General features: G+C 70.3%; 46 protein-coding genes and 1 tRNA gene (1 of these 47 running past the window's edge). 21 read left to right on the top strand and 26 right to left on the bottom strand.

All coding sequences use genetic code 11. The features are described from left to right. Positions 1-768: 768 nt before the first annotated feature. Positions 769-1,590 (bottom strand): hypothetical protein, encoded by an 822-nt coding sequence (locus tag PPSIR1_RS10830; RefSeq protein WP_006971086.1) that lies wholly within the window; start codon positions 1,588-1,590, stop codon positions 769-771. 219 nt (positions 1,591-1,809) lie between these two features. On the opposite strand from PPSIR1_RS10830, the gene PPSIR1_RS10825 reads away from it, so the two are divergent. Then, the gene (locus PPSIR1_RS10825; RefSeq protein WP_157595420.1) at positions 1,810-2,541 is read left to right on the top strand and encodes a M12 family metallo-peptidase; all 732 of its coding nucleotides are present in this window, start codon (positions 1,810-1,812) and stop codon (positions 2,539-2,541) included. Here PPSIR1_RS10825 and PPSIR1_RS10820 read toward each other — a convergent pair. The 3 genes from PPSIR1_RS10820 to PPSIR1_RS10810 form a co-directional block, all read right to left on the bottom strand. Beyond that, on the bottom strand, positions 2,495-4,093 hold the full coding sequence (locus tag PPSIR1_RS10820; protein ID WP_157595419.1) for a vWA domain-containing protein: 1,599 nt from the start codon (positions 4,091-4,093) through the stop codon (positions 2,495-2,497). The two genes, PPSIR1_RS10825 and PPSIR1_RS10820, sit on opposite strands and share 47 nt — an antisense overlap. A 170-nt stretch (positions 4,094-4,263) precedes the next feature. Further along, on the bottom strand, positions 4,264-5,559 hold the full coding sequence (locus PPSIR1_RS10815) for a hypothetical protein (RefSeq protein WP_006971083.1): 1,296 nt from the start codon (positions 5,557-5,559) through the stop codon (positions 4,264-4,266). Continuing rightward, positions 5,556-6,623, bottom strand: a complete 1,068-nt coding sequence (locus PPSIR1_RS10810; RefSeq protein WP_157595418.1) for a threonine ammonia-lyase — start codon at positions 6,621-6,623, stop codon at positions 5,556-5,558. The genes PPSIR1_RS10815 and PPSIR1_RS10810 overlap by 4 nt, the downstream gene beginning before the upstream one ends. A gap of 29 nt (positions 6,624-6,652) precedes the next feature. Between PPSIR1_RS10810 and PPSIR1_RS10805 the strand changes: the two genes are divergently transcribed. After that, a complete protein-coding gene (locus tag PPSIR1_RS10805) occupies positions 6,653-8,812 on the top strand; it encodes a dolichyl-phosphate-mannose--protein mannosyltransferase (RefSeq protein ID WP_006971081.1) in 2,160 nt (719 codons plus the stop codon). A 3-nt stretch (positions 8,813-8,815) separates the two neighbouring features. Here PPSIR1_RS10805 and PPSIR1_RS10800 read toward each other — a convergent pair whose 3' ends face one another. Then, positions 8,816-10,021: an MYXO-CTERM sorting domain-containing protein gene (locus PPSIR1_RS10800; protein WP_157595417.1), complete on the bottom strand. Its 1,206-nt coding sequence runs from the start codon at positions 10,019-10,021 to the stop codon at positions 8,816-8,818. Between the two features lie 137 nt (positions 10,022-10,158). On the opposite strand from PPSIR1_RS10800, the gene PPSIR1_RS10795 reads away from it, so the two are divergent. From PPSIR1_RS10795 to PPSIR1_RS10785, 3 genes are all read left to right on the top strand, one after another. Beyond that, on the top strand, positions 10,159-10,989 hold the full coding sequence (locus PPSIR1_RS10795) for a hypothetical protein (RefSeq protein ID WP_157595416.1): 831 nt from the start codon (positions 10,159-10,161) through the stop codon (positions 10,987-10,989). 322 nt (positions 10,990-11,311) lie between these two features. Further along, positions 11,312-12,232, top strand: a complete 921-nt coding sequence (locus PPSIR1_RS10790; protein WP_157595415.1) for a hypothetical protein — start codon at positions 11,312-11,314, stop codon at positions 12,230-12,232. Positions 12,233-12,250: 18 nt separating this feature from the next. Further along, the gene (locus PPSIR1_RS10785) at positions 12,251-13,441 is read left to right on the top strand and encodes a hypothetical protein (RefSeq protein WP_006971077.1); all 1,191 of its coding nucleotides are present in this window, start codon (positions 12,251-12,253) and stop codon (positions 13,439-13,441) included. On the opposite strand, the gene PPSIR1_RS10780 is transcribed toward PPSIR1_RS10785, so the two are convergent. Beyond that, positions 13,438-14,331, bottom strand: coding sequence for a hypothetical protein (locus PPSIR1_RS10780; protein ID WP_006971076.1), 894 nt, complete (start codon positions 14,329-14,331; stop codon positions 13,438-13,440). The genes PPSIR1_RS10785 and PPSIR1_RS10780 overlap by 4 nt on opposite strands. 369 nt (positions 14,332-14,700) lie before the next feature. On the opposite strand from PPSIR1_RS10780, the gene PPSIR1_RS10775 reads away from it, so the two are divergent. Beyond that, complete coding sequence (locus tag PPSIR1_RS10775) at positions 14,701-15,519, top strand: TlpA family protein disulfide reductase (protein ID WP_006971075.1); 819 nt, start codon at positions 14,701-14,703, stop codon at positions 15,517-15,519. A gap of 94 nt (positions 15,520-15,613) precedes the next feature. Here PPSIR1_RS10775 and PPSIR1_RS10770 read toward each other — a convergent pair whose 3' ends face one another. Then, positions 15,614-16,480 (bottom strand): hypothetical protein, encoded by an 867-nt coding sequence (locus PPSIR1_RS10770; RefSeq protein ID WP_157595414.1) that lies wholly within the window; start codon positions 16,478-16,480, stop codon positions 15,614-15,616. Between the two features lie 168 nt (positions 16,481-16,648). Further along, entirely contained in the window at positions 16,649-17,386 is a 738-nt protein-coding gene (locus tag PPSIR1_RS10765; RefSeq protein ID WP_006971073.1) for a hypothetical protein, read from the bottom strand. Positions 17,387-17,441: 55 nt separating this feature from the next. On the opposite strand from PPSIR1_RS10765, the gene PPSIR1_RS10760 reads away from it, so the two are divergent. Next, entirely contained in the window at positions 17,442-18,224 is a 783-nt protein-coding gene (locus PPSIR1_RS10760) for a histidine phosphatase family protein (RefSeq protein ID WP_006971072.1), read from the top strand. Between the two features lie 3 nt (positions 18,225-18,227). Here PPSIR1_RS10760 and PPSIR1_RS10755 read toward each other — a convergent pair whose 3' ends face one another. After that, a complete protein-coding gene (locus PPSIR1_RS10755; RefSeq protein ID WP_006971071.1) occupies positions 18,228-19,223 on the bottom strand; it encodes a trypsin-like peptidase domain-containing protein in 996 nt (331 codons plus the stop codon). Between the two features lie 114 nt (positions 19,224-19,337). Between PPSIR1_RS10755 and PPSIR1_RS10750 the strand changes: the two genes are divergently transcribed. Both PPSIR1_RS10750 and PPSIR1_RS10745 read left to right on the top strand, forming a co-directional pair. Then, positions 19,338-20,588, top strand: a complete 1,251-nt coding sequence (locus PPSIR1_RS10750; protein WP_006971070.1) for an acyl-CoA dehydrogenase family protein — start codon at positions 19,338-19,340, stop codon at positions 20,586-20,588. Then, a complete protein-coding gene (locus PPSIR1_RS10745; protein WP_006971069.1) occupies positions 20,585-21,715 on the top strand; it encodes a phosphotransferase family protein in 1,131 nt (376 codons plus the stop codon). Before PPSIR1_RS10750 ends, PPSIR1_RS10745 begins: the two co-directional genes overlap by 4 nt. A 72-nt stretch (positions 21,716-21,787) precedes the next feature. On the opposite strand, the gene PPSIR1_RS10740 is transcribed toward PPSIR1_RS10745, so the two are convergent. After that, entirely contained in the window at positions 21,788-22,720 is a 933-nt protein-coding gene (locus PPSIR1_RS10740) for a LysR family transcriptional regulator (protein ID WP_006971068.1), read from the bottom strand. A gap of 65 nt (positions 22,721-22,785) precedes the next feature. On the opposite strand from PPSIR1_RS10740, the gene PPSIR1_RS10735 reads away from it, so the two are divergent. Further along, positions 22,786-23,772, top strand: a complete 987-nt coding sequence (locus PPSIR1_RS10735; RefSeq protein ID WP_006971067.1) for an NAD-dependent epimerase/dehydratase family protein — start codon at positions 22,786-22,788, stop codon at positions 23,770-23,772. 669 nt (positions 23,773-24,441) lie between these two features. Here the strand turns inward: PPSIR1_RS10735 and PPSIR1_RS10730 are convergent. Both PPSIR1_RS10730 and PPSIR1_RS10725 read right to left on the bottom strand, forming a co-directional pair. After that, complete coding sequence (locus PPSIR1_RS10730) at positions 24,442-25,830, bottom strand: NAD-dependent succinate-semialdehyde dehydrogenase (protein ID WP_006971066.1); 1,389 nt, start codon at positions 25,828-25,830, stop codon at positions 24,442-24,444. Beyond that, positions 25,827-26,378: a hypothetical protein gene (locus tag PPSIR1_RS10725; protein ID WP_006971065.1), complete on the bottom strand. Its 552-nt coding sequence runs from the start codon at positions 26,376-26,378 to the stop codon at positions 25,827-25,829. Before PPSIR1_RS10725 ends, PPSIR1_RS10730 begins: the two co-directional genes overlap by 4 nt. An 851-nt stretch (positions 26,379-27,229) precedes the next feature. Between PPSIR1_RS10725 and PPSIR1_RS10720 the strand changes: the two genes are divergently transcribed. Further along, positions 27,230-30,949 carry a vitamin B12-dependent ribonucleotide reductase gene (locus tag PPSIR1_RS10720; protein ID WP_006971064.1) on the top strand — a complete coding sequence of 1,240 codons (3,720 nt, stop codon included), beginning with the start codon at positions 27,230-27,232 and terminating at the stop codon, positions 30,947-30,949. 299 nt (positions 30,950-31,248) lie between these two features. On the opposite strand, the gene PPSIR1_RS47680 is transcribed toward PPSIR1_RS10720, so the two are convergent. The 4 genes from PPSIR1_RS47680 to PPSIR1_RS10705 form a co-directional block, all read right to left on the bottom strand. Then, positions 31,249-31,410, bottom strand: coding sequence for a hypothetical protein (locus tag PPSIR1_RS47680; RefSeq protein ID WP_006971063.1), 162 nt, complete (start codon positions 31,408-31,410; stop codon positions 31,249-31,251). Between the two features lie 260 nt (positions 31,411-31,670). Next, positions 31,671-32,291: a DUF938 domain-containing protein gene (locus PPSIR1_RS10715; RefSeq protein ID WP_006971062.1), complete on the bottom strand. Its 621-nt coding sequence runs from the start codon at positions 32,289-32,291 to the stop codon at positions 31,671-31,673. A 132-nt stretch (positions 32,292-32,423) separates the two neighbouring features. Then, positions 32,424-33,197 (bottom strand): PP2C family protein-serine/threonine phosphatase, encoded by a 774-nt coding sequence (locus PPSIR1_RS10710; protein WP_006971061.1) that lies wholly within the window; start codon positions 33,195-33,197, stop codon positions 32,424-32,426. A gap of 105 nt (positions 33,198-33,302) precedes the next feature. Continuing rightward, complete coding sequence (locus PPSIR1_RS10705) at positions 33,303-34,106, bottom strand: TlyA family RNA methyltransferase (RefSeq protein ID WP_006971060.1); 804 nt, start codon at positions 34,104-34,106, stop codon at positions 33,303-33,305. A gap of 53 nt (positions 34,107-34,159) precedes the next feature. On the opposite strand from PPSIR1_RS10705, the gene PPSIR1_RS47675 reads away from it, so the two are divergent. Beyond that, the gene (locus PPSIR1_RS47675) at positions 34,160-34,351 is read left to right on the top strand and encodes a hypothetical protein (protein WP_006971059.1); all 192 of its coding nucleotides are present in this window, start codon (positions 34,160-34,162) and stop codon (positions 34,349-34,351) included. 49 nt (positions 34,352-34,400) lie between these two features. Next, positions 34,401-34,473, top strand: a tRNA-Ala gene (locus PPSIR1_RS10700). 589 nt (positions 34,474-35,062) lie between these two features. On the opposite strand, the gene PPSIR1_RS47670 is transcribed toward PPSIR1_RS10700, so the two are convergent. Continuing rightward, entirely contained in the window at positions 35,063-36,166 is a 1,104-nt protein-coding gene (locus tag PPSIR1_RS47670) for a hypothetical protein (protein ID WP_157595413.1), read from the bottom strand. Positions 36,167-37,162: 996 nt separating this feature from the next. On the opposite strand from PPSIR1_RS47670, the gene PPSIR1_RS10695 reads away from it, so the two are divergent. Further along, positions 37,163-39,763, top strand: a complete 2,601-nt coding sequence (locus PPSIR1_RS10695) for a VIT domain-containing protein (RefSeq protein WP_045115781.1) — start codon at positions 37,163-37,165, stop codon at positions 39,761-39,763. Positions 39,764-39,815: 52 nt separating this feature from the next. Here the strand turns inward: PPSIR1_RS10695 and PPSIR1_RS10690 are convergent, their stop codons facing one another. Continuing rightward, positions 39,816-40,238, bottom strand: a complete 423-nt coding sequence (locus PPSIR1_RS10690; protein ID WP_006971056.1) for an ExbD/TolR family protein — start codon at positions 40,236-40,238, stop codon at positions 39,816-39,818. A 93-nt stretch (positions 40,239-40,331) separates the two neighbouring features. Here PPSIR1_RS10690 and PPSIR1_RS10685 point away from each other — a divergent pair, with 93 nt between their 5' ends. After that, positions 40,332-41,246, top strand: a complete 915-nt coding sequence (locus PPSIR1_RS10685; protein ID WP_157595412.1) for a hypothetical protein — start codon at positions 40,332-40,334, stop codon at positions 41,244-41,246. A gap of 141 nt (positions 41,247-41,387) precedes the next feature. On the opposite strand, the gene PPSIR1_RS42390 is transcribed toward PPSIR1_RS10685, so the two are convergent. Beyond that, on the bottom strand, positions 41,388-42,335 hold the full coding sequence (locus tag PPSIR1_RS42390; protein ID WP_006971054.1) for an AraC family transcriptional regulator: 948 nt from the start codon (positions 42,333-42,335) through the stop codon (positions 41,388-41,390). Between the two features lie 168 nt (positions 42,336-42,503). On the opposite strand from PPSIR1_RS42390, the gene PPSIR1_RS10675 reads away from it, so the two are divergent. Next, positions 42,504-43,910 (top strand): alpha/beta hydrolase, encoded by a 1,407-nt coding sequence (locus PPSIR1_RS10675; protein WP_006971053.1) that lies wholly within the window; start codon positions 42,504-42,506, stop codon positions 43,908-43,910. 18 nt (positions 43,911-43,928) lie between these two features. Here the strand turns inward: PPSIR1_RS10675 and PPSIR1_RS10670 are convergent, their stop codons facing one another. Both PPSIR1_RS10670 and PPSIR1_RS10665 read right to left on the bottom strand, forming a co-directional pair. Continuing rightward, on the bottom strand, positions 43,929-44,351 hold the full coding sequence (locus PPSIR1_RS10670; protein ID WP_006971052.1) for a YkvA family protein: 423 nt from the start codon (positions 44,349-44,351) through the stop codon (positions 43,929-43,931). 76 nt (positions 44,352-44,427) lie between these two features. Beyond that, positions 44,428-45,861 carry a hypothetical protein gene (locus PPSIR1_RS10665; protein WP_006971051.1) on the bottom strand — a complete coding sequence of 478 codons (1,434 nt, stop codon included), beginning with the start codon at positions 45,859-45,861 and terminating at the stop codon, positions 44,428-44,430. A gap of 185 nt (positions 45,862-46,046) precedes the next feature. On the opposite strand from PPSIR1_RS10665, the gene PPSIR1_RS10660 reads away from it, so the two are divergent. Together PPSIR1_RS10660 and PPSIR1_RS10655 are read left to right on the top strand one after the other, a co-directional pair. Further along, entirely contained in the window at positions 46,047-46,682 is a 636-nt protein-coding gene (locus PPSIR1_RS10660; RefSeq protein WP_157595411.1) for a hypothetical protein, read from the top strand. A gap of 153 nt (positions 46,683-46,835) precedes the next feature. Next, positions 46,836-47,927: a beta-ketoacyl-[acyl-carrier-protein] synthase family protein gene (locus tag PPSIR1_RS10655; protein ID WP_006971049.1), complete on the top strand. Its 1,092-nt coding sequence runs from the start codon at positions 46,836-46,838 to the stop codon at positions 47,925-47,927. An 18-nt stretch (positions 47,928-47,945) separates the two neighbouring features. On the opposite strand, the gene PPSIR1_RS10650 is transcribed toward PPSIR1_RS10655, so the two are convergent. Both PPSIR1_RS10650 and PPSIR1_RS42385 read right to left on the bottom strand, forming a co-directional pair. Continuing rightward, the gene (locus PPSIR1_RS10650) at positions 47,946-48,677 is read right to left on the bottom strand and encodes a hypothetical protein (protein ID WP_006971048.1); all 732 of its coding nucleotides are present in this window, start codon (positions 48,675-48,677) and stop codon (positions 47,946-47,948) included. 41 nt (positions 48,678-48,718) lie between these two features. Next, positions 48,719-50,527, bottom strand: coding sequence for a sensor histidine kinase (locus PPSIR1_RS42385; protein WP_006971047.1), 1,809 nt, complete (start codon positions 50,525-50,527; stop codon positions 48,719-48,721). Positions 50,528-50,710: 183 nt separating this feature from the next. Between PPSIR1_RS42385 and PPSIR1_RS10640 the strand changes: the two genes are divergently transcribed. Continuing rightward, a complete protein-coding gene (locus tag PPSIR1_RS10640) occupies positions 50,711-51,820 on the top strand; it encodes a hypothetical protein (RefSeq protein WP_006971046.1) in 1,110 nt (369 codons plus the stop codon). A 403-nt stretch (positions 51,821-52,223) separates the two neighbouring features. On the opposite strand, the gene PPSIR1_RS10635 is transcribed toward PPSIR1_RS10640, so the two are convergent. Genes PPSIR1_RS10635 through proC form a run of 3 tightly spaced genes read right to left on the bottom strand, consistent with a single transcriptional unit; the run spans position 52,224 to position 55,993 of the window. Then, a complete protein-coding gene (locus tag PPSIR1_RS10635; protein WP_045115780.1) occupies positions 52,224-54,656 on the bottom strand; it encodes a TonB-dependent receptor plug domain-containing protein in 2,433 nt (810 codons plus the stop codon). 21 nt (positions 54,657-54,677) lie between these two features. After that, positions 54,678-55,172, bottom strand: a complete 495-nt coding sequence (locus PPSIR1_RS10630) for a hypothetical protein (protein ID WP_006971044.1) — start codon at positions 55,170-55,172, stop codon at positions 54,678-54,680. Next, a complete protein-coding gene (proC, locus tag PPSIR1_RS10625; RefSeq protein WP_045115779.1) occupies positions 55,169-55,993 on the bottom strand; it encodes a pyrroline-5-carboxylate reductase in 825 nt (274 codons plus the stop codon). The genes PPSIR1_RS10630 and proC overlap by 4 nt, the downstream gene beginning before the upstream one ends. 57 nt (positions 55,994-56,050) lie before the next feature. Between proC and PPSIR1_RS10620 the strand changes: the two genes are divergently transcribed. Together PPSIR1_RS10620 and PPSIR1_RS10615 are read left to right on the top strand one after the other, a co-directional pair. Next, positions 56,051-56,641 carry a hypothetical protein gene (locus PPSIR1_RS10620; RefSeq protein ID WP_006971042.1) on the top strand — a complete coding sequence of 197 codons (591 nt, stop codon included), beginning with the start codon at positions 56,051-56,053 and terminating at the stop codon, positions 56,639-56,641. Between the two features lie 64 nt (positions 56,642-56,705). After that, positions 56,706-57,248, top strand: partial view of a PH domain-containing protein gene (locus PPSIR1_RS10615; RefSeq protein WP_006971041.1) — the 5' portion only. It continues 39 nt past the right edge of the window; only the first 543 of its 582 coding nucleotides appear in the window; it begins with the start codon at positions 56,706-56,708; the stop codon falls past the right edge of the window.

The raw sequence follows: 57,248 nt of genomic DNA, 5'->3' as shown, positions 1-57,248 counted from the left end.
CGCGCAGCGAAGCGAGCACGATTCATCGTCGGGGCGGACGCTGTCGAGGGCCTCCCGATAGAACCTCATGGGGAAAACCAGCCTGTCCTCCGACCCGGGAAGCATGCAGCAGTGGCCGGAGAACCCCGCCGCATGCAGCAGTGGTCGGAGAACCCCGCCGCATGCAGCAGTGGTAGGAGAACCCCGCCGCATGCAGCAGTGGCCGGAGAACCCCACCGCATGCAGCAGTGGTCGGAGAACCCCGCCGCACGCAGCAGTGGCCGGAGAACCCCACCGCATGCAGCAGTGGTCGGAGAACCCCGCCGCACGCAGCAGTGGTCAGAGAACCCCACCGCATGCAGCAGTGCCCAGACAACCCCGCCGCACGCAGCAGTGGTCAGACAACCCCACCGCACGCAGCAGTAGCCAGAGAACCCCACCGCACGCAGCAGTAGCCAGAGAACCCCACCGCACGCAGCAGTAGCCAGAGAACCCCACCGCACGCAGCAGTGCCCAGACAACCCCACCGCACGCAGCAGTAGCCAGAGAACCCCACCGCACGCAGCAGTGGTCGGAGAACCCCGCCGCATGCAGCAGTGGTCAGAGAACCCCGCCGCACGCAGCAGTAGCCAGACAACCCCGCCGCACGCAGCAGTAGCCAGACAACCCGCCGCACGCAGTGCCCAGACAACCCCGCCGCAACCAGCACGGGCTCAACCAGCCCAGCCCAAGAGCACGCCGCAGAGCTCAGCGGACCCAAGAGCACGCAGGACTCAACGACCCCAAAACTCAAGGCGCCAACGCCAGCGCGATGTCAGCCCCCGCCGAGGCCAACGCCTTCGGCGTCGCCGCCCCCACGTGTGACCAGCAGTGCCGCGTCGCCGTCTTTTGCGTCGGCGACAGATGCCGCAGCACGTGGCGTCGCCGAATCCCCTTGCGCTGGCTGTCGACCGCGAGCGCGTAGCAGGCCTCGGGCAGCGAGAGCCCGGCCCGGATGCTGCGCAGGTCGATGCCACAGCCGCCGCCGCAGCAGGCGTTCTCGTAGACGTAGGCGCCGTTGCTGATCCACACGCCCATGCCGAGGAGGACGCCCGCGAGCTCGGCGTCGCCCTCCCACTCGCGCAGGGCCGTGGGCTCGTCGCTCGCGGGACGCAGCCCCGCGCCGTCGAGGGCGACGCGGCCGAGCTCCCGGGCGATGCTGGCGAGGAGGAGCTCGCGGACCTTGAACGCGGCCGGGCTGAACAGCACGAGGTACTCGTCGGTGCCCTTGAAGGTGTGGAGCAACTTCCCGCTGGGGTCGCCGAGGCTGACGTAGGACTCGGGCAGGCCGGGGTTGCGCTCGTCGAGCTCGAGCAAGGTGAGCTCGATTTCGGACTGGCCGACGACCTCCTGGACGGCGCAGATCATGTCGAAGAGGGAGTCCAGATCCGTGGGTGTGCCGCCGCGCGGTACGCCATGGAGCTTGGCCGGATCGGTGAGCAGGTGGGGCTCGCGCGCGGCGGGTCCGAGGTGGCTAGCGAGGTCGACGATCCCCCCGGCGATCCAGTCGCGGGCGTCCGCGTCGGGGACGAATTCCGGCGAGGCTTTGGCCGCAGATCCAAACTGGAACATGGGTCGAGCTTAGGTCAGCGGCCCGCGCGACGCCAACGACACGCGCGCCCCGATCCGCTGGCGACTCGAGCTGCCGCTTGCGGATCGTCTGGATCCTCACACACTCGAATTAGGGTGTCTGGGACGGGTCGTGTGGAGCGGAGAGTGCAAACGATCGACGGCGATCGGGGCACCCCCATTTCACGGTCTGCGAGCGCGCGCGCGAACCTGCTCGCGTGGGTGGTGCTTTGCTCCACGGTGCTGATCTGCGCGCTGATTCCGAGGGCGGCGCAGGCAGGGGAGGGGACGCTCTCGACGACGACGATCCGCGTTCCGTTGACGGTGCACGTCGCCGTCGAAGATGGAAACGCAGTGGTCGACGACGCGCGCATCGAGGCCTGCGTGCGCGAGGCCAACGCGGCCCTGGCCCGCTACGGCGTGAGCGTGTGGGTCCGGGCGGTCGTCGAGCTGCGCGACACGACGACGATCGAGACCCCCGACCAGCGCCTGGCCCTGGCCAAGGTCGCGCGCCGCGACGGCAGCGTGCACGTGTTCTTCGTCGACCGCGTCGAGCTGGCGACGGCGCGCAACGGCGACCAGCGCGTGAGCGGGATGCACTGGCGCTACCACGGCCTGTCGCCGCGGGTGCGCGCGCGCGAGTACGTGGCCGTCGCCCACAACGCTCCGCGCACGACCTTGGCCCACGAGATCGGCCACACCTTCGGGCTGGGCCACGACGAGGACGTCGACAACCTGATGTGCTCGTGTAAGCGCGGGGAGTCGCCGAGCTTCTCGGCGCGCCAGGGTCGGCGGCTGCGCAGCGGGGCCCGGCGCTTCCTCGATCGCGCGCGCCCGCGGGCTCAGCCGCGCCGCGTCGAGCGGGTCCGGTTCAGCCGCGCCGAGCGGATCGAGCTGGTGCGCCAGGTCAGGGCGCCGTCTCGAGCTGAGCGAGCACCTCGGACATCTCGATGAGGTCCGCGTCCTCGGGGTTCATCTCGAGGGCGGCGGCGATCATCGTGCTCGCGTCGAGGATCAGGCCGTAGTCCCCGGGCGGACCCTCGGCGTCGCGGTAGGCGACCAAGGCCTGGCTGTAGGCGACGGCCGCGGCAGCTTCGAGGCCGGCCGCGCTCGGCTCCCCGATCGCGTCGAGGGGCAGCTGGAAGTCGGTCTCGACGGTCTCGAAGGTGGTCGGGTCGAGCCAGCTGAGCTCGACGACGACGAAGGCGTTGGGGTCGAGCTCGGCGCAGGCGAGCAGCTCGTGGTGGAAGACCAGGGCGCCGTTGGCCCCGAGGATGCCCTCGCTGGCCTCGACCGCCGTGCCCGTGCCGTTGCCTCCGGGCTTGGTGGGGGCGAGGGCCAGACCCGGGGGCAGGCTGAGCTCGACCTCGAGGTCGAGGGCGGCGGTGATCATGCGCTCGGTGAAGCCGTCGGCGAGCTTGGCCCAGACCGCGTCGGCGGTCGGCGCGAACACGGCCGAGCCCTGCCCGAGGCGACCGAGCTCGCGCAGGGCCGAGTCGGCGTAGAGCTCGTGGGTGCCGGTGGCCACGCTGACGAGGTGGCGATCTTCGGCGGCGGCGGAGCTGACGGTGTCGGCGAGGGCGGGGGAGACCTCGAAGTGCCCGTTGCTGAGCAAGAGCACCCGGCGGTGGCCGATCTCGTCGCCAGACCAGGGGCTCTCGAGGCTGGCGTAGGCGAGCTCGATGGCGGCCTCGAGCTTGGCGTAGCCGAAGGCCTCCTCGGGGTTGATGAGCCCGGTCAGGGGCGTGGAGCCGAAGCCCTCGATGTCGGCGGCGGCGAGGTCCATGGCCTCCTCGCCCGCGGCGATCAAGGTCACGCGGTCGCCGGGGCCGAGGGCGCTCTCGATGGCGGCGAGGGCCTCCTCGACGAGGACCAGGGGCTCGCCGGCCATGCTCGGGCCCAGGTCCACGACGATCGCCAGGTCCACGGGCGGGCGCTGCTGGGGCGAGAGCGCGGGGGCCTTGACGGCGAACTGGAAGCGGTAGCGCTCGACGCCCTCGGCGTTGGCCGGGCCGACGGGCCACAGCTGGCCGCTGAGGCTGGGCGAGGCGCCCGGGGAGGGGGCGTAGCCAAAGTCGAAGTGGTTGAGGAAAGGGCGCGGCGACAGGGGAATGCGCGGGACCTTGCCGTCGCCAAAGAGCACGGCCTCGCGGACCAGCGCCGGGGCGAGCTCGAGGTTGGCGACGGCGAGGTCGTAGCCGTGGCTCTGGCCCGCGTTGGGGTCGCAGGCCTCGGCGAGCATGCCCGGATCCGTCGGGCCGGTCTCGCCCGCGCCGTCGTCCTCGCCCGTGTCGGACGCTTCGCTCGAGTCGTCGCTCGTGCCCGTGTCGTCGCCGGTCTCGGTCGAGTCCTCGCCCTCGTCCGCGCCTTGGGTCTCGCCCTCGTCGCCGTAGCCATCGGCGACGGAGTCGTCGTCGTCGAGGGTGCTCGAGCACGCGAGCGACAGCAGCAGGGGCAAGCACGCAGAGCCCGCGAGGAGCCGGGTGCGGAGGATTTGGGGGGGCATCAAATCGTCAGGCTAGGAGAAGGAAAGAAGGAGTAGACCAATTGCCTATCATGAGCCTTTGAACCGGACAATCACCGGACCAGGGTGGCTTTTCGCGGGAAGCAGCACGACACGAATGTCGCACTTTGGAACGCGCGAAATTCGAAAGGGTCTACGCGCTCTCGGCGGGCCTACTCGTTGGCTGGCGGCGGCCCAAACATCCCCGTGAGGGTTTCACGGATCCACTGTGGGTGATCGTAGGTGGGCGCATCACTGCGCTCGCGCGGAGCGACGACGCGCGCGACGACGTGGCCCCTGGGATCGTGATCCTCGGGTGCGCGCTCCACCAAGTGGACCTGCGCGACGCCAGGGCAACCGGTGCAAAGGGGCGGCTCATAGTCCTGTTGCGAGTAGCTCTGGCGCAGATCCCTCCCGTGCACATCGATCACCTCGTTCACCTCTACGGCGAAGCCCGAGGGATCGACCTCTGCGTCCTTTGCGAGCACGAGGGCGAGGCCGGCGAGCAGGTCGCTGGCGAGCTGGAGCTGGCGGGGGTCGGCGTCGAGGCCGTCGAGCTCCAGGTCCACGCAGCCAAAGCGGCGCATGCCTCGGGTGCTCAGGCGTAGCCCGCCTTCGCGCTTTGGATCCGGGAAGGGGACGATCGCGATCTGATCGGCGATGTTGCCCGCGGACGCGCGCAATCGCTTGGCCTCGAAGGTCTCGAGGTCGAGGGTCTCGAGGGTGTCGGGGTCGTGGATCAGCGCGTCGAAGTGCTCGGCGACCACGCGCACGAGGGTCTGGTGCAAGCGCAGGCCGCGGACACCGAACTGGTTGCGGTAGTCGGCGCGCAGCAACAGGGCCCAGCTGCGCCCGGGCAGGGAGTCGCGCTGCTCGGGGCTGAGCGCGCGGGTCAGCACGGGGTCGGTGAGCGCCGAGGCGGGGATGGTCGTGTCCTCGCCGACGCCGAGGTGCACGAGCTCGAGGTGCAGGCCGATCAGGTCGAACACGCGCTCGCGCGCTTCGGCGGCGGCCGCCGGTGAGCCGCCGCTGTCCCCCGCCTCGGCGGCGAGGCTGTCGATGTCGAGGGTGCCGAAGTCCGTGGCGTGGGGCTCGGTCTCGATCAGCGTGATCAGCAGGTCGAGCTCGCCGTCGCGGCGGCGCTTGGGGAAGCGCTGCTGGACGAGGCCCTGCAAGAACGCGCGGCTCGGCAGCTCGGGGCGCTCGCGGCTCTGGGGCAACAGGAGCAGGTAGCCCATGCTCGTGCGATCGGCGAAGGGGATCACGTGGGCCGCGTCCCCGCTCAGGGCGTCGCCGGTGTCGCTCTCGGCGGACTCGGCCTCGTCTGCCTCGGCGTCGCCAGCCTCGGCCTCGGCTCGTTTGGCCGGCGGGTCCGCCTGCTTGGGCGCGGGCCGCTCGGGCTCGCTCGGGCACGCCAAGGTCAGCGCGCCCAGGCAGACCGCGGCCAGGGCGAGGGCCCGCGCGTTCACGCCTGCTCCCCCCAACGCTCGATCAGCTCGGCGACCAGGGCGGGGTCGACGTTGCCGCCGGTGAGCATCACGCCCACGCGCAGGGGCCGATCGTCGACGTCGAGGCGCTCGCGCAGGGCAGCGGCCTCGCGCAGGGCAGCGGCGACGCCGGCGGCCCCCGAGGGCTCGACGAGGATCTTGGCGCGGGCGAGGACCTGCACCAGGGCGCGGCCGAGCTCGTCGTCTTCGACGCGGAAGCTCCCGGCCAGGTCGCGGCGCGCGATCTCGAAGTTGAGGGCGCCGACGCGCACGGGCTTGAGGCCGTCGGCGAGGGTCGGGCCGGGCTGCACGGGCACGCGCTCGCCGGCCTCGAGGCTGGCCGCGAGGGCGTCGCAGCCCGCGGGCTCGACGGAGAAGATCGGCGTGGTCGCTTCGCCGCTCTCGCTGCGACAGGCCAGGCAGGCCCCCGCGATCACGCCGCCGCCGCCCACGGGCACGATGATCGCGTCGAGGTCTTCACCGGCGTCGGCGAGCAGCTCCCGCGTGGCCGTGCCCTGGCCGCACACGATGTCGGGGTGGTCGAAGGGCTGGATCATCGCGCCCCCGGTCTCGGCCTGGATCGCGTAGGCGGCCTCGCGGCGGTCGTCGGAGGTCGTCCCGGCGAGGACGATCTTGGCCCCGAGCTCGCGGACCACGGCGATCTTCACCTTGGGCGCGTCGACGGGCATGGCGATGGTCGCCGGGACGCCGAACTCGCGGGCCGCGAGGGCGACGGCCTGGGCGTGGTTGCCAGAGCTGAAGGTGATCACGCCGCGGGCGCGATCGCTGGGGTCGAGGCGGCCGACGGCGTGCATGGCTCCGCGGGCTTTGAACGCCCCGATCCGCTGCATGTTCTCGGCCTTGAGGAAGAGCTCGACGGGCGCGCTGGCGAGGGCATCGAGGCGCGGGCTCCGGATCGTCGGTGTGCGAACGACGCGGCCCGAGATGCGCTCGGCGGCGGCGGCCACGTCCGCGCTGCCGAGGCGCTGGGCCCACGCGGGGGCGTCCTCGGGGCGATAATCCACGGGTCGAGAGTCCTCGCGCATCGGCGGGCAGAGTACACTCCGCAGCCGCGATGTCCGAGTCCCGCCGCGCCGCCCTCGTCGATCGTCTGCGCCAGCTTGGCCCCGAGACCTTTTGGACGGTGATGCTGGGGATGGTCGTGCTGGCGATCTACTTCGCGTCGATCGGCGCGTGCGGACCCTGGGACCCGTGGGAGACCCACTACGGCGAGGTCGCCCGCAACATCGTCGCCCGCGAGGACCCCATGGACCTGTGGTGGCGCCCGGGCTACGGCCCCCAGGGCAAGCGCGAGGGCGTGTTCGCGTCGAAGCACGCCCTGCCTTTTTGGTGCATGGCGCTGAGCTTCAAGGTGTTCGGCGTGGGCACGGGGGCCGCCGACGAGATGGTGCGCTCGCCGATCCCCGAGATCGCCCTGCGCCTGCCGAGCATGCTCGCGGGCTTCGCGACCCTGGCCGCGCTGGGCTGGTGCGTGGGTCGGCTGGTCCACTGGCGCGCCGGGGTGCTGACCGCGGCCGCGCTCGCGACCATGCCCCAGTTTGCGATCCTCACCCGCCAGGCCGTCACCGACATGTTCTTCGTCGGCCCCGTGGCCCTGGCCATGGTCGCGTGGGCGATGGCCTGGCTCGAGCCCGAGCGGGAGCTGAAGACCGTCGGCAAGGGCTGGCGCGAGGTCCCCATGGACCGGGCGTGGTGGGTGTTCTTCGCGCTCTTCGTCGTCGCCGCGGTGGTGCCCCTGGCGGTCATGCACCTGCACGTCGTCGACGCGGACACCATCGCCAAGGTCACCCGCTGGAACCGCAAGAAGACCGCGACCTTGGCGGACCTGCACGAAGTCGCGCGCACGCTGTGGATCTACTGGGGCTTGATCGCCGTGGTCCTGGTCCGCGCCCTGCGCTGGCGCCGGCGCTCCCAGGCGTGGATGGGCGTGGTCTACATCGCCGGCGGCCTGTCGCTCATGGGCAAGGGGATGATCGGGCCGGGCATCATCGGCCTGCTGATCCTCATGCACATGTTGGTCAGCGGGCGGCTCTCGCTGCTGTGGCGCGGGCGCTGCGAGCTGGCCATCGGCGTCGTGCTGTTCGTGGTCACCTGCTTCCCCTGGCACCACGCCATGGCGATCTTCCGCGGGGAGCGCTGGGTCAACGAGCTCATCGTGGTCAACAACCTCGCGCGCTTCGCCTCGGGCGAGCAGGACCAGGCCGTGGGCGGCTTTGGCTTTTACCTGCGCACCCTGGGCCTGGCCGCGCTGCCGTGGTCGGCCGTGGTCCCGCCCGCGCTGTGGGCGGCCATGCGCGCGTTCCGACGCCGGGAGCTCGAGCCCGGTGACGGCGAGCTGGCCGTCGACGCCAGCGGCCGACCCCTCGACTCGGCCCGCGAGCTCCACCGCCTGGCGACCCTGTGGTTCATCGTCAGCTTCGGGCTGATCACCTACAGCGTCACCAAGTACTACCACTACCTCGTCCCCTGCCTGCCGCCGCTGGCGGCCCTCGTGGGGCTGTGGCTGCACCAGCTCCTGCCGCCGCCCAAGCCCGCGAAGGAGGATGGCCAAGCGGAGGAGGCCCGCGAGGTGCCGGCGCCTTCAGAGGGCCTCGGCCTCCCCCTCGGCGCGGTGCTGGCCTTCGCCCTCGGCGGCTGCGCGATCGCCTTCATGGTCGTGCGCGAGTGCCTCGAGGAGCCGGCCTGGATCGCCCACCTGACCACCTACCTCTACACGGGCATGTGGCGAAAGGGCGCGGCCCCGGTCGGTCGAATGATCTGGTGCGTCGCCCCCTTCGTCGTCGGCCTGCTGCTGTGGATCGCCCGCCAGGGTCGGGCGGCCGTGGCCGCGATGGTGCTCTCGGGCCTGCTGACGACGGCCTGGGTCATCGACGACTACCTGCCGGCGACGAGCGAGAACTGGTCCCAGCGCACGGCCATGCGCTACGTCTTCGACCACGCCGAGAAGGGCGACAAGCTGCTCAGCTGGTGGTTCTACTATCGCGGCGAGACCTACTTCTCGAAGCGGCGGATCTGGGTGTCCATGGAGCCCAACCGCAAGGAGCTGCGCGAGTTCGTCGACGACCACCGCGGCAAGGGCTCGACCTTCTGGGTGATGACCACGGTGCGCCACGCCGAGCGGGCCCCGGCCCACTTCCCGGCGGACCTGCGCCCGGGCATCGAGGTGGTCTACGAGAACTTCCACTACGCGCTGATGCGCGTGCCTGTCCCGTGATGGTCAGGCGCCGCGCCGGCGCCGGCGAAGGGGCGCGTAGGCGAGGACCAAGAGCCCGAGGGCGAGGCTGCTGCCCCCCCATGGCGCCTTGGGGTCCTCGGCGCTGCACAGGCAGCCGTCCTCGAAGCTGTTGTTCGAGGAGTCGACGACGCCCTCGACGCCCTGGATGTCCATCTCGACCCGCTGGCCGTCGAAGCTGGCCGCGAGCGTGGACCACTTGCTGCGCTCGAACTTGTAGCGGAACAGGTCGCCCTCGCCGGGCTCGGTGGCGCCGTTGAGGTCCCAGTCGAAGGCGGTACCCCAGATGGTCTCGTCGTCGGCGTCGAGGGCCTGGGCGAGGACCACGAGCTTGTCGTCGTCCTCGCGCCCGGACTCGCTCTGGCCGGTGAGGGTCAGGTGGTCGATGGTCTCGGAGTCCTCGAGCTCGAACTCGACGGTGCCGATGACCTCGCCGTTGGCTCGGATATCGACGGGGGCGATCGTGCCGCCCATGGCCGGGGTCGCGGTCAGGGTCATCCAGTCCCGGTCTTCGCTGAGCACGTTCCGCCGCGACCACAGGTCGGACACGCCCTCGGACTCGGAGGTCGGCTCCAGCGCGCCCGCGCCGTAGAGGCGCTGCCCGTCGCGGTACCACTCGACCTCGAAGGTCGCCGTGCCGCCGCTGAGCACCTGGGGGCTCGCGTCGACCTCGGAGGGCGCCCGGTCCTCGTCGCGCAGGAACAGCGGCCCGGCGGCGCGGAGGGTGAAGTCGTCGGGCTGGAGCACCTCGACCTCGATCCCGCGCACGTAGGCCCCCGCGTCGTCGTAGACCTCGAGCACCACGCTGCCCTCGCCGGCCGCGAACACGTCGGCGACGATGACGTCGGAGCGGGTGTTCGAGTTGTCGTCCTCGTTGATGTCCTCCTCGTCGATGAACTGATCGTCGATGGTGATCACCCCGGGCACGTTGGTGCGCAGCTCCCAGCCGTTGAGGTCGGTGCGCTCGGCCCGGTCGTAGACGTAGACGGTGAAGCTCGAGCCCAGGACGTAGGGCGGGCTGAGGCGGTCGTCGAAGCGGTCGCTGAGGCGCAGGTCGAATTTGACGTCGACGCTGTCGGCGTAGCGGACCTTGGGCTGGCACGCGGTCAGGGCGAGCAGGCTCAGGCCCACGAGGGTGCGGGCGCCGGCGCGGGCCCGGGAGGCGGAGGGGGTGCGGGGGGGCGTGGACATGGCGAGCTCGACGGGGATCATGGTAGGCGCGAAGGCCCGGCGAGGTCGACTACTTCGACCGCTTCGGCCAGCTTCGGCGGGGGTCGGTCGGCGCGCCTTGGACCCAGGGAGCGCGCGCTTCGGGTAGAGTGCCGGCGATGCTCGTCGTCACAGGCACGCCCCGCTCGGGCACTTCCATGTGGATGCAGATCCTCGTCGGGGCCGGCTTCGAGGCCATCGGCGAGCCCTTCCCCGGGGACTGGCGCGAGCTCATCGCCCAGGCCAACCCCGACGGCTTTTGGGAGTCCCAGCTCCTCGGCGGCATCTACTACCGGACCAACCCGCACCCGCTCACCGGCGCGTTCTTGTTCCCGGAGCAAACCACCTTCCACGCCGTCAAGGTGATGATCCCCGGGCTGGTCCGCAGCGACCTGGCCTACCTCGATCGGGTCGTCGGCACGGTCCGCGAGTGGCGGGAGTTTTGTGCCTCGCGCGAGCGCTTGCAGACCATGTACCGCGAGGCGATGGGCCTCGAGCCGCAAGACGAGCTGTTCCGCGAGCAGCTGCCCCCGGCGCTCGAGTGGTGGGTCGACAACTTCGCCTTGCTCCGGGACATCGCCACCCGGCGCTACGCCGCCCACGTGTGCTCCTACCAGTCCCTGCTCGACGATCCGGACAAGGCCATCGACGAGGTCCTGCGCTGGCTCGGCCGGGGGGAGCGAAAGGGGGCCATCGAGGCGGTCCGGCCCCGGCACAAGACCCAGGGCAAAAGCGCCCCAACGCCGGACATCGAGGCCGAGTTCGCCGAGGTCTTCGACGAGCTCTACGACCACATCCACCGTGCCGAGGCCCTGTCGGCGAGTTTTCTGGCCAAGCTCAACGAGACCGATCGGGCCCTGCGGCCGCGCCTGCTCGCCCACGAGGCGTCCGCCCGGGTGGCGGCGGCCCAGAGCCTGCTCTCCAGCCACGAGGGCGAAGCCAGGGAATGATCACATCGGCACCCTGAACCGATCCGCGACGCGTTAGACTAGCGACGACGCCGTCGGACGACCCTCATGCCTGCCAACTGCTTGCCCGAGACTTCCCCCGAGCTCGCGTTGTCGCTGCGCTGCCGAGAGGCAGAGTGGATCGACGCCGACTCGACCCTGACCGACTTCGCCCGCCCCGTCCCGCGGTCGGCCCAGCCCGTCCAGGGCGCCGTGGGCCTGGTCGAGGCGCTGGTCGCCGATCGGGTCGCCCGCGACTTCTTCGTCTGCAGGCACGCTCGCGCGCCAGTTCATCAGCTGCGAGCTGGCGCGCTTCGAGATCCCCGTGGGTCCGCAGCCTCTGGTGCCGCCCACGGCGGACTGGAACCACCGCGAGGAGCTGGCGGCCGAGCTGCTGCCCTCGGCCGAGGAGGTCGAGGCGTCGGGCCTGGTGGCGATGGCGGTCCGGATCCGGCGGGGCATGGTGATCGCGGCGAGCGTGCTGCCCCTGGCCCTCGCGCCGACCCTGGCCCACGCGGGCGAGGGCGGGGTCGAAGGCCCGGCGCCCGCCCCCGCGGCGGACGCCGCCGACACGGACGCGCCGGCCCAGCCCGAGACGCCCGCCACGACGGAGGCGCCGACCATGGACCCCGCGACGACTCCGGACCCGGCTCCAGCCGCGGCTGCGCCAGCGCCCCGGGTGACCGGGAGCTCGCTCTCGCTGACGAGCCGCGCGGTCTGGGACGGCCTGAGCCACAAGCGGGTCACCCTCGACATGAAGAACGGCCAGACCCTCTCGGGGGTCGTCGTGGCCCAGTCGGATCGGCAGATCGCCCTGGCCCGGGCGAGCGACGGGACGATCGTCGCCGTGCCCAAGGCCGACGTCGGGGGCGTCCGGGTCAAGCCAAGCGCCGGCGCGGGAGCTTCGAAGTCGGCGGGCGGCGGCGACGAGCTGCCCAAGACCCGCGAGTCCGGGCGCGGCATGGTCGTCGGCGGGGCGATCATGCTGAGCTTCGGCGGCGTGGCGGCCCTGGCCGGCACGGTGCTGCTGGCGACCTCGCCCTACACCTTCTACATCGCCCTGCCCCTGCTCTTGCCTGGGGCCGCGACGGTCATCGGCGGCGCGGTGTTGGTCCGCGGCGCCAAGAAAAAGCGGGCGCTCTACAACAAGGCCTGGGGCCTGCCGGACATGTCCAAGGTCGAGCTCACGCCGACCATCAACGTCGGCCGCAACGGCGGCCAGGCTGGCCTGGTGCTGCGCTTTTAGCTGAGGGAGGAGCTCGAGATGACGCGCTTTCACGAAGATCAAGCCCCCTGCCTCGACCTGCGAGCCAGCGACGCGCGCTGGGAGGCCCACCCCGAGGCCGTCGCCGCGACCTTGGCCGACTTCCAACGCCCCTGCGCCCGCGACCCCAAGGTGCGCGCGCGGACGCGAGCGACCGCCCTCGGCGAACTGATGATCGCCGATCACATCGCGCGCCAGCAGCTCGCGCAGATGCAGCTGAGCGAGGCGGTGGCGGTCCACACCAGCGCCCTGAGCCGGGCGCGGATCCCCCTGGCGCCGTGGACCCCCGACGCGGCTGTGTCCACCGAGGACTGGCGCATCGAGTCCGAGGTCGCCGGCGAGTGCGTGGTGATCGGCGAAGGCCTCGCGCGCTCGGGCTCGACCGCGGGTCGGTGGATCCGGGTGCTCGCGGCCGCAGCCGCGCTGCCGGTGGTGCTCGCGCCCACGGCAGCGATCGCGGGGGCGCCCACGCTGACGGGCGCCGTGGTCACGGGAGAGCTCGAGGCTGACGCGCCCGCGCTGCCCGACGAGCCCAGCGCGACGCCGGCTCCTGCCGAAGGCGAGGTCCCTGCCGAGTCCGCAGCCGCGCCCGCGCCCGCGCCCACGGTCGCGCCGCCGCCCACCCCGAGCCCCGAGGCCCTCTCGCTCACCGGCGAGGTGCTGTGGGAGGGGCTGATGAACACCGAGATCAGCCTGGCCATGAACAACAGCCAGTCGGTCACCGGCGCCCTCGTGGCCCAGTCGCCGACGGAGCTGGCGATCGCGCGCTCGGCAGACGGGACCCTCGTGTCCGTGCCCAAGGCCGACGTCGCCGGGGTCCGCCTGCGCATGGACGGCTACACGCCCTCGACCTACCGCAAGGGCGTCGGGGCCCTCGGCGATCGACCCACGGAGGACGGTCGCGGTCTGCTCGGCGCGGGCGTGGTGCTCGTCGGCGCCGGCTCGGTGCTCACCCTGACCGGCATCAGCATGCTGGCCATCTACCCCTCGGGGCTGCACATCAACCTGCCGACGCTGCTGCCAGGCCTGGCCATGCTCGGGGCTGGCGGCGCGATGATCTCCGTGTCCAAGAAGCGCCACGCCGCGTTCAAGAAGGCCTGGGGCTTGCCCGAGACCGCGCGGCTCCAGATGACGCCCACCTTCGGGGTGGGCAAGCGAGGCGGCCAGGCCGGCCTGGTGCTGCGCTTTTAGCCCGAGACCTCGAAGTGCAGCTGCGTCGTGAGGTTGCGCAGGACCTGCCAGCTCGCGTCGGCGTCGCTCATGGTCGCGAAGTCCACGCCGTCGAAGATCGCGTCCACGTGCCGGACGAGGCGGACCTCCATGAGCTCACCGGGTGTCGCCGTGGGGGCGATCTCGAAGCTCTCGGCGATGTCGTGGAGCTTGCCGTAGGCCTGCTCGTCGCGGAGTGAGAAGGGCACCGGCTCGGTGCCCCCGGGCTCGATCCAGCTCCCGCGCATGAACAAGGACGCGGCGACGAGCTCGGGGTCGTCGTCGCCGTCTTGGATCGCGGCCTGCTCGGCGGCGAGCGAGGGCGCGATGACGTAGTGGCCGCCGCAGTAGACGTCGCCCTCGATCGCCAGGGGGTCGGCGTAGGTCGGGATCGGCCCGGGCTCGTGGGTGCGCTCGAACAGCTCGAAGACCCAGGCCGAGGGGTCCGTGTCTCCGGGGTGTCCACCCTGGGGTCGGGCGAGGGTGTCGCCGGTCGCTAGGGACGCACGGCTACGCCGGCCCGACTCCAGCGGGAGAGAGCCCGGCAGCGCACCTGCGCAGGGGGTCAGAGAGACCGCGTAGCTGGCGACCCAGCCGCTTTCGAGGTGAATCGCGTAGCCGAGATCGTTTGTTACCTCCCAGCTCCCCGTCTCCTCGTCGAAGCTCGCCTGACCCGCCTCCCAGTCGAGGATCCACGCGACCTCGGCGGGCTCGAGGCTGAGCTCGGGCGCGCCAGAGCCGGGGTCCGAATCGGCGCTCGTCGAGTCGTCGCCCTGCGCATCGTCCTCGGAACCCGGTTCTTGCCCAGGACAGCCCGCAATCCCGAGGACGCAGAGGCACGCGGCGAGGGAGTCGAGGGGCGCGGCGCTCATGGATGCGCTCAGAGTACACGCTGTGTGGACTCGACTTCCGACTCGGGCACGACCCGCGGCAGGACCCTCGGCACGGGGCGCGACTGTTCCAGCTACGGGCCCGAGCAACGCAAAGTGCGCTCGTGAGTAACGATCGTCGGCAATGACGCGTCGCGCTTGGACACCCACACCAATCAGCGCACCTTCGAATGGTCACCACCTTTTTGAAGAGGGCGGATGCACCGCCATCACATTTCGTCGCGATGCCTGTTACTATCGCCGACGTTCGGGTCGCTGGCCCCGAGTCCACCATTGGAGATGTCCGTGAAGTTCTCTCGAATCCCCCTAATCGCTCTGACTGCTTCGCTCTCGCTGACCGCCTTCGCGTGCGTGGAGGAGGAACCCATCGACGGCGCCGAGGATGGCGCGGACGGCACGGACGACGGAGCCGACGAGGGTGGAGAGACCCCCGCGGACCCCGACAGCGACCAGGACGGCCTGACCGACGCCCAGGAGGCCGAGCTCGGCACCGATCCCAACGACAAGGACTCGGACAACGACAACTACTGGGACGGCTGGGAGGTCAACGAGGGCACCGACCCCCTCGACGCGAGCGACCGCATCTACCACGGCTACTGGCCCTACAACCCCGACAAGGACGAGCTCGAGCAGGGCAGCTTCGGGACCTCGACCACGGCCAAGGGCAGCCCCTTCCCGCGCGCCGAGTTCCTCGATCAGCACGGCGACCTCGTCGACTTCTACGACTTCGCCAACTCGGACTACAACGCGGACGGCCAGCCCTCCTTCTTCCTCGTCGACATGTCGGCGATGTGGTGCGGGCCCTGCCACAACCTGGCCGACTGGGTCGCGGGCGTGCCCAACGACGCCACGGCCTACTTCGAGCAGAACTACCCCTCGGTGCCTGAAAAGGTCGACGAGTTCGTGATCTGGTGGGTGACCTTCATCGTCGAGAACTCCGGCGGCGGCGCGCCTGCGCTGGGCGACGCGCAGTCGTGGTACCAGAGCCACCCCGACTCCAAGATCCCGCTGTTCGTGGACGACACCCAGGGCGTCCGCAACCTGTTCAACGGCGGCCAGTACCCCTTCATCTTCCTCCTCGATCCCGAGCTCAAGGTCGAGTACTGGAAGTACCCGACGCCCAACGACAACGCTTACCAGGCGCTGTTCTACGTCGAGAACTACCTGTAGTGGGTCTCCGGCTGAGCCGGACGCAAAAAAGAAGTCGCCCCATTCGGGCGACTTCTTTTTTTGTGCCTGGCCCGGGGAGGCTGGGCCGGCGGGCTTACCCGTCCTTCTTGGCCGGCCCGCCAGCGGCGTCCCGGGGCCCCTCGACCTTGGCCGGCGCGGGCTTGGCCGCGTCGCTCGGGGCGGTGTCGGCCGCGGGCGCGTCACCGCCAGTGCCCGCCGTGCCGCCGCCGGTCGCGGCCGGCTCGACGGAGGGGCGGGGGACCGGAGCAGGGCGGGGCGCCGAGTCGGCGTCCTTGCAGCACAAGATGCCGCCGTTGCGCTCGGAGCTGACGGTCGAGCAGCCCTCGGCCTTGCCCACGGAGATCGCGGTGTTGCCCTCCCAGACCGCGTTCTTGCAGCCGCCGACGCGGCAGCCCTCGCCGCAGCACACCGGCTCGGCGCCGAAGCCCTCGTCGAGGCAGGGGTAGCGGGTGTTGTCGGCGGGCGGGTCGGGGCACTCGCCCTTCTTCTTGACGTGGCTGATCGCGGCGACGAACTTGCCGGGGCCGGCGTCCTCGAGGCATTGCTTGTCGCTGATGCGATCGGCGAGGTCGTGGTAGTCACCGTTGCGGGCGCACAGGTGCCAGCCCGGGGCGCACACGTCGGCGGGCGAGCTGCACACGTCGAGGTCGTCGCCGCAGGTCTTGCTCGTCTTGCCCTTGCGCAGGTTCATCTCGCCGTCCCACACGCCGAGGCAGCCGGCGATGGTCGGGAACTTGTTGAGGTCTGCGAAGCCCTCGCGCTGCCCGTCGGCGCAGCCGACCACGGCCGGGTCGCCGTCGCGCTCGCTCTCGACGAACTCCACGTTGGACAGCGAGCTCGGGGCGTCGCTGTCCAGGGTCGCGTTGCGGCTGACGCGACGCGGCTCGTTCTTGTTGGAGGTGGGGCCGCAGGCGGCCAGGGTCAGAGCCGTGAAAGCCAAGGCAGCGGTGAGCACAGAGAGACCGCGGGTGGTCATGGCTCGGGAATGTAGCAGCTCGCGGGCCACAGATTGAAGGCCGCACGCAAAGCGTGCGGGCCCAGTCGGGGTCTTGCAGCCCGAACTGGGGTAGGGCGGGCGCGGCTGCTCGGGCTGCCGAGCCAGGGCCCGTCAAAAGCGCACGGCCGTGATGGCGGCCAGATCCCAGGTTCGGATGGCCCGGAAGGGGTCGTCGCGCTCTTGCAGCCAGCTGTGAGACAGCCCTCCTTCGAGACCCAGAGCAAAGCGCGGGGTGACGCGATAGGCGAGGGCCAGGCCGCCGCCGAGGCCCGCCCCCACGTCCCGCTCGCGGCGATCGCAGTGCGCTTGGCGGCTGTCCTGGCAGTCCAGGCGCAGGCCCGAGATGGCGATGTGGGGGTCGACCGTGGCCCAAGCGAGGAAGCGGCGGCGGGTCCAGCCGACCCGGACCTTCACCCCCGCGCGCATCAAGTGGCCCTGGACGCGCTCGGTCCAGCCGTAGCAGCCGCCGCGGAAGCACAGCACGTAGCCCCCGGGCTCGGCGTTGCGGAACTGCCAGATCGCCTGGTCGAAGGCGCCGGCGAAGCCGAGCACCCAACCTTGGCGCAGGGCGAGGGCGAAGCCGGCGGAGAAGCCCCAGCGGTAGCCGCCCGAGACCGCCGAGCGAAAGTTGGCGGTGTCCGAGGCCGCGCCCGCGGGGAGCCCAAGGGCCGCGGGCGTCAGGGTTAGCCAGCCGCCGCCGATCGCCCAGTCTTCCTCGCCATGGTCGGCCTCCGCCTCGGCCACGGTCGTCGCCTCGTCGTTCGAGCTCGAGTTTGACGGACTCGGCTCGGCGGCCTGCGCAGGACCCAGCGCGAGCAGGCACGCGAGCAGCGGTGCGGCGAGGCTCACTCGATCAGCTTAGCGCGGCCGACCGTCGCCGCTCGCGCGAGGGTACAGTCCGGGCGTGTCCGTCCTTCACGTCGTCCGTCACGCCCAGGCCTCGATGTTCGCTGCGAACTACGACGAGCTGTCCGAGCGCGGTCGCAGCCAAGCGGCGCGCCTGGGCCGGGCGTGGGCCGCCGCGCGGAGTACCGAGGGCGCGCCCGGAGGTTTTGATGCCGTGTTCACCGGTCCGGCGCGTCGCCACCACGACACCGCCGCAGGCGTCGCCGAGGGCTTCGGCGCGGCTTCGCTGCCCTTCCCCCAGCCCGTCGAGCTCCCCGGCTTCGACGAGCACGACGGCCAGGCCCTCGTGGTCCAGACCATGGGCGCGCTGGCTCGCCGCGGCCAGCGAGGCGGGACCGTGCCCGAGTGGGCCGCCGCGCTCACGCCCCTGGCGACCCGAGCCATGGACACGAGCCAGCCCAAGGCCGCGCGCTCCCGGGACTGGCAGCGCATGTTCGAGGCCGTCATGGCCCGGTGGATCGCCGGCGAGCTCGACGAGCTGTCGGAGTCTGGCGAGCTCGAGGGCGTCGAGAGCTGGTCGAGCTTCCACGGCCGCGTGGTCGAGAGCTTCGCCGAGCTGCGGGCGAGCGCCAAGGGAGAGGTCGCGCTGTTCACCTCCGTGGGGCCGATCGCCGTGATCCTCGAGCAGGTCCTCGAGCTCCCGCCGCTGGTCGCCTTTCGCCAGGCCTGGCGGGTCTACAACGCCTCGATCACCCGGGTCATCTATAGCGGCGCGCGCGTGACCCTGGACGGCTTCAACGAGGTCGCCCACCTGCCCATGGGCGAGTGGACCCATCGCTGAGCCCTACTTCCAGCTCACGCGATCGACGAAGGTGACGCTCCCGCCGTCGTCGAGGCGGACCTTCACCGTCGCGTCGAAGGAGCCCCAGGTGTAGAGGGTCAGCGCCGCGTCGCCGTCGAGGGTCTCGACGGGGTCGGCGAAGGTCGGGTGCAGCGTATAGGTGACGCTGTCGAGTTGATCTGCGCAGCCGGGCGTGGGGTGCAGGGCGCGGACCTCGACCTGGTCGAGCCACTTGCCCGAGTCGTTTTGGCGCGCGGCCTCGCGGACCATGTTCGAGCGCAGGGCCCAGCCGTGGGCGTCGCACTCGCTCGGGCGCAGGGTGGGCGGCGCGTCGGCGCGGCCGAGGGCGGTGAAGCCTGGCAGGTCGGTGATCTTGACCGCGGGCACGCCGGTCAGCCGCCCGTTCGACACGCCCTTGGAGTCCCAGCCCCAGTGGATGGCGACGGCGCGACCTTGCTCGTCGATCACCGGCGAGCCCGACGAGCCCCACCAGGTCTGGGCGCTGTACTCGATCGACGGTCGCCCACCGATGGTCAGCTCGTCGGCCAAAATTGTCCCAAAGGAGGCGCGCAGGGGCTTGCCCCGCGGGTGGCCGAGGACGAACACGGCCTCGCCGTGGTGTACCGGGGTGTCGCGCAGCTCCAGAAAGGGGAAGGGCCCTGCTTTGGCGGGGTCGGTCACCCGGTAGAGCGCCACGTCGTGCTCGCGGTCGCGGGTGACCAGCTCGACCTCCAGGGCCTGTTCGCTGCCGTCGCCGACCCATCGCCGCCACACCCGGCCGGAGTCGCCGAAGCTCTCGTACACGTGGTGGTTGGTCAGGATCAGCCCGTCGGGATCGACGAAGAAGCCCGAGGCCGTGGGGAAGCGGACGACGGCCTCGCTGCTGTCGTGGACGACGGACTCCTCGACCTTCGCCAGGGAGTAGAAGTCCCCGAGGGTGTAGTCGTGAAAGTCCGCAGCCGCGGCCGCGGGGATTCCCCCGACTACCGCGGCTGCCATCGCAACGAGCATCGACACGCCGGCACAAAGGGTAGAGCGCATGGTCTTAGCGACGTCTCGCGCGGGCAATTGGTTCCCCGAGAATCGATCGCCGGACTGGTAGACTCGCCGCCCATGGATTTCGCGATCCCCGAGTCCCTGACGCCGATCCTCGCGCGCATGCGCGAGTTCGTCGATGCCCACGTCATCCCCGTCGAGGCCGCCTTCCACGAGGCCGACGACTTCTCGGCCGTGGAGGCGCGCATGGTCGAGGTCCGCGCCAAGGCCAAGGCCGCCGGCTTGTGGCTGCCGCAGATGAGCGAGCGCCACGGCGGCATGGGCCTGAGCCTGCTCGAGCACGGCCTGGTCAGCGAGGTGCTCGGGCGCAGCCCCCTGGGCCACTACGCCTTCAACTGCCAGGCCCCGGACGCCGGCAACATGGAGATCCTCGCCGAGTACGGGACCAAGGCCCAGCGCGAGACCTTCCTCGAGCCCTTGCTCGCCGGCGAGACCCGCTCGTGCTTTGCGATGACCGAGCCGGGCCGGGCGGGCAGCAACCCCGTGTGGCTCGAGACCCGCGCCCGCGTCGAGGGCGACACGATCACCCTCGACGGGCACAAGTGGTTCACGACCGCCGCCGACGGGGCCGCCTTCGCCATCGTCATGGCCGTGACCGAGCCCGACGCCGCGCCCCACGAGCGCGCCTCGATGATCATCGTGCCCACGGACACCCCCGGGTTCACGCTGGTCCGCAACATCCCGATCATGGGCGAGGCCGGGAGCGGCTGGGCCAGCCACGCCGAGGTCCGCTTCGACGACTGCAAGGTGCCCGTGACCAACATGCTCGGCATGCCGGGGGCGGGCTTTTTCATCGCCCAGGCGCGCCTGGGGCCCGGCCGCATCCACCACTGCATGCGCTGGCTGGGGATCTGCGACCGGGCCTTCTCGATGATGTGCGAGCGCGCGGCCACGCGGGAGCTCTCGCCGGGCAAGTTCCTGGGCGAGAAGCAGACGATCCAAAACTGGATCGCCGAGAGCCGGGCCGAGATCGACTCGGCGCGCCTGGCCGTGCTCTACGCCGCCTGGCGCATCGACGCCGTCGGGCAAAAGGCGGCCCGGGTCGAGGTCTCGGCCATCAAGTTCCACGTCGCCAAGATCCTACGCAACGTGCTCGAGCGCGCCATCCAGACCCACGGCGCCCTCGGCATCACCGACGACACCGTGCTCAGCTTCTTCTACCGCCACGAGCGGGGCGCGCAGATCTACGACGGCCCCGACGAGGTCCACAAGTCCGTGGTCGCCCGGGAGGTGCTCAAGACCTACGGCATGGATCCGCGGGCCGTCGCCCTGGCGCGCAAGGCCGCGGCGCGGGAGGGCGACAAGTGAGCGAGGCGGGCGGGCCCAGCGAGCCCAGGGGGAACGAAGCGCTCATCGATCGGGCCAAGGACGTGCGCGAGGGCGAGGGTCTCGACCTCGAGGCCCTCGGGGCGTGGCTGCGCGCCCAGCCCGGCGTGGCCGAGCGCCTCGGCGAGGCCAAGGACGCGGCCGTCGAGGTCCAGCAGTTCCCCAGCGGCTACTCCAACCTGACCTACATGATCCAAATCGGCGCGCACGAGCTCGTGCTCCGCCGCCCGCCCTTCGGCAACACCGTCAAGAGCGGCCACGACATGGGCCGGGAGCACCGCGTGCTCTCGACCCTCGCCCCCGTCTACCCCCTCGCGCCCGAGCCCTGGGCCTACTGCGAGGACGAGTCCGTGATCGGGGCGCCCTTTTACGTCATGGAGCGGCGCCGCGGGATCATCATCCGGCGGCGCTTGCCCAAGGGCATGGCCCTCGACGAGGCCGGGGCGAAGGCGCTGAGCACCGCGCTCATCGACGGCCTCGCGGACCTGCACCGCATCGACTACGCGGGCATCGGGCTCGGCGAGCTCGGCCGCCCCGAGGGCTACGCCCGGCGTCAGGTCGAGGGCTGGACCCGGCGCTGGCAAAAGGCGCAGACCGACGCGCTGCCGCTGATGGACCAGGTCGCCGCCTGGCTCGCCGCGGAGCTGCCCGCCGACGCCGACGCCGACGCGGCGCTGATCCACAACGATTACAAATACGACAACGTCGTCCTCGACCCCGAGGACCCGGCGCGGATCATCGCCGTGCTCGACTGGGAGATGGCCACGATCGGCAGCCCGCGCATGGACCTGGGCACGACCTTGGGCTACTGGGTCGAGACCCACGACGACGAGCAGCTCCACGCCCTCGCCTTTGGCCCGACCTACGCCCCGGGCAGCCTGTCCCGGGCCGAGCTCGTCGCCCGCTACGAGGAGCGCAGCGGCGTCCAGGTCGGCAACGCGACCTACTACCGCGTGTTCGGCCTGTTCAAGATCGCGGTCATCATCCAGCAGATCTACGCGCGCTACAAAAAGGGCTCCACCCAGGACCCGCGCTTCGCCATGCTCGGCCACGTGGTCTCCGTGCTCGCCCAGGTCGCCGGCGGGGCCATCGACCAGGATCGACCCTGATCAACCCTGATCAACCCTGATCAACCCTGATCAACCCTGATCAACTCGGATCGGCCCTGAGCTCGGGCGACTTCAGCTGGCGTCTTCGAACAGCTCGACGAGCCAGTCCCAGACCGCGGCGATGCGCGGGACCTCGCGGTTGGCCCGGTGCCCGGCGATCCACAGCTCGGAGTTGGGGATCGTCGCCAGGCTCGCGCGCAGCTTGGGCGTGCACGCGACCACCTCTAGGCCGTCTAGGCGGCGGTATGGCGCGGGCAAGATCAGCACGCCGAGCCCGGCCCGGGCGGCCTCGATGAGCCCGGTCATCCCGTTGGAGCGCAGCCGCACGCGCTCGGGCGGCACCTCGGCGTGGACCCAGCGCGCGTCCGGGAGGTTGGCGAGCTCCTCGCCCCAGGTCAGCCAGTGGGCGCGGTCAGCCCGGCGCAGGCGCCCGAGCGCGCGCGCGTAGGCGGGGCTGGCCATGAGCACCCAGCCCGCCACGAGTAGGCGGCGCGCGACCACGTCCCCGGTCGTGGGTCGGACGCTGCGCAGGGCGACGTCGGCCTCGCGGCGCCCGAGGTCGAGGTAGCCCACGCTCGAGGGCAGCTCGATCCGGAGCTTGGGGTGGCGGGCGAACAGCTCGGGCAAGGCGGCGGCGAGGAAGTGGTCGACCAGGCCCGGCGGCGCGGCCAGGCGCACGGTCCCGGCGGCCTCGGTCTCGAACTCGTCGAGGCCCCGGGCGAAGCCGACCGCGGCCTGCTCCATGCCCTCGGCGAAGGGCACGAGGCGCGCGGCCGCGGCCGTGGGCAGGGCCCCCTCTCGGGTGCGATCGAACAGCCGCGCGTCCATGCGCTCTTCGAGGGCCGTGAGCCGCCGGGAGACCGTGGACACGTTGACCGCGAGCTGCTCGGCGGCGGCCTTGAGCGAGCCCCCGCGCCACAGCGCGAGGAACAGGCGGGCGTCGTCCCAGCGCAGGTCGTCGAGGTCGCGGGAGGGCCGATTCGAGCGAGATTTCCGAGCTTGCATTTTTGCAAGCAAAGCTTGCCATATCTCGACTTTGACGGCGCGAGTGCAAGCGCCATGCTCTGGACATGGCTCTCGAGCACGACGTCGCCTCTTCCAAGATTGCTTCCAACTCCGGCCCTGGGCCCCGCCAAGGCGAGCTCCACGTGGTCGTCGGCGCCGGCCAGATCGGCACCCAGCTCGCCCGCCTGCTCGCCGAGCGGGGCGCCCGGGTTCGCCTGCTGCGCCGAGGGCCCGCGGGCCCAGCCATCCCGGGGGTCGAGTGGCTGCGCGGTGACGCCAAGGACGAGGCGTTCATGGATCGGGCCTGCGCCGGGGCGGTCGCGGTCTACAACTGCGCCAACCCCAGCGACTACGCGGGCTGGGCCGGGGTGATCGAGCCGCTCTACCGGGCGATCTGGGCCGCAGCTGCCCGAGCCGGGGCGCGCCTGGTCCAGCTCGACAACCTCTACGCCTACGGCAAGCCTCCGACCGCGCCCTTCGACGAGGCCACGCCGGAGCGGCCGTGCAGCAGCAAGGGCGAGCTGCGCCGAGAGCTCAGCCAAGAGCTCCTGGCGATGCATCGACGCGGCGAGCTCGAGGTGGCGATCGGGCGCGCGTCGGACTTCTTTGGCCCGGACACGCCCAACGCCGCCGTGTTTCGGCCGGACGTGTTGAAGGCGCTGCGCGAGGGCGGGACGGCCTACATCTTCGGGGACCCGGACATGCCGCACGCCTACACCTACTCGCCGGACGTCGCCCGGGGGCTGATGGTGCTGGGCTGCGATCCGCGGGCGCCGGGGCGCGTGTGGCATTTGCCGACGGCGGCCAAGCTGCGGACGCGGGAGCTGCTCGAGCGCTTCGCCGAGGCGGCGGGGGTTCGCCTGCGGGTGTGGGGGATCCCCGGTTGGGTGCTGCGGGTGCTCGGGACGGTGTCGTCGTTGATGCGGGCGGTAGCGGAGATGACCTACCAGTTCGAGGTGCCCTACGTGTTGGACGATGGGGACTTTCGCCGGACCTTCGGGGTTGGGGCGACGCCGCTCGATGAGGCGATTGCGACGACGCTCGCTGCTTGAGGGTGGATGTTCGTGCTGGTTTACATGGATCGCAGGTGTTGGTCTGCGGTGCTTGGTTGGCTCCGACGGTGCACCGCGGCCTATTCGGCGGGCTCCTCCCCACTCCTGCGCTCGAGCCGAGCCACATCCCGTTGCTCTTCCAAGGTTGTAGGCGGCTCGGTGCTCGTCGCAGGGACCCCTCCCGCCGAGCGGCCTGCTCGGGGTACGCAAGTTGAATGCTGGGGTCTCGAACGAGTTGCGCTTGGACCTGAACTGCCTGCAGCAGGGGTCGAGCCACCACCAGCGCACTTCACCCCCGCCAAAACATTTCTACTCGCCGCCCCATGACCGGAGCCGCAGCGAGCGAAGCGAGCGTGAGGTGGATGAATCGCGCGCAGCGAAGCGAGCACGATTCATCGTCGGGGCGGACGCTGTCGAGGGCCTCCCGATAGCACCTCATGGGGAAAAATAGCCTGTTCTCAAACCCGGGCTGCATGCAGCAGTGTTTGGAGAATCCCACCGCATGCAGCGGCAGCCGGACACCCCCCGCCGCATGCAGCGGCAGCCGGACACCCCTCCGCACAACAGCAGGAGCCGGACAACCCCCCGCACACAGCCCGCCGAACAGGCCGCGGCGCACCGCCGGAGCCCCGCCGACCTCAGTCCAACGCCCGAAGCCTCTGCTTCTACTCAATCCACCCAGACCGTCTTCGCGTTCACCCACTCGAGCATCCCGTGGCGCCCGAGCTCGCGCCCGTACCCGCTGTCTTTCACCCCGCCAAAGGGCACCCGCGGATCCGAGCGGACCATCCCGTTGACGAAGCAAGCCCCCGCGTCGAGCTGGTCCCGAGCGATCGCCTCGGCGCGCTCGACGTCGCGGCTGAACACCGCGGCCCCCAGGCCGTAGTCGCTGCGGTTGGCGACGGCGACGGCGTGGGCCTCGTCGCGCACGGTCATGATCGCGGCGACGGGCCCAAACAGCTCCTCGCGGGCGGCCGGGTTGGTCTCGTCGACGCTGCCCAGGGCGACGACGGGGTGGTAGGCGCCGGGCGAGTCGGGCACCTCGCTGCGGTGCAGGACGCGGGCGCCCGCGGCGACGCTGCGCTCGACCTGGTCCTCGAGGCCGGCGCGCAAGTCGGCGCGAGCGAGCGGTCCGACGGTGGTCGTCGGGTCGGTCGGATCGCCGACCACGGCGGCGCGCAGCTGGGCGAGGAAGGCCTCGGTGAAGGCCTCGGCGACGGGCTCGCAGACCAAAAAGCGCTTGGCCGCGACGCAGGTCTGGCCGCTGTTGAACAGCCGGGCCTTGGCGCACACGGCCGCGGCGTGGTCGAGGTCGGCGTCGGGGAGGATGAGGTAGGGGTCGCTGCCGCCGAGCTCGAGCACGGTCTTTTTGAGGTGCTGGCCGGCGAGGGCGGCGACGCTCCGGCCGGCGCGGGTGCTGCCGGTGAGCGTGACCCCGCGGACGCGGCGGTCGGCGATCAGCCCGGCGACCTGGCCGTGGGAGGCGACGAGGGTCTCGAGGCAGCCCTCGGGGAAGCCGGCGGCGAGCAGCGCGGCCTCGATGGCCAGGGCGCAGCCGGTGGTATTGGGCGCGTGCTTGAGCAGGGCGGTGTTGCCGGCGAGCAGGGCCGGCGCGGCGAAGCGCAGGGCCTGCCACCACGGGAAATTCCACGGCATGATCGCCAGCAGCAGCCCCATGGGGCGGTGCGCGACGTAGCTGCGCTGGCTGCCCTCGACGGCGACCCGCGAGCGCGGCTCGTCGGCGAGCATCGCCGGCCCGTGCTCGGCGAGCCACTCGCACAGCCACGCGCACTTGTCGAGCTCGCCCTGGGCCTGCGCGAGGGGCTTGCCCATCTCGGCGGTCATCGTCGCCGCGGCCTCACCCCGGATCGTGCGCAGGTGCGCGCCGAGGGCCCGCAGCGCGTCGGCGCGCTCGGCCAGCGGGCGCGCGGCCCAGTCGCGCTGTTGGGCGTGGGCCCGGGCGACGCGGCCTTCGAGCTCGGCGTCGGTGAACGAGGCGAAGCTGCGCAGGCGCTCGCCGGTCGCGGGGTTGATCGAGGCGGGCTCGAGCTCGCTCATGCGACGGTCGAGTAGATGGCGTTGCGGCCCACGCCGATGCGCTCGAGCCGGCCGTCCTTGCACAGCACGCCGAGGTGGTGGCGGAGCACGGACTTTTCGAGGCGCGAGTACTCGGCGATGTCCTCGAGGGTGACGTCGCCGTTGCCCTCGACGAAGGGCAGGATCTGGCGCGCGACGTCCTCGGTCTCGAGGCCGCCGTCGGCCGGGGCCTTCTTGGCGGCGAGCTCGATCTTGATCTCCTCGCCCGCCTCGGCCTCGGCCTCGTCCTCGTCGGGGCCCATGAGCGCTTCCTTCATGATCCGGCGCTTGCGGGCGCGGGGCGTGTCGGCCTCGGCCTCGGCCTTGTCCGGCGCCGTCTTGCCGAAGGCGTCGCGCAGATCGCCCAGGGTGATCTTGGAGAACTGGCTCCAAAGGTCGCGGGACTCGAGGAAGCCGATGAGCTCGGCGAGCTTCACGTCCCCGGGTTTGCTGAGGCCCTTGAGGGTCTCGAGCGCGCTCAGTCGCTCGAGCTCTCCCCGACGCAAGACGGTGTCGTTCTTATCTGGCATGGCGCTGGGTTCCGACCGCGCTGGGCATCGTCGCATCTGCGCTCCGACTGAGCTCCAGACCGACCGCCCTGCGGTTCGTGCTTCGACGCCAGCGGCCATCGACCCGCCCGCGACGAATTGCATTGTGCTTCACAGGCCGACCCGGGTGCAAATCGAACCCGCGTGACTTGCGCCAAATCGACGGCGAGACTCTGGACCAACCCTTCTGCTCGTCCTCGAGTTGGGCACCTTCGCGCCTCGTGAACCCCGCGATTCGAGATCTCTCTACGTAACAATTGTCGAGGGGATCCGCCGGTTCGCCGGGCTCACCATGGGGAGGGCCTGGGGATCGGGCAAGCCTGACACCTGCTCCGATCTCGCACATCGGAGCCAAGCAAGACTGGGGCCAAGCAGAGAATCTCCCCATCGGCGCCTAGATGAACCCGACTGGTGAAGCCCTTTCCGATCATGTCCAAAGGGCCAATATCGCGCGTTTTTTGAGTTCGGCCTGCTGGCCGGCCGTTGTGGATAACCCATCTTCGCGCGAGATGCTCAGTTCTTGCGACACACCATATCTTGTGGTTGGCTAGCGCTCCGGACCCAACATGTGGGTCCGCCCCGCCAACCACGCTCACCCGCGCAGAGCGCGAACCCGAAACCAGCAGACCCCACCATCCGCTCGTTCCAAGCTCGCGCGTCACAAGCGCTAGCGGGTGCCCCAAAACCAGAGACTCGAAGATGGCGTCGGTCCTGCCAGGACCGGCCGACCCGGTCTCTTTCGCTTCGCGTCACTGCACCGTGGCGCAAAAGCGCTCTCCCCGACACCTCCCCGAACCCTCGCTCTCGCCGACTCCCCCTCGACCTGGAGACCCATGAAGATCAGCCGCTTGTTCACCCGCCGTACCGAGCGCCCCTACGAGGGCGTGGACTTCGAAGCTCGCAGCTCGCGGATCACCAACCCCGACGGCTCCGTGGTGTTCGAGGCCAAGGACATCGATGTTCCCAAGGGCTGGTCGCAGGTCGCCGTCGACATCCTGGCGCAGAAGTACTTTCGTCGCGCGGGTGTCCCCGCCGCGTTGCGGACCGTTCCCGAGGAGGGCGTGCCCGAGTGGCTGTGGCGCAGCGAGCCCGACCTCGAGGCCCTCGAGGCGCTGCCCGAGGGCGAGCGCTACACCGGCGAGACGGACAGCCGCCAGGTCTTCAACCGGCTCGCCGGCTGCTGGACCTACTGGGGCTTCAAGCACGACTACTTCGAGGACGAGGCCGGCGCGCGCGCCTTCTACGACGAGATGGTGACCATGCTGGCGACCCAGCGCGCCGCCCCCAACAGCCCGCAGTGGTTCAACACCGGGCTGCACTGGGCCTACGGCATCACCGGCCCGGCCCAGGGGCACTACTACTGCGAGCCCGAGACCGGCGAGCTGCGCAAGTCGACCAACGCCTACGAGCACCCCCAGCCCCACGCCTGCTTCATCCAGGGCGTCGCGGACGACCTCGTCGGCGAGGACGGGATCATGGATCTGTGGGTCCGGGAGGCGCGCCTGTTCAAGTACGGCTCGGGGACCGGCTCGAACTTCTCGCAGATCCGCGGCGAGGGCGAGCCGCTGTCGGGCGGCGGCCGCTCGAGCGGGCTGATGAGCTTCCTGCGCATCGGTGACCGGGCCGCTGGCGCGATCAAGAGCGGTGGCACCACACGCCGCGCGGCCAAGATGGTCGTCGTCGACGTCGACCACCCCGACATCGAGCAGTACATCGACTGGAAGGTGCTCGAGGAGCAGAAGGTCGCGGCGCTGGTCACCGGCTCGCGGATCTGCAACGAGAACCTCAACCAGATCCTCCGCGCGTGCCACGTGACCGACGCGGACCTGAGCGACGCCGAGCGCTTCGACGCCCGCAAGAACAGGCCCTTGCGCAAGGCGATCAAGAAGGCCCGCAACCTTCAGGTCCCCGAGAACTACATCCAGCGCGCGATCCAGCTGGCCCAAAGCGGCGCCCGCGAGCTCGAGTTCCCCGAGTACACCACCGGCTGGGACTCCGACGCCTACGGCACCGTCTCGGGTCAGAACTCGAACAACTCGGTGCGCCTGCCCGACGCCTTCTTGCACGCCGTCGACGCGGACAACACCTGGGACCTGACCCGGCGGACCGACGGCAAGGTCGCGCGGACCCTCCGCGCCGCGGAGCTGTGGGACAAGATCGCGTTCTCGGCGTGGAGCTGCGCCGACCCGGGCCTGCAGTTCGACACGACCATCAACGACTGGCACACCTGCCCCAACAGCGGGCGGATCAACGCCAGCAACCCGTGCTCCGAGTACATGTTCCTCGACGACACGGCCTGCAACCTGGCGTCGCTGAACCTGATGAAGTTCGTCATCGACGCGAGCACGCCCGGGCCGCGCAGCGCGGACATGCTCGGCGAGTTCGACGTCGACGCGATCCGCCACGCCTGCCGGCTGTGGACCATCGTGCTGGAGGTCTCGGTGCTCATGGCCCAGTTCCCGAGCCACAAGATCGCGGCGCTGAGCTACCGCTACCGCACCCTCGGCCTGGGCTACGCCAACCTCGGCACCTACTTCATGGTCCGCGGCGTGCCCTACGACTCCGAGGAGGCCGTGGCCATCTGCGGCGGCGTGTCGGCGCTGATGACCGGCACCTGCTACGCGACCTCGGCCGAGCTCGCCGACAAGCACGGGCCCTTCCCCGGCTACGAGGAGAACCGCGACGCGATGCTCCGGGTCATCCGCAACCACCGGCGCGCGGCCTACGACGCCCCGCGCTCGGACTACGAGTCGCTCAACACCCTGCCCCGGGGCATCGACGCCCAGCGCTGCCCCAACTACCTGCTGACGGCCGCGCGCGGGGCCTGGGACGAGGCGCTGCAGCGCGGTGAGCAGTCCGGCTACCGCAACGCCCAGGTCACCGTCATCGCCCCGACCGGGACCATCGGCCTGGTCATGGACTGCGACACCACCGGCATCGAGCCCGACTTCGCCCTGGTCAAGTTCAAGAAGCTCGCCGGCGGCGGCTACTTCAAGATCATCAACCAGTCCGTGCCCGGGGCCCTGAGCCGCCTCGGCTACACCGACAGCCAGATCGACGACATCGTCCGCTACTGCAAGGGCGCCGGCACCCTGGTCGGCTCGCCGACCATCACCCACGCCGACCTCGAGGCCAAGGGCCTCAGCCGCGCCGCCATCGACCGCGTCGAGTCGGGCCTGGGCCAGGCCTTCGAGCTGTCCTTCGCCTTCAACCGCTACGTGCTCGGCGACGATCTGTGCCGCGAGCTCGGGTTCACCGACGACCAGCTCTCCGACCCCAGCTTCAACATCCTCGAGGGCCTGGGCTTCACCGCCCAGGACATCCAAAAGGCCAACGACTGGGTGTGCGGCACCATGACCATCGAGGGCGCGCCGCACCTGCGCGACGAGCACCTGCCGGTGTTCGACTGCGCCAACCGCTGCGGCCGCTACGGCAAGCGCTACATCCGCCCCATGGCCCACGTGCACATGATGGCGGCGGCCCAGCCCTTCCTCTCGGGCGCCATCTCCAAGACCATCAACATGCCCAACGAGGCGACGGTCGGCGAGGTCAAGAAGGTCTACCGCGAGTCGTGGAACATGGGCGTCAAGGCCATCGCGCTGTACCGCGACGGCAGCAAGCTCAGCCAGCCGCTCTCGGCCGCGCTCGCCTCCGACATCGCCGAGGACCTCGACGAGCTCGAGGACGGCGCCGCGGCCATCGACGCCCCGCGCCCGGCCACCGCCCAGCCCCAGGTGATCGAGAAGGTCACCGAGCGCATCGTCCACCGTTACCTCGCCAAGCGTCGGCGCATGCCCGACCGCCGCGCGGGCTACACCCAAAAAGCGACCATCGGCGGCCACAAGGTCTACGTCCACACCGGCGAGTACAGCGATGGCACCCTCGGTGAGATCTTCATCGACATGCACAAGGAGGGCGCCGCCTTCCGCTCGCTGATGAACTGCTTCGCCATCGCCATCTCCTTGGGCCTGCAGTACGGCGTGCCCCTCGAGGAGTACGTCGAGGCCTTCGTGTTCACCCGCTTCGAGCCCAACGGCATGGTCACCGGGCACCCGCAGGTGAAGATGTCGACCTCGATCATCGACTACATCTTCCGCGAGCTGGCGATCACCTACATGGACCGCCAGGACCTGGCCCACGTCCGCGCCGAGGACCTCGCCCCCGACCACACCGGCGGCGACGAGGACATCGACTTTCGCGACGAGGAGGTCGTCTCCGAGCGCGTCGTCACCCCCGGCCCGCTCAAGCTGAGCACGCCCACGCCCCGCTCCCCGCACCTGTACCTGGGCGGCGAGTCCGGCAAGATCGAGGTCGAGGACCGCACCGCGGCCGTCGGCGCCGCCGCGGCCTCGGCGGGCTTCAACCGCGGCAACGGCAACAAGTCCCGCTCCAGCGAGCTCAAGGCCCAGGCCGCGCTCGGTGAGAAGGTCCGCCAGGCCAAGATGCAGGGCTATGAGGGCGACGCCTGCGACGCTTGCGGCAGCTTCACCCTGGTCCGCAACGGCTCGTGCATGAAGTGCATGACCTGCGGCGGCACCTCCGGTTGCTCCTGATTTAGCCCCCGCGAGCGCCTCGGATCGGGGACGCTTCGTCGCTCCGCTCCTCCTCTCGGGCTTGTCCTCAATGGGCTTCGTGCCTGGGAGGGGGGCATGGGGTCGCCCCCTGAAGGGGGCGCGACTTGGCGGGGATGAGGGCCGACTCGGCTCTTCATCCCCGCCGAAGCAATTGGTTCGTGCAACCAAAAGGAGAACCGGGCCCCGACGTCCATGTCGGGGGCCCGGTTCGGGGGTACCATCGGCCGGCTCTCAACCCGCTGCCTGCCGCCGGAGACGCGACAGGTCGGGTCGAGCCGCTAGGCGGCCTCGGTCTTGGCTTCGATCCGTCGGGGACGACGAGGTGCGCTGAGCTGAGCGGTCTCGCTCGAGCGGCGCAGGTCGTCGAAGAAGGGACGGATGGTGACGGAGTCGACGAATCGAGTGACGAAGGTGAGGTGCTTGGCGGTGTGGCGGTACATGAGCGGTCGTCCTTGAGCGTTGGAGGTCGATGGTGTCCCGAGGGGCAACCCGGAACTCGCGCAATGACTTTGCATACCGCGTGCCAAGTTCCCATGTCGGTTCCAGCTAGGCTGGATCCAACCAAAAAACTGGTAAATTCAGCGCGAGCGCGAGAACGAACATACCTATGCGCAGATCGCGCTGAGCAAGGAATGTTGCCAGTTTGCCCGAAAGGTCAGGGAACGTGGTGCCTGTGGGGAGGGCGTTTCCGCTCGACGGTCTAGCTCGACTTCACTCGGAAGACCACGGTCAAGTTGTTGGCCGGCATCTCGATCACCCGATCGAGGACGAGCCCGCTCTTGGCAGCGTGCGTCGAGATGACGGCCAGGTCCCGAACGCCCCACCGCGGATCGCGGGATTTGAGCCGCGCGTCGAAGGCCTCGTTGCTCGGCGCGGTGTGTTTGCCGTCGCGCATGAACGGCCCGTAGAGCACCAAAGGCGCGCCCGCGCGGGACAGCAGGCTGCCGGCGCCAGCGATGAGCCCAAGGCAGGCCTCCCAGGGCGCGATGTGGATCATGTTGGCGCAGTAGATCGCCTGGATCGACGCGTCTGCGAGGCTTTCGGGCCAAGTCGCGGCGGTCGCGTCGACGAACACGGGCGCGCGGACGTTGGCCATGCCCGCGGTCCAGGCCGCGACGCTGTCGAACAGCTCGCGGTCGTAGTCCGAGGGTTGCCAGGTCCAGGTGGGCACGGAGCTGGCGAAGAAGTGCGCGTGTTGTCCGCTCCCGCTGGCGACCTCGAGCACCGTCGTCGTCTGCGGCAGGACCTCCCGGAGCACGGCGAGGATCGGCTCGCGGTTGCGCTGAGTGGCGGGGTAGTTCTGGCGCGCGTCCTCGGTCACGGGTCCGTCCTAAGCCTGGCGAGCCCGTCGATCAAGCTGGATTGAGGACTCGCCAGCGAGGGGCGCTCGCGCGAAATTGTGGCGCTCGGGATACGTAGTCTTGCCGAGCGCAGATCGCAGCAGAGAGCGATCTCAAACGACGCGGCGCATGACGATGGCCGAGATGTTGTCCGGTCCGCCTGCGCCGTTGGCGGCCTCGATGAGCCGGCGGGCCGAGCTGCGGACGTCTCGCTGGCCGACCAGGGCCATGAGCTCGTCGTCGCGGAGCACGTCGCTGAGGCCGTCGCTGCACAGCATCACGTTGGCGCCGACGGGGAACTCGTACTCGCGGATGCTCGGCTGGCCCTTGTTCTTGCCGTGGCCGAGGCAGCGGCTGATGCGGCCGCGGTAGGGGTGGATGGCCGCCTGCTCCGGCGTGATCAGGTTTTGGTCGACGAGCTCCTGGACCACGGTGTGGTCCGTGGACAGCTGCTTGATCTTGCTGCTCTTGACCCGGTAGCAGCGGCTGTCGCCGGCCCACGCGACCCAGAAGCGATCGCGGACGCCGAGCACCATCACGCAGGTGCAGCCCATGCCGCGGGCGTCGGGGTTGAGCTCGGCCTGCTCGTCGATGGCGTCGCTGGCCATGGCGAAGGCGGCCTCGAGCAGGAGGTCGTTGGTGACCTTGCCGAAGTTGTCGGACAGGTAAGTCGAGATGGTCGCGACCGCGACGGCGGAGGCGACCTCGCCGGCGTTGTGGCCACCCATGCCGTCGCACACCAAGGCGAGGTAGTAGCCGCGGCCGTCGTCCTCTTGGATGGCGATCGCGTCCTCGTTGTGGTCGCGGGCCCGCCCGGGGTCGCAGGCGCCGGCCATCTGGATCTCGAAGCTCCCGGGTGTGTGCGTGCGCTTGAACAGCTTGTACATGGCAGGGGGGCGGCCTCCATTGTGCCAGAGGGCGGCCAGCCTTACATGACCCCAAGCGCGTGGAGGGTCCACCCGGCTACACAGCCGGGGCGGCGCGGCGCCGCGTCAGGTGTGCTCGTTGTGTGCCGGTGTGGGTAGCTCGTCCCGGCCGTCCCAGCGCAGGCGCAGCAGCCACTCTTGGTTGCCCTCGCGCCCGGTGATGGTCGAGGGCACCGAGCCCAGCGTCGAAAAGCCCAGCCCGCGAGCGTGGGCCTCGACCTCGCGCAGCGCGTCTGCGCGGGCGGCCGCGTCCCGGACGATGCCGCCCTTGCCCACGCGCTCGCGCCCGACCTCGAACTGCGGCTTGACCAGCACCACCAGCTGCGCGCTGGGAGCGAGGATCGGCGGGAGGTGGGGCAGCACCTTGGTCAGCGAGATGAACGAGCAGTCCGCCACGGCCAGCTCGACCGGCTCGGGGATCTGCCCGGGCTCGAGCTCGCGGATGTTCTGGCGATCCATCACGACCACCCGCGGATCCTGGCTCAGCTTCCAGGCCAGCTGCCCGTAGCCCACGTCGATGGCGTAGACCCGCGCGGCTCCGCGCTGGAGCAGACAGTCCGTGAACCCGCCCGTCGACGCGCCCACGTCCACGCACACCCGCCCCGTCACGGGCACGTCGCCAAAGTGCTTCAGCGCCCCGTCGAGCTTGAGCCCGCCCCGGGATACGAAGGGGTTGAGCGCGGCCGAACCGCTCTTGAGGCGGATCGGCGCCTCGACGTCGACCATCGCCCCCGCCTTGTCCACCGCGTGGTCCCCCACGACCACCTCGCCCGCGAGGATCAGCGCCTGCGCCCGGCTGCGGCTGTCGCAGATCCCACGCTCGACGAGGAGCTTGTCGATGCGCGCCTTCTTGGCCTTGGCCTTGGCCATGCCTGGCTTTTCTCACAGCCAACCCAGCCCTGCCAGAGTGCTAGGCTCGCTCCGTGCTCGCTCTCTCCACCCCGGCCTGGCGCGCGTGGGCCGAGAAGCTGCGTTGGATCACGACCAAGACCGGGGACGGGGAGCAGCTGCTGTGGCTGATCGTACTGGGAATCGCCTGCATGGCCGCTTGGGGCGCTGTTTCGGCTTGGCGAGCTCCCCGCAGCGTCGCCTCGCCGGACACCGACAAAAGCTGAGTTCCGATCCTTGCGTGACCCTCCGCCTTCGGCTAGCTTCTGCGCCCCCGGGGCTGTAGCTCAGCTGGGAGAGCGTCGCGTTCGCAATGCGAAGGTCAGGGGTTCGATCCCCCTCAGCTCCAAAAGGTCTTGGCCGAGAATCGGCCAAGACCTTTTTCCTTTTTGGACCCCGCATGCGTTCGGGACTGGGGGCGGCTCGTCCTCAAACTCGTTCGTGCCTGCGAGGGGGCATGTGGTCGCCCCTAAAAGGGGCGTGGGTTTCATGTGGGCGTGGTTTTCGTGTGGAGGAGGCGTGGCTGGGCGGGGTTGGATGTGGTTAGACGTGGCTGGGTGGGGCCGGCCACGAACCGAGCACCTTCCTCATCCCCGCCAAAACATTTCTCCCCGTCGCCCCGTGACCGGAGCCGCAGCGAGCGAAGCGAGCGTGAGGTGGATGAATCGCGCGCAGCGAAGCGAGCACGATTCATCGTCGGGGCGAGCGCTGTCGAGGGCCTCTCGATAGCACCTCATGGGGAAAACCAGCCTGCTCTCCAACCCGGGCTGCCTGCAGCAGTGGTTGGACGACCCCGCCGCATGCAGCACGGGTTCGACCCACCCCCCGCCACATGCAGCAGTGGTTGAACGACCTCGCCGCATGCAGCACGGGTTCAACCCACCCCGCCGGATGCAGTCGCCACCAGAAGGTGCGTGGGTCGAGGGCTGACGCACAGATCAAACATCCCCGGCCGCTGGTAGCACCCGTTGAGTCGGCTTGGCCATCAGGGGTTTGGTCTCGAGTCGGTCGCGTAGGCTCCGGTCAAACGCTTGCCACCTCGGAGTGAAGGCAATCTTCAGTCCGCGCTCGGTCACCTCACCAAGGCCGAGCCCGAGCACTCCACCGACACCAGGAACCCCTAGCGCCATGTCCAACAAGGTTCCTGTGATCAAGCCGAAGGTCGCAAGACCGAGTCGACGCAGGGTCGAGCCGTTCATTCGTCGCTCAGCGTCCGCGACGGCCCGCAGATACGCTTTGTGGACTGCATCGTCGAACTTCTTTGCTTCGAGTTCCGCTGCTGCAACTTCGATCTCGATGAGGATCTTTCGAAAAGCATTGATATCCTTATGGTCGCGTAGCTCAGCGATCTCGCTCCAGGATAGGTCTTCGACCCGGGGAAACAGCAGTCGTAGGGATGAGGGTCCGCAGACCGGTATCGCTGTGCCTAGGCTGCGACAGCAAGCAAGAACCTTTCGATGCTCGGCGTCAACGCTGATGGCGGCGCCCCCAAGCCCGCTCGCCGCAAGGTCGCGGTTCAGACCTCGGAGAACCTGGCTTCGGACCATCGGGTCGGGAAGACGTTGTCGTATTGCCACAACTCGGTCAGCTGCCCGGTAGCCTGCTTTGGCGAGCTTCTTCAGGCGTGCGCCCTCCCTGACCTTGATGAAGTGCAGCCAACTTGAGGCCTCCGATGGCAACTCTTCCTTGAATGGCTCAAATGTCGGGCGCCAGTTGATGGTCGTCTCCGTTTGCATTGCTTGGCCCCACGGTGTGGTCGGTTCGCTCCCCACACGAACATAGACTCGGACAGGTTCTCCCCCCTGCTTGCGGGTCGCGGAGGACTGCCAACGGTAGCCGTTTTTTCCAGCCGGTTGATTGACCGTAAAATTGCCAGTCGGACCTGCCGCGATCCAGAGTTGGCCACTCTCAACGAATACCTTGTCGAAGAACAGGGAGCTGAGTTTGAGGCGGCGGCGGACAGACGCTATGGGGTTCCCTGCAAGAAGCGCTTTGGCATTCGATGCGAGAGGGAAAAGGACGGTGCGGTTATTGGAGCCCATCGTCGATTAAGTCCTGGGTTTGCGGACTGTCGTGACGCTGCCACGGGGTGTTCGGATGGTGCCGCCGACACCGGCCTCTTTCATTGCCCGGACCGCTTTGGGGAAGTCCTTCTTCGTCGGGACGATCATCACCCGTTGGTTCGCGCCTTCGGCATCTCGGAGATTGCGGGCGGCTCGCCTAAAATTGCTTGGGTCGGGGCTGGTGACGACTTCCTTGACCCGTTTTCGAGTCGGCCCGCATGCGTCGAGTCGTCGTCGGTCGCTTGGGTTCGATGGACTCACCGAGCACTCTGTCGACCCCGTAGCACCGGCCTCCCGATTTTTCGTGACTTTGTGGCGTTGACTCTCTGCCATTCGGACTACTCTGGGTCTCCGAATAAGATGTGCAACCTGCGTCACTGAAAACCTCAAAACTTACGAGAATATCCGAACTGAGCAACACAAAACGGCGTTTGGCCCTCTCTGGACATCCGAGAGTTCGGCAAATCTTGGCGACGAGATCTCTCGAATCACCGCACGCACACATCTCTGGAGCAACTCTACCCGATCGGCTCGGTGGGCATCACGATCCCAGGCGCACTGCGTCCGAGACCCCAGCACTCAGGTTGCGAACCGAGAGCAGGCCGCTCGGTGGGAGGGGTCCCTGCGACGAGCATCGAGCCGCCTACAGCCCTGGAAGAGCGTCCCGACGCGGCTCGGCTCGGGCGCAGGAGTGGGGAGGGCGCCCGCCGAACAGGCCGCGGGGCACCGTCGGAGCCACCCAAGCACCGCCGGCCCGACCCAAGCGCCAGCAAACTGCAACCACAAACCCCGAGAACACCAAAAACCCACCCCGAGAAAGCCTCGGAACCAAGCAGCCGAGCACGTGTCGTGGGGGAGCGAGGCCCCATGATGTCGACTCCAGCCCCCCCCGCGTCCCGATCCTCGATTTGGCTGCCCATCGTCGGCCTGACCATCAGCACGTTGTTTTGCGCGTGTACGCCCTACGGGGCGGAGATGGCGGATACGGACGCGCCGGAGCTCGACGAGGAGTTTGACGAGGCGTTGATCCCGGCGATGGAGGGCGAGGTCGAGCCGATCTACGGCGAGGACGAGGACCGCTTCGAGCCCGTCGAGACCCACGAGGAGGACCTGCGCTGCTGGAAGGACGGGGGGCCGCGGCAGGAGGCGTGGGAGGTCGCCGATCCCAACGCCGATCCCGAGACGGGGGCGATGCACGTCATGCAGGGCGGGAAGCTGCTCGCGCTTCCGCTGCAGGGCACGAGCTTCGACACCGTCGTCGTGGGGACGATCGCGGAGACGGAGGTGGTCCAGACCTTCGCCAACCCCTTCGACGAGCCCATCGAGGCCGTCTACCTGTTCCCCCTGCACGAGGACGCGGCCGTCGACGACTACGCGCTGACCCTGGGCGAGCGGACGATCCGCGGGGAGATGAAGACCCGCGAGGACGCGCAGCAGACCTACGAGGACGCCAAGAAGGCCGGCAAGGCCGCGGGCCTGCTCGAGCAAGAGCGGCCCAACATCTTCACCCAGCGCGTCGCCAACATCCCGCCGGGGCAGACCATCGAGGTGTCCATGCACGTCGTCCAGCCCCTCGAGCAAGAGGACGGGCGCTACGAGCTGGTCCTGCCCACGGTGGTCGGGCCGCGCTTCATCCCGGGGACGCCGCTGGCTCAGCATCGCCAGCCCGCGCCTGGGGAGAACACCGGGATCGCGCCGAACACCGACGAGGTCCCGGACGCCTCGCGGATCACGGCGCCGGTCGTCCCCGAGGGCTTCACGACCTGCGCCCACGTCGAGGCCTCGGTGGTCATCGACACCGGGCTGCGGCCGCGGCGGATCCAGTCCAAGTTCCACGGCATCGACATCATGCGCTCGGGGGACGTGGCCGCCATCGAGCTCGACGCGGACAGCGACGGCGCGCCGGTGGTCGCCAACCGGGACTTCGTGGTCAGCTGGGATCTGGGGCGCGACCAGCCCAAGGCGGCGATCGTCGCCCAGCCGCCGACTAGCGAGGGCGGCGACGGCTACTTCACCCTCACCGTCCAGCCCCCCGAGCAGGTCGCCGACGAGCAGGCCGTGGCCCGGGAGCTGGTGTTCGTGGTCGACAACTCGGGCTCCATGGGCGGGCTGCCCATGGACACGGCCAAGGGCCTGATGCGCAAGGCGCTAAAGGACATACGCCCCGACGACACCTTCACCGTGCTGCGCTTTAGCGAGTCGGCCTCGGGGCTGTCGAACAAGCTGTTGCCCGCGACCCAGGACAACATCGAAGCGGGCGTCGACTACGTCGACGCCATGCAGGGCATGGGCGGGACCCAGATGACCGAGGGCATCAAGGCGGCGCTGCGCGTGCCCCATGACCCCGATCGCCTGCGCGTGGTCATGTTCTTGACCGACGGCTACATCGGCAACGAGCAGGCCATCTTCGAGCTCATCGACGACAACATCGGCGACGCCCGGCTGTTCAGCCTCGGGGTCGGCGGGGCGCCCAACCGCTACCTGCTCGACGGCATGGCCTCCGTGGGTCGCGGGGCGGTGACCTACGCCGGCTACGACGAGCCCGCCGACCCGGTCATCGAGCGCTTCTACGAGCGCGTCGCGACCCCCGTGCTCACCGACGTCGAGATCGACTGGCAGGGCCTGGCGGTCGAGGAGGTCTACCCGGGCAAGATCCCCGACCTGTTCGCGGGCCAGCCGATCACCGTGTTCGGCCGCTACGCCGGGGCGCCGACCGGGGAGATCGTGATCAAGGCCAAGGCGCGCACGGCCGAGGGCGTCGAGACCATCGAGCTGCCCGTGCACTTCGACGTGGCCAAGGCCGACGACGTCGAGGGCGTGGGCTCGGTCTGGGCCCGGACCAAGATCGACGCGCTCATGGGCTACCCCATGCGCCCCGATCCGTGGTCGCCCCTGGGCAAGGAGACCAAGCAGGCGGTGATCGACGTCGCCCTGCAGCACCGGATCATGACCGAGTACACCGCGTTCGTAGCGGTCGACGAGCGCGTGGTCGCGGGCGCCGACGGCTCGCCCAAGACCGTCGTCCAGCCCCTCGAGCTCCCCGAGGGCAGCTTCCAAGGCAGCGAGGTCGGCGAGGCCTACGGCGTCGGCGGGCTGGGCCTGGTCGGGACCGGTCGCGGCGGCGGCGGGACCGGGCAGGGCACCATCGGCCTGGGCAACACCGGGCTCATCGGCAAGGGCGGCGGCGGCGGGACCGGCTCAGGCTACGGCCGGGGCTCGGGCGCGGGCTTCGGCGGCCAGGGCAAGCGCGTGCCCAAGGTTCGCCAGGCCAAGGCGCAGGTCAAGGGCAGCCTCGACAGGGACATCATCCGGCGCATCGTCCGGGCCCACATCAACGAGGTCCGCAGCTGCTACAACGCGACGCTGACCAAGGACCCGAACGCGTCCGGCTCGATCGCCATCAAGTTCATGATCGACGCCCACGGCAAGGTCATGGTCGCCAAGGTCCAGTCCAACGACACGGGCTACGCCGACCTGGGCACCTGCATCGCCAAGAAGGTCGAGCGCTGGAAGTTCCCCAAGCCCAAGGGCTCGACCGTCGAGGTGGTCTACCCCTTCAAGCTCTCGCCGGGCTGAGCGAGCGCTCGCGCGAACACGACGGCCCGCTCACTCGAGCGGGCTGTCTCGTTTAGAGGCGCTCGGAGGCGATGCCGACCGAGCTGATCCCGGCCTCGCGCGCGGCCGCCATCACGTCGATGACCGCGCCGTAGCTGACCTTGCCGTCGGCCTTGACCGCGACCTTGCCGTCGGCCTGGGCCTTCTCGCTGTCCTTCAGCGCCTGGACCAGCGCGTCCTTGCCGGGCGCGACGGCGGTCTTGCCCACGGACACCTTGCCCTCCGCGTCGATCTTGACCAGCAAGGTCGCGTTGGGGTCGTTCTCGGTCTGCGGCGGCGCGTCCTTGGGGATCGCGATGGGCTGCTGGTGTTTGGCCGGCGGCTTGGCGGCGACCAGGAAGATGATCAGCAGGCTCATCAACACGTCGATCATCGGCGTCACGTTGATCTCGGCGACCGTATCGGTCGACAGCCCATCACCTTCGGGGAGGCTCACGCGCCGATTTTTAGCAGGCTCGCCGGAGCTTGGATAGCCATTTTGTGATCCCGGTCACTCTGGCGCGTCGTGCGGTGGGTGATGCTCCTCGTCATGCTTCGAACTTCCCTTGCGAGCTCGCTGGCCCTCGTTTTGGCCCTGTCCCTGACTGCCTGCCCCTCCGACGACGGGGGCGATGAGGCGGCCGACGAGGCCGCGACGGAGTCCGAGGACGGCTCGGACGCGAGCACCGACGAGACCACCGACGACACCACCGACGGGACGGAGGCGGAGACGACCGAGGACGAGACCGACGACGCCAACCCCCTGTGCGGGAACGGTGTCATCGACGACGGGGAGGTCTGCGACGACGGGAACAAGGAGACCGAGTACCCGCCCTACGCCGCCGAGGACTGCATGGAGGACTGCTCCATGGTGCTCGCGACCTGCAACGACGGGGTCATGGATCCCGGCGAGGACTGCGACGACGGCAACGCCGACAGCATGGACGGCTGCACCACCTCGTGCACGATCAACGACATGGGCGTGCACGCGGCCTGCACCGTGTACGAGAACGGCGAGGAGATCGATCCGCAGTTCAACGTCAGCGAGGGCGACATCCAAAACTGCGACAACGTGGCCCCGCCCGCCAGCATGGCCGTCGGCTGCAACCGCTCGTGGGAGTACCTCGGCGGCAACCTGGTCTACGCCGCCGGCGGCGACTGCCAGATGATCTCGCTCAAGTGCGAGGGCGGCGCCCTGTGCCCGGCGGGCCCGATCGGAGACTACGACGCCGACACGACCTGCCCCGAGGGCCACGTGCTCGTCGACAAGACCATCGAGGGCGACGGGGTCATCGTCCCGACCATCAAGAGCAAGGTCTGCCTGCTCGCCTGCGAGTCCGACCGCGAGTGCCGCTGGAACGAGGCCGACGCCTACTGGGAAGGCCCCGGCGAGTACCGCTGCACGACCACGCCCCTGTCCGGCGGCGAGAAGGTCTGCAACGACGCCCGCAACAACGAGCTCTGATGCCCCCACAGCCATCGGGGACCGGGGACCTTCGTCGCTGTCCGCTCCTCGCTGTGGCTGTGAGGCAATGGGGCTCGTGCCTCCCAGGACGCATGCGGTCACCCCCCTCCGGGGGGGTGTTGCCTGGCAGCGTCGGACGGTTCAAGACAGGCGTCGTCGGTAGCGGGTCGGGCATGAGCCCGTCCAGCGCTTGAAGGCGCGGGTGAAGGCGCTCTGTTCGCTGTAGCCCATGCGAAAGGCGATCTCGGACATGCCGAGCTCGCGGGACTCGAGCAGCGAGACGGCCCAGGCGAGGCGCTGCTCGGCGAGCAGGGTTCGAAAGCCGAGGCCCGCCCGGGCGAGCTTGCGCTGCAAGGTCCGCTCGCCGACGCCGAGGCGCCGCGCGACGCTCTCGAGCGAGGCCTCGCCCTGCTCGAGCTCGGCGCGCAGGGCCTCGCGGACGCGTACGAGGGGGTCGGCGTCGGCGTAGCGGCGCTGGCCGAGCTCGTCGACGTAGCGCTCGAGGGTCGCGCTCAGCTCGGGCTGGGCGCCGCGCAGTGGTTGGGTCACGGCTCCGGGCGCGAACACGACGCGCGCGCGCTCGTGGCCGAAGCTGCACGGGGCGTCGAGCTCACGGGCGAGGGCGGGCGAGGTCTCGGAGGCCTCCCCGAGGAGCTCGACGCGCTCGAGCTCGAGCCCGGCGCGGACCTTGCTGCGCAAGCGCGCGAGCACGAGGCCGGCGGCGTAGCTGCTGATCACCTCGCGCTGCATGGGGTGCCCCTGCGTGGGCTGCAGCGTGAAGGTCGCGTCGTCGAGGCTGAGCTCGAGCTTGGCGCTGATCAGCCGGTAGTGGCGGGCGAGGGCGCGCAGGGCCTGGCCGACGGTCGAGGACGCCGCGCACAGGTAGTCGATGGCCTCGTAGTAGCCAAAGGGCACGGCCGCCCCGACCCAAAAGGGCGCGTGGCGATCGCGGGCGAGCATGGCGATCGCGCGCCACAGCGAGGGAAAGTCCGGGCACTCGCGCAGCACCGCGAGGTCGAGGCCGAGGACCTCGCAGCCCGCGAGGATGGCGTCGCGATCCTGACGCAGGGCGCTCTCCTGATCACGCACCGCGGGGGCTCCGGAGGGTGTCGCAAACTGGACGATCGTTGTCGGGAACTGTCATGCGTGGGTCCTTCGTCGCGACCAGGCTCAGAGGGCCGGCCCGGTCGCCGTGTTCAACCCCGCAATGGCGCGGAGGTGTCACCGCACGTCCGCGAGCCGCGAGGAAGCATCACGATGAACATTGTTAATTCACGCGAGATCACGCCTGACCCCAACACCCTCCGCGAGCCGCGGCCGCGCCGGGTCGCGGGACTGCTGGGCTGCGCCCTGTGGGCCCTGACCGCCCTCGGTTGTCAGGGCGGACCGGCGACGGCCGACGGGGGCGGCGACGAGACCGGCTGCGATCCAGACGCAGGGGACGCAGGTGACGAGGGAGAGGCCGCGGGCGGGAACTGGTGGGAGCTCGAGCTCGGCGATCCGATCCTCGATCAGGTCGCGCTCTTTTACCTCGGCCACGCCTGGGACCAGTCCGCGGACGTCGCCGAGGTGCTCGAGACCCTCGGCCGCATCGACGGCACGGACGACACCAGCTGGCCCCACGAGTGGCAGCTGACCGCCGAGCGCCTCGACGCCCTCGCCGGCGCGAGCGAGGCCGAGGGCCACGCGCTCTCGGCCGCCGACGCCTACCTGCGCGCCGCGACCTACTATCGCGCCGCGCTCCATCGCCACGGCGACCCCACGGACCCCGAGGTCCCCGTGCTCGCCGAGCGGGCCGTCGAGCGCTTCGAGAAGTACCTCGAGCTCTCGGACTCGCCCTGCGAGTCGGTCACCTTCCCCTACGAGGACACGACCTTGCCGGCCTACTTTTGCCGGGCCGACACCGGCGGCGAGCCGGCGCCGGTCTTGCTGTTCCAAGAGGGCCGCGACGCCTGGGCCGAGGACGGCAAGTTCGTCGCCGACGCGGCGCTGCGTCGGGGCTACCACGTGCTGATGTTCGACGGCCCGGGCATGGGCAAGGTCCTGCGCCTCCAGGGCCTGCCCTTTCGCCACGACTGGGAGGCCGTGGTCTCGCCCGCCGTCGACTTCGTCGAGCAGCAGCCCGAGGTCGACCCCGACCGCATCGGCTACATCGCCCTGAGCATGGGCGGCTTCCTCGGGACCCGCGCGGCGGCCTTCGAGCCGCGCCTTTCGCTGCTCGTGGTCAACCCGGGGGTGCTGCGCTGGAACGAGATCTACGAGGGCTTCTTCGCCGAGATCGACCCCGATCTCCCCGGCCTCGTCGACACCGACGAAGAGGCCTTCAACGCCGCCATCGAGGAGCTGATGGAGCACAGCGAGCTGATCCGCTGGGGCGTGATCGACTCGATGTGGCACCACGGCGTCGACACGCCCGCGGCGCTGATCCACGAGGTCCGCAAGTTCAGCCTGACCGGGCAAGAGTCGATGATCACCGCCAAGGTGCTCGTCGTCGACGCCGAGGCCGAGACCTGGGGGCAGTCGCCGGAGCTCTTCGAGGCCCTGCCGGGGGACAAGGACTACCTCCTGTTCACGGCCTCCGAGGCCGCGCAGTTCCACGTCCAGCCCGGGGCCTCGGGCGTCGCCACCCACCGCGTGTTCGACTGGATCGACTCCAATATCTAGGACGCCAGGTGGCTCGGTTCAGCTGAGCCCTGCCACCCGCAGCACGTCCCGGCGCAGCTTGCCGAGGGCGCCGCGGCTCTCGCTGTAGACGACGTCCATCACCTTGGTGATCTCGTCGTCTTCGGCCCACGCGTCGGCGATGACCTCGGGCGCGAGCTGGCGCCGGAGCATGCGGAACACGTGGGCGGCGAGGAAGAGGTCGTCGAGCAGGCCGTAGGGCCCCAGATCTTCCTCGGGCAGCACGTCGTCCGGGACCACGAAGTAGGCGAGCACGGCGGCGACGAGGCCGCGGGCGTCGCCGCGGACGCGCTCGTCGGTCATCAGCGACGAGTAGAAGTCGAACACGTCGCCGGCTCTCAAGATCGCGTCTTGGTGCGCGCCCGCGTAGCCATGCACGAAGCGACGCAGCTCCGCGCGATAGTCGGGAGCGACGAAGGACATGAGCCATGATAGCGCGGGCCCGCGGGCAAGAGCGCCCGCGCCGTCATCCGCGATGCAGCACGGCGTTTTGGGGCGGCTACTCGATGGGCGGCGGGGGCTCGTAGGGGACCTGGCACACCCCGATCTCGAGGATGAGGTAGAGCAGCACCAGCTCTTGGGGGGTGAGCCCGATGTACGTGTCGCTGCCCTCGGCCATGTGATAGGTGGTGAACATCAGCTTGCCGCAGCCGTACTCGGCGCTGATGGTCAGGGGATGGTTGCCGCCGGGGATGGTGAAGCCGTCGCCGGGGCCCTCGACCCAGGTCTTGTGGCCGACGTCGACGGTGCCGCCCATGCCGTCCTCGACCAGGATCGCCGGCGTGGCCGCGACCCCGGACCAGTTGTCGACGGTCTCGATGAGCGGGAGGTCGTTGATGGTCGGGAAGCCGCCGCCGCCGTTTTGCGGGTTGATGTCCTTGAGCGCGTAGGGCAGCGCGTCGAGCCACTCGAGCAGGTCGGGGTCGAGGACGGTGCCGGTGGAGTCGTAGACCCCGCCCAGGTCCGCCGAGCCGAGCTCGGTGAAGAACTCCTGGTACTGCGGGAAGACCTCCTCGACGAACTCGTTGGACCAGTCCGAGGCGTACCACTTGCCGCCGTTTTCGACCCAGGCGCGGACGTTGGCCTTGGCCTGATCGTCGAGCCCGAACAGGGCGAGGTCGTTGGAGCAGGGCACGAAGATGATGTGGTACTGCTCGAGCAAGGGGTAGTTCTGCACGAGCTGGGCGAAGTCCCCCATGATGTCGAGGTTGGTGCCGAAGGCCCCGCCGTTGTCCCAGATGTCGAATTGCTCGGTGCCGCTGATCAGCGACTCCGAGTAGGTGTTCATGTTGATCTGCGTGTCGCCGAGGCCGAGCTTGCCCAGGCCGTCCTCGAGGCGGTCGTAGCTCCCGAGGGCGACGGCGATCTTGGGGATGTAGCGGTCGTTGGCGGGCTCGTTTTGGCCAGGCAGGCTGGTCAAGGTCGCGCCGAGGTTGGTCGAGCCGGGGGCGACCTCGATCTCGTTGATGTTGAGGAACTGCCCTTTTTGCACGGCGACCCACCAGGTGCCCGAGTCGAGGTTGAGCTCGAAGCTGCCGTCGGGCTCGCTGAGGGTCCACGGGGTCTCGGCGCAGATCAGGTCGACGCAGGCCTCGCAGTAGACCGTCTGCGGGATCCCGTCGGGCTTGTCCTTGCTCGCCCAGACCAGCGCCCCGGACACGGGGATCTCGAAGTTCGGGGCATAGACGACGCCGGTCAGCGCGGCGTCGGTGTCCTCGGGCGGCGGGCACTCGTCGCCCCCCTCGGCGCTGCCCTCGGCGGTGCCGGTGCCCTCGCCGTTGCCCATGTCGAGCTTGGGCCCGGTCTCGCCGATCTCGTCGCTGCTGCCGTCGTCGACGGAGTCGAGGGTGTCGAGGCCGTCGCCCGAGTCGAAGATGCTCGACTCGGGCTCGTCACCGCAGCCAACGCCCAGGGCACCGAGGAGCGAGAACACAAAGACACGCGAAGTAGGGGGGACATGCATGAATAGAATCGCCTGACCGCGCCATCCTAAGCGCCGCGACCCAGCGGGGAAAGAAAAGTTGCGTCGCTTGGCCGCGAGAATTGCCGCGGCGAGGGCTGCCGAGCTGGCCGAGTGGTGGATGGCGGGAAAGATGCGCCGATGCCACACTCGGGGGCATGTCGAAGGCGAATCAGAAGGCAACTTGGGTGGCGCTGGCGGTGGTCGGCGCGTGCGGGCTCGGGCTGTGGACGGCGGGCAGCGCGTTGTTTGGAGACGACAGCGCCCAGGGCACGGCGCAGCTCACCAACCGGCCGTGGATCGAGCGCGTGCCCGCAAACGAGCGCGACATGATCGGCCACCTGATCCTGCTCGATCATCCCCAGGGTCGCTTCGGCGTGACCGGGCGCTCCTCGAACTGGCGCCACCTCCTCGAGGTCTACCGCTGGCGCCTCGACGGCGATCGCCTCGGGCTGTTCTTCCCGCAGGACCACGTCAAGGTCGGCGTGAAGGTGCGGACCTGGGAGTGCGGGGGTGAGGCGCCGGCGCCCTTCGACCTGTGCCTCGAGATCACGGACGCGCGCGGTCGCAAGGCGGTGGTCTACAGCCGCGAGGATTGGGAGGTTCGGCCCGAGCGTCTCGAGGCCGATCTGGCGAACATCGCCGAAGAGCTCGCCGACGACGACCAGCCCGCCCTGGCCGCGGTGTTGGGCGCTGCCGACTCGTGGACGAGCGACTCGCAGCTCGGCGCCCTCGAAGCCCTCGACCTCGACGGCCGCGACTGGATCGAGGAAGAGGCCTTCAGCCCGTTTTGAGTCGTGGGCGTGGGGCAGGGAGGGGAGCCGAGAGGCTCCCCTTTGTCGTGCAATCTCTGCACATGTGCGAAATGGGTAGTGCGAATCGAGGGTTCCCAAACGCTCGGCAACTCTCGGGTGAATGAAAACACGCCGGCAAATCACTATGGGGACATGGATGCGCAACTCGATCGCACGCGAGGGCCGGCCTACCTGCGCGGCCTGACCTTCTCCCCCGGGCAGTTTCGCTACGCCCAGGAGGAGCTGGCCGAGGCCATGCTCGAGCGCCTGAGCGAGCTCGCTGGCGCGCATCGCATCGGGCGGCTCGCGCCCTTTCTCTACGAGCGCTCGGGGATCCTCGCCCGCAACTTCGAGCTCCGCGCCGAGGAGATCGCGTGCCGGGAAGATTGGATGCACATGGTCAATGAAGCGACCCTGCGCATGGCGACGCGCGTGCTCGTCGATCTGTTCGCCGAGCACCTCGGCCCGCGCGAGTGCGACGCGCTGATCGTGGTCAACGACGGCTTCATGGGCTTCCCGAGCCTCGGCCGCGTGCTCCAGTCGCGCCTGGGCATCGCCGAGGACGCGCTCGTCTTCGACCTCACGGGCCACGGCGGCTGCGGGGCGGTCCACGGCTTGCAACTCGCCGACCAGCTGCTGAGCCCGAGCTGCGCCAACGTCGTCGTGGTCTGCGTCGACGCCCTCGGCACCCACGCCCTCGCCCACCAGCACAGCGAGGCGCCGAGCGTGTCCGAGGTGGTCGCGGGCAGCTTGCCCTCGGACGGCGCCGCGGCGGTGGTGGTCAGCCGCGAGCCGGGCGAGGGCGCCGCGCTGCGCTACTGCGGGGCCAGCTCGAGCACGCGCTCGTGGCCCGCCAAGCTCGAGCTCGGCGACGACGACCGCGAGCTGGGCGCCGAGCTCCGAAACGCGTTCGACGCCCAGAGCCTCACGGAGCCGCTGCTGCTGCACGCGGGCGGCTCGCTCCTCGACCACATCGAGGGTGAGTTCCCCGAGCTGCGCGAGACCACGGCGCTGACCCGGGCCCTCCACGCCCAGCGCGGCAACGTGGGCGCGGCCTCGCTGCTGCAGACCCTCGACGTGGCCCTGCGCGGCCACATGCGGATCGGTCCGCGCCTGCGCCTGGCCGCGCTCACGCCGGGCGTCGGCTCGGCCACGCTCACCCTCGGCGAGACCTGCATCGAGCTCGCGCCAATGCAACGCGCGGACCCGACGATGGCATCGTCGACGGTCCGCGCGGCGAGCTGAAGAGGCGAGCGGACTGGCTCAGGGGTTCGGCGCGGTGCCGATGTCCTGCTCGTCGACGCTGAGGTCGCCCGAGCAGTTGGCCATGGCCGAGTCGAGGTCCGTGTACGCGGGGGAGCGCTCGCCCTGGATGTAGAGGGTGCCGCAGCCGCCCTCGCTGAAGGGGTCGGAGCTGTTGCAAGGCAGGCAGCGGAAGCTGTTCTTGTCGCACACGTAGCTCTCGTCGCAGAAGTAGCTGCGGCAGTACTGGTCGAGCACGTCGTGGCCGGCGATGTCCGTGCCGCCGACGGTGGTCGGCAAGATCGCCGGGATCTCGGCCCCCTCGACGTCGCAGACGTTGCTGTCGTTGGGGGTCAGGCCGTCGTTGCAGCCCATGCCCGGGGCGGGCGGGCAGCCCTGCTTGCCGAGGTTGGCCTCTTCGCAGGCGACGTAGAGCACGCGGGAGTTCGCGTCGGTGGCGTCCTCGTAGACCGCGAGGATGGGGCTGTCGCCGGTGAAGGTGCTCTCGGGGTCGCAGCCGATGTCGTCGCGGAAGAAGGGCGCGCAGACCTTGTCGGAGCCCGGGTCCTGGTCCTCACCGAACACGCACTGCGAACGCCAGCGGTTGTCGTCGGGCTGCGGGCAGTCGTCGGTGTTGTTGCAGCGCACGATCCCGTCGTCGTCCTCACCCGGCACGAAGAAGGCCGTGCACGCGCTGGCGGCAAAGGTCGAAGACAGCAGGAGGGCGAGGACGAGGGGACGACGCGTGGACATGGGGAGGCGATCCTGAACGCTGGGCACGAAGCCGGCGGACTCTACGCTGAGTTTCGGGAGGATACGGAGGCGCTCGGAGGAGCGCAAGCAGGGATGGCAAACTCGAAGGTGGTGCCGGTGGGCCCGGTCTGCACCAGGCGAACGGCGCCGCCGTGGTCCACGGCGATCTGTTGGACCATGGGCAGTCCGAGCCCCGTTCCGTGGGCCTTGCTGGTCACGAAGGCCTCGAAGATCCGCTCGATGCCGCCCTCGGGGATCGGGATCCCAGGGCCGCTGTCCTCGACAATCAGCGCAGCCCGTCCGCCCTTACACTCGAGCGCGACGCGGATCCGTGCGTGGTGCTCCCCGCTCGACCCCAGCTCCTCGCCCGCGTCGGCCTCTGCCTCGCCCTCGCCCTCGTCCTCGAAGTCGTCGAGCAGGTCGCCCACGCCCGAGTCGAGCACGGCGGGTCCGCCCGCGACCTCGAGCACGGCCTCGGCGGCGTTGCGCAGCAAGTTGAGCAGGGCCTGGCGCAGCTGGCCGGGATCGGCCTCGACCCACACGGGCTCGGGCGAGAGCTCGCGCACGATCGAGATGCGGTTGTGGTCGTGCTCGCGGGCGAGGAAATCGAGGAGATCGCGCACGGCGGCGTTGAGCTCGATGCGCTGCAGCTGGGGCACGGGCCGGCGGGCGAAGCCGAGGTAAGCCTCGGTGATCTGTGTGAGCCGGTCGACCTCCGTTGCGATGCGCGTGAGCAGCTGCCGGGCCTCGCCGCCGTCGCTGCCGAGGGAGCCGAGCTCGTCCTCGAGCAGCTCGGCGTTGAGCGCGACGCTCGACAGCGGGTTGCGGATCTCGTGGGTGATCTGCGCCGCGAGCCGACCGATCGCCGCGAGCCGCTCGCCCCGGAGCAGGCGTTGCTCGCGTTCCTGGAGCGCGGCGGCCATGGCGTTGACCTCTCGGCCCAGGCGCGCGACCTCACTGTCGCGCTCGGGCTTGGGGCCGACTTGGATGCGCTCGCTCCAGTCGCCGCGACCGATGCGTCGCACGCTGACCGCGAGTCGGCGCAGCGGACGAAGGGTCAGGATCACCAGCAAGGTCGCGATGAGCGAGACCGCGGCCGTCGCAAAGGTGACCATGAGCACGCGCTGCTCGACCTCGCGGCCCGCCTCGGCCACGAGCTCGCGCTGGCCGGCGACGGCGACGTTGGTCGACTGCTGGAGATCGCGGAAGTGGCGGTTGATCTCGGCCTGGCGCGAGGCGTCGGCGAGGCGCTCCTCGATGTCGACACCCTCCTCCAGGGCGGCGAGGGCCTCGAGGGCTTCGACCCGCTCGTGCAACTTTTTGACGTCGCCGAGCTCGTCCATGCCGCCGAGGCGGTCGGGGTGCTCGAGGGCCTCGTCGAGGGGCCGGCGCATGTCGACCAGCAAGCTCGAGCGCAGGCTCAGGGCGTCCTCGGCGTTGGCGAGGTCGCCGTAGCCCAGCTGGGTCTCGGGGTTGCCGTAGCTCTGGATCAGCCCAGCGACGCGCTGCGATTGGCTCTGGGCCCGGAGCACGCGGGTCTGGAAGGGGACATAAACGGCGGTCAGCAGGTAGAAGTGCGTGCGCAGCCCGCGAACCTCCTCACGCACGAACAGCGAGGACAGGCCCGTGCCGATGACCACGAGCAGGACCAGGGCGACGATGCGGGCGGCGACGCTGCGCAGGGGTCCCAGGGGCGGCCAGGCCTCGCTCTCGGAGCTGCTTGCATGCGCAGCTTCGTCCTCTGGATCCTCGTCGTCGAGGAGGCCGAGCGCTCCGTCGTCCCCGTGCGGGGCCCCGCCCGCGGGCATGGACCCGACGTCGGCCTCGGTCTCGGTGGGATCTTCGCTCACGCGCGCCCATGCTACTCCCTTCCTCCGGCTCCCTCCGGCTCCCTCCGGCTTTTTGGGCCCCGCTGCGCCCCCAGCTGCGCCGACGCCCCGAGAGCATCACGGAGCGCGTGGGCTTTTCAGCTCCGGCTGGACGTGTCACTTTCGCCCTGCCCGCTCCTTCCACCGGAGCGTGCGCCAGTCGTCATGCCGCGCGTCCGAAGCATCCTCCCCCGCCTGACCGCCTCCGCCGTCGCCGTGAGCCTCAGCGCCACGGCCTTCGTCGTGACCCCGCAGGTCGCTCAGGCAAACCAGCACCCCGGCGCGCGGCTCCTCGCCCAGGCCCAGGTCGAGGAGGTGACGACCTTCCTCGGTCTCGAGGGCGAGGGCGACGAGGTCACCGCGCTCAGCGACGCGCTGCGCTGGGAGCTCGCTCAGCGCGGCCTCGACGACGGCCGGACCATGACCCTCGCCGAGCTCAAGCTGACCATGGGCTGCGGCGAGGAGGACGTCCCCTGCTTCGCCGAGGGCGGCAAGGCCCTCGAGACCCAGGCGATGATCTACGGGTCGATGACCAAGTACGGCGACGGCTTCAAGGTCGAGCTCGCCCTGCTCGACGTGAACACCGGCGAGCTGCGCAACGAGCTCTCGCGCCAGCTCGGCGCCGCTGAGGTCGGCGGCGACGCCCTGGCGACCACGGCCAAGGGCCTCGTCGAGGAGCTCTACAACCCGACCGCCGAGGAGACGCCCGAGGAGGTCCCCGTCGAGGAGACGCCCGAGGAGGTCCCCGTCGAGGAGCCGGCCCAGGAGGGCGACCTGGTCTGGGGCCCCTACTCGCCGCGGCCGACCTGGAAGTACGTCGGCGTCGGGGCCATGGGCGCCCTGACCCTCGCCAGCCTCGGCACCGCGATCGGGGCCACCGTCGCCATCGGCCCCAACGGCCCCGTGCGCCGCGACCTGCTCGCCGCCGCAGAGGCCTCGCTCCAGGACAACTCGGACAGCAACGACATCGACCCCAACACTCAGGGAGACCTGTGCGCCATCGCCCTGCAGGCGCCGGACCCCAACGAGCCGAACCGGGTCATCAACAAGTCCGTCGGCGACGTCTGCAAGCGCGCCGACACCATCGCCGGCGTCGCCACGGCCGGGTGGATCGCCACCGGGCTGTTCGCCATCGGCACCGCCGCGTTCACGACCTTGCTGTTCGTGCACAAGGAGAAGCCCGCCGCGGCCAAGCTCCTCGAGCACGACCTGCAGCTGGGCGGCGCCCCGCTGCTCGAAGGCGGCTTCGTCCTCGGCGGCTCGCTGCGGTTTTAACTTTGCCCCCGCAGCCAGCTAGGACCGGGGACGCTTTTAACTTTGCCCCCGCAGCCAGCTAGGACCGGGGACGCTTTTAACTTTGCCCCCGCAGCCAGCTAGGACCGGGGACGCTTCGTCGCTGTCCGCTCCTCCGCTTGGGCTTGTCCTCAAACCCGTTCGTGCCTTCTAGGGTGCATGTGGTCGCCCCCCAAGGGGGGCGCTGGTTTGGCGGTGGTGAGGGGCGTTGGTTTGGGGGGGGTGAGGGGCGTCGGTTTGGCGGGGATGAGGGGTGTTGGTTTGGCGGGGATGAGGGGCGTTGGTATGGGGGGGTGAGGGGTGTTGGTTTGGCGGGGATGAGGGGCGTGGTTTGGCGGGGTGAGGGGCGTTGGTTTGGCGGTGGTCGTAGACTCGGCCTGCAAAATCAAAACACTGCGCGCAGCCCGAGGCTCGGGAGCACGTAGCGCAGGGCCTGGGGGTTCACGCAGCCGTCGATCACCTCCACGACCTCGGTGGGCTGGGCGTTGGTGTCGCAGCTGAGCACCTCGCGGCCGAGGTTGGCGTTGGTCAGGTCGAGGTAGAGGTGCAGGCGGAAGTCGCGGAAGGTGAAGATGCGCTCGACCCGGGCGTCGAGCTGGACGAAGGTGGGCAGGCGCGCGTCGTTGCGGTGATTTCGGAGGGCCTCGGTGAGGTTCTCGAGGCCGCCCTCGGGGAGGGACCGGCGAGAGGTGTAGGGCCGGCCGGTGTTGACGTGCAGGCGGCCGCCGACGCGCCACTTGCGGTTGAAGGTCCAGCCGGCGACGGCGTTGAGGATGTGGCGCTGGTCCCAGGTGGCAAAGGCCGTGCCGCCCAGGGGGAAGTCGCGGATCGACCAGCTGAGGGTGTAGGCGATCCAGCCGTAGAGCTTGCCGGTGGGCACGAGGGACAGGCGGCTCTCGAGGCCCCAGGACCACCCGGACACGCGGATGAGGAAGTCCTCGAGCTCGCTGATCGACTGGCCCCCAGGATCGCCGTCGTCGCCCCCGAGCTCGTAGTCCTGCATGTTGGTCAGGCGCGCGCCGAACAGGGTCTGCTCGAGCTCCGCGCGGTCGCCGAGGCGGCCGGTCCAGCCGAAGCTGGCCTGGACGCTGCGCTGCAACCCGGCGTCGAGGCTGACCCCTTCGACGCCGGGGATCGGCAGGGGCGGGTCCGGGGGCTGGTGGTGGACGGCGAGGGTCTGGCGCAGGGTCCAGCGATCGCTGACGGCCTCGCGCACGCTCAGGCGCGGGTCGAGGCCGACGGCGGAGCTGCGCGTCCGGGCCTCGGGCAGGTAAGGGCTGACGCCGGACTGGGCCCACAGCTCGACGCGCACGCCGGGCTGGACCTCGACGGCGCCTCGAGAGTAACGCAGGTCCGCGTAGAGGCCCGTCGACGAGACCGTGCGCTCGGCGAGGAACAGGGCGAGGTCCTCGACGGACGCGCCGGTCGTCGAGGTGCTCAGGCCCTGGGGCAGGCGAAAGAACTGGAGCGACTGATCGAGGCCCGCGCGGAGCTCGAGGTTGTCGACGAGGGTCTTGCGCAGCTCGAGGCGAGGGCTGACGCGCCACTCGTTGACGCGCACGTCCTGGACCCCGGAGCGGTCGAGGCCGAGGGTGAGGCCGTAGCGGATCTGGGCGCCGCCGCGCAGGCGCTGGTCGACGCGCTGATCGATGCGGTGGAACTCGAGCCGGACGAAGGGATCGGGGTCCTCGTCGATCACGACGTCGCCGTCGTCGTCGAGGACCTGGGCCCGGGCCTGGCCGAGCTCGTCGTAGGCCCCGAACACGAACGCGGTGTAGCGGGCGCGGGGGCCCAGGTCGTGGTCGAGGCGGGCCTGGTAGTCCCAAAAGCGCAGCTTGACGTTGAGGGCGGGGATCGCCGAGAGCAGCAGGCCGGTGTAGCTGTAGCGCCCGGCGAGGGCGAGGGAGCCCCGGGCCGGGCCGCGGCAGTCGGGGCAGTCCTCGGTCGGCGCGCGCGGACGATCGAAGGGGATCTCGACCAGGGCGCCGGCGTCGGTGAGGCGCAGATCGACCTCGCCGCGGACGCGCTCGCGGCCGGGCTCGCGGGTCCGGCCTTCGATGATCCCGCTCGCGTAGCGGCCGAGGCGGACGGGGGCGCCGCTGGGGTAGAAGTCGACGCTGTCGACGAAGTAGGGGTGGATCACCGAGGGGCCCGCGGCGACGTGGAAGAGCAGGGGCACGCGGACGCCGTCGAGGTAGTAGCCGGTGTTGCCCGGGGCCGCGCCGCGGACGACGACGTAGGGCAAAAAGCCGGTGACCTGGGCGACGCCGGGCAGCGAGCGGATCGCCGAGAAGGGGTCGCCGCCGGAGCCCGGGAGCTCGTGGATGGCCTCGTCGCGCAGCCGCGTGCGGCTCAGGACCCCGGCGCGCTCGCTGCTGACCTCGGTGCGGTAGCGCTTGCCGCCGACTTGCTCGTCGACGCGCAGCTCGAGGACCTCGCGCTCGCCGACGCGGACCTCGAGCTCGAAGCGCAGGGGCTCGAAGCCGTCGGCGACCAGCTCGACGGTGTAGCGCCCGGGCGCGAGCCACAGCGCGACCTTGCCGTCCTCGTCGAGCTCGCCGAGGCGCTCGGGGTTGACCTCGATGGCCGCCGCCTCGTCGACGGCGTAGAGCCGGGCCCCAGCGACGGGATCGCGGCGACCTCGGACCTGGGCCTCGAGCTCCACGCGCCCGTGGGTCTCGGGTCCAGGAGGCAGCTCTGCAGCCGGTTCGGGTTCTGGCTCGGGGTTTGGCTCGGGTTCTGGCTTCGGCTCAGGTTCGGGCCCGAGCAAGCCCAGGACCAACGCGAGACCGAGCAGCGCGTTGGACCCGAGGAGCACCGAGCCATCATACCGAGGAGCTCAGCGAAAGCGCAGCTCGAGGCGGCCGGGCTCCCCCTCGCTCGGGGATCCGCGCTCGAGCTCCACCTCGCCGAGCTCGCGCTGGTCGAGGAAGGCCCGGAGCACCGCGGCGCGCTCGCTGGCCAGGGGATCCGCGTCGAGGACGTGAAGCTCCAGGGTGCCCCCCTCGGCGATGGCCTCGCGCAGGCAGGGCAGGGCCTCGTCGATGCGGACCTGGGCGGCCTCCGGGAGCTGGCGGCTGGCGTCGGGGAAGGTGATGGGGGCGAGGCCGCAGGCGCCGGCGGAGCGCTGGGCGGAGGTCGAGACGCAGCGCCGGTCGAGGCAGGCGCGGCCCTCGGTGCAGTCCGAGTCGGTGTTGCAGGTGCCGGGGGCGAGGGCTGGTTTGGCCTCGGCGGGGTCCGGGTCGGGGTTCGTCGGCGGCGTGGGCTCGGGGCGGCAGCCCGCCAGCGTCCACGCCGCGAAGGCGACGCGCACCGCCTGGGGCGCGCGCCTCATCCGAGCGACCCCGCGACCTTGGTCGCTTCCTGGATGGTCCGCGCGAGCACGGAGCGGATGCGGCCGTCCTCCATGGTCAAGATCCCGGCGATGGTGCAGCCCGCGGGCGTGGTCACCTGATCCTTGAGCGCGGCGGGGTGCAGGTCGGTGTCGAGCACCATGCCCGCCGCGCCGCGGAACACCTGCGCGGCGATCGTCACGGCGACGTCCCGGGGCAGGCCCATCATCACGCCGCCGTCGGCCATGGCCTCGAGCATGACATAGACGAAGGCGGGGCCGCTGCCGTTGAGGCTGGTGACCGCGTCCATCAGCTTGGGCTCGACCTCGGCGGTCACGCCGACGGAGTCGAAGATGCGCTTGGCCAGGGCGAGCTGCTCGTCGCTCGCGGCGGTCGGGCCGGCGTCGCGGCGCCCGAGCACGGTCATGCCCTCGCCGATCAGGCACGGCGTGTTCGGCATGGCGCGGATCAGGGCCGTCTGCGGCAGCCACTGCGCCAGCGAGCTCAGCGTCACCCCTGCGGCGATGGAGATCAGCAGCTTGCCCGCGAGGGCCTCGCGCATCGCGTCGTTGTCGAGGATCTTGGCGAAGCGCTGGGGCTTGAGGCACACGAGGACGACCTGCGCACCCTGACAGGCTGCGAGGTTGTCCGTGGTCGCCGCGACCCCGAGTCGTTCGTGCAGGCGTTCGGCGACGCTGGCCCGGCGCGCCGTGACCACGACGCGATCGGGCTCCAGCCACCCCGCGCGCATGAGCCCGCCGACGATCGCCTCGCCCATGGTGCCGCAGCCGATGACGCACAAGCTTCGAGCTGTGTCGAGCATGCCGCGCCTTAGCACGAAATTTGGGCGCGGCCGAGGGTCCGCGCGACACTGGTAGCGGTGTTTCGACCGGTCCGCGCCCTGATCAGCCTGTCCGTGGTGGCCATCGCGCTGTGGGGGGCTTTTGCCATCGATCTGGGCGGAAAGACCTTCGCCGAGCACGTCGACACCATCAGCGAGACCCCCGAGGCGCAGGAGCTCCTCGCGGGGACGCGCTCGGCGATCAACCCGGCCCTCGAGGAGCTGCGCGACCGCGTGCTCGGGGAGTACGTCGAGGCGCCGACGTGGATCCCCGACGAGGAGGTCGTGGTGCCCGCGGCGACCCGACCGGTGGAGGCCGAGGACGCCGAGCACGCTGAGCCCGCGGTCGAGAGCGACTACGAGCCGCCGCTGCCCGGCGCGCGCCGACGGGGCCCGAGGCGGCCCGCGGCCCTCGAGTCCGAGGCCGACGCGCCCGCGCCGAAGCGACCCAAGCGGGTGCGTCCGCCCGAGCCGAAGCCCGAGCCGAAGCCAAGGTCGGAGCCAAAGCCAGAACCGAAACCGGCTCCAGTCGAACCCAAGGTGGATCCCGCGCCGAAGCCAGAGCCCACCTACCCGCCGCCGACCCCCGGTTCGCGCGAGGCCGGCCCGAGCGAGCCCGTGTACCACTGAGCTGGAGCCACCCCCTGGCCCAAGGGCCTGCCTCGACGGGGTCGGCTTCTGCTACGGTGGGTCCATGAACCAAGCGCAGCCCCCCGTCGCCCAGCCGCCCCGTGGATCCACGGCGCCCGCGGGCTCGAGCGAGGTGATGTTCGCCGGACCGGCCAAGCACAGCGCGAGCCTCGGCGGCTACGTCAAGTGGGGGCTGGCGAGCGCCCTCGGTGGCGCGCTGGCCATCGCCATCAACTCCTTCGCGTGGGGCGTCCCGGGGTGGATGCTGGGCCTGCTGTGGCTCGTCGGCCTGCCCGGCCTGGGCTGGACCTACGTCACCCACGTGTCGACCAAGTACAAGGTCACCGGCCGGCGCATCGAGACCGAGCACGGGGTGATCAGCAAGTCCGTCGACAGCCTCGAGCTGTGGCGCGTGCTCGACGTCAAGTACAACCAGAGCCTGCTCGATCGCGTCCTCGGCAACGGGAAGATCACGCTGATCAGCACGGACCAGAGCGACCCCAACCTCGAGCTCCACGGCCTGCCCAACCACCGCGAGCTGTTCGAGAAGCTCCGCGACGCCGTCCAGGACGCGCGCCAGACGAGCCGGCCCATGGAGCTCGTGGGC

The sequence above is a fragment of the Plesiocystis pacifica SIR-1 genome, assembly GCF_000170895.1.
Lineage (GTDB): Bacteria > Myxococcota_A > Polyangia > Nannocystales > Nannocystaceae > Plesiocystis > Plesiocystis pacifica.
This window is presented reverse-complemented; position numbering and strand designations above follow the sequence as displayed.

What these genes read in the sequence shown, in the direction of transcription:
- PPSIR1_RS10830 (WP_006971086.1), bottom strand. Translation starts at nt 1,590, where the DNA reads ATGTTCCAGTTTGGATCTGCGGCCAAAGCCTCGCCGGAATTCGTCCCC.
- PPSIR1_RS10820 (WP_157595419.1), bottom strand. Translation starts at nt 4,093, where the DNA reads ATGCCCCCCCAAATCCTCCGCACCCGGCTCCTCGCGGGCTCTGCGTGC.
- PPSIR1_RS10810 (WP_157595418.1), bottom strand. Translation starts at nt 6,623, where the DNA reads ATGCGCGAGGACTCTCGACCCGTGGATTATCGCCCCGAGGACGCCCCC.
- PPSIR1_RS10805 (WP_006971081.1), top strand. Translation starts at nt 6,653, where the DNA reads ATGTCCGAGTCCCGCCGCGCCGCCCTCGTCGATCGTCTGCGCCAGCTT.
- PPSIR1_RS10800 (WP_157595417.1), bottom strand. Translation starts at nt 10,021, where the DNA reads ATGTCCACGCCCCCCCGCACCCCCTCCGCCTCCCGGGCCCGCGCCGGC.
- PPSIR1_RS10795 (WP_157595416.1), top strand. Translation starts at nt 10,159, where the DNA reads ATGCTCGTCGTCACAGGCACGCCCCGCTCGGGCACTTCCATGTGGATG.
- PPSIR1_RS10785 (WP_006971077.1), top strand. Translation starts at nt 12,251, where the DNA reads ATGACGCGCTTTCACGAAGATCAAGCCCCCTGCCTCGACCTGCGAGCC.
- PPSIR1_RS10780 (WP_006971076.1), bottom strand. Translation starts at nt 14,331, where the DNA reads ATGAGCGCCGCGCCCCTCGACTCCCTCGCCGCGTGCCTCTGCGTCCTC.
- PPSIR1_RS10755 (WP_006971071.1), bottom strand. Translation starts at nt 19,223, where the DNA reads ATGGCAGCCGCGGTAGTCGGGGGAATCCCCGCGGCCGCGGCTGCGGAC.
- PPSIR1_RS10750 (WP_006971070.1), top strand. Translation starts at nt 19,338, where the DNA reads ATGGATTTCGCGATCCCCGAGTCCCTGACGCCGATCCTCGCGCGCATG.
- PPSIR1_RS10740 (WP_006971068.1), bottom strand. Translation starts at nt 22,720, where the DNA reads ATGCAAGCTCGGAAATCTCGCTCGAATCGGCCCTCCCGCGACCTCGAC.
- PPSIR1_RS10735 (WP_006971067.1), top strand. Translation starts at nt 22,786, where the DNA reads ATGGCTCTCGAGCACGACGTCGCCTCTTCCAAGATTGCTTCCAACTCC.
- PPSIR1_RS10730 (WP_006971066.1), bottom strand. Translation starts at nt 25,830, where the DNA reads ATGAGCGAGCTCGAGCCCGCCTCGATCAACCCCGCGACCGGCGAGCGC.
- PPSIR1_RS10725 (WP_006971065.1), bottom strand. Translation starts at nt 26,378, where the DNA reads ATGCCAGATAAGAACGACACCGTCTTGCGTCGGGGAGAGCTCGAGCGA.
- PPSIR1_RS10720 (WP_006971064.1), top strand. Translation starts at nt 27,230, where the DNA reads ATGAAGATCAGCCGCTTGTTCACCCGCCGTACCGAGCGCCCCTACGAG.
- PPSIR1_RS47680 (WP_006971063.1), bottom strand. Translation starts at nt 31,410, where the DNA reads ATGTACCGCCACACCGCCAAGCACCTCACCTTCGTCACTCGATTCGTC.
- PPSIR1_RS10710 (WP_006971061.1), bottom strand. Translation starts at nt 33,197, where the DNA reads ATGTACAAGCTGTTCAAGCGCACGCACACACCCGGGAGCTTCGAGATC.
- PPSIR1_RS10705 (WP_006971060.1), bottom strand. Translation starts at nt 34,106, where the DNA reads ATGGCCAAGGCCAAGGCCAAGAAGGCGCGCATCGACAAGCTCCTCGTC.
- PPSIR1_RS47670 (WP_157595413.1), bottom strand. Translation starts at nt 36,166, where the DNA reads ATGGGCTCCAATAACCGCACCGTCCTTTTCCCTCTCGCATCGAATGCC.
- PPSIR1_RS10695 (WP_045115781.1), top strand. Translation starts at nt 37,163, where the DNA reads ATGGCGGATACGGACGCGCCGGAGCTCGACGAGGAGTTTGACGAGGCG.
- PPSIR1_RS10685 (WP_157595412.1), top strand. Translation starts at nt 40,332, where the DNA reads ATGCTTCGAACTTCCCTTGCGAGCTCGCTGGCCCTCGTTTTGGCCCTG.
- PPSIR1_RS10675 (WP_006971053.1), top strand. Translation starts at nt 42,504, where the DNA reads ATGAACATTGTTAATTCACGCGAGATCACGCCTGACCCCAACACCCTC.
- PPSIR1_RS10670 (WP_006971052.1), bottom strand. Translation starts at nt 44,351, where the DNA reads ATGTCCTTCGTCGCTCCCGACTATCGCGCGGAGCTGCGTCGCTTCGTG.
- PPSIR1_RS10660 (WP_157595411.1), top strand. Translation starts at nt 46,047, where the DNA reads ATGTCGAAGGCGAATCAGAAGGCAACTTGGGTGGCGCTGGCGGTGGTC.
- PPSIR1_RS10655 (WP_006971049.1), top strand. Translation starts at nt 46,836, where the DNA reads ATGGATGCGCAACTCGATCGCACGCGAGGGCCGGCCTACCTGCGCGGC.
- PPSIR1_RS10650 (WP_006971048.1), bottom strand. Translation starts at nt 48,677, where the DNA reads ATGTCCACGCGTCGTCCCCTCGTCCTCGCCCTCCTGCTGTCTTCGACC.
- PPSIR1_RS10640 (WP_006971046.1), top strand. Translation starts at nt 50,711, where the DNA reads ATGCCGCGCGTCCGAAGCATCCTCCCCCGCCTGACCGCCTCCGCCGTC.
- PPSIR1_RS10630 (WP_006971044.1), bottom strand. Translation starts at nt 55,172, where the DNA reads ATGAGGCGCGCGCCCCAGGCGGTGCGCGTCGCCTTCGCGGCGTGGACG.
- proC (WP_045115779.1), bottom strand. Translation starts at nt 55,993, where the DNA reads ATGCTCGACACAGCTCGAAGCTTGTGCGTCATCGGCTGCGGCACCATG.